This is a genomic window from Desulfuromusa ferrireducens (assembly GCF_055389805.1).
In genome coordinates this window covers 519043-575506 of the sequence record NZ_AP042415.1, presented here as the reverse complement: position 1 = coordinate 575506, position 56464 = coordinate 519043, and the positions used below count along the sequence as shown (strand labels likewise).

Sequence of the window (56464 nt, the reverse complement as noted above, 5' to 3'; positions counted from 1 at the left end):
TATCAACACTCTCTGATGAAAAGGAATTGTCCATGAGCGATCTGTGGAAAATTCGTGAACACGTCGAACGGCAGTCTCATTTTTCCGAGCAGGCCGAGCGTGAACGTTTGGTTCGCCGGTTTAACCAGGATGAAGAGCAGCAGAATATGAAAAACTTGCTGTACGGTACGGACCGCCTTTCTGTTACGAAGGATGGGAGCCAAGAGTCCCCGGATAAAGGTGCTAGCAGAGAAGGTCGTTTGAAAAAATCGTAAGTTTTGCCAGGTGCAATTCATCGGTCACCTTTTGTCATCATCAAATAGATGCTTGCTCGCTGGGAAAATACAAGCGACGCGAGGAGCACTCTTTTTTATGGGGGCTCCTCGCGCCATCGAGCTTAGTCATATACGTCCTGCTTGAGATACGCCCGGTTTTACCCGGCTATTGCAGTTCCGCTGCCAGCGGTGGTTGGTAGTCGATGTACTTCTCCCGTCGCCAGAGAAACGGCAGATCGATGATGGTGCCAGGTTCGTCAATCTGGTAAAGCGCCCGTAACGCCTCCAGCACCACCGCGCGTTGCTGCTGCCGGTTACTCGGTTCGCCGAGCGGATGGCCGAAGGGCCAATGTAAAAAGACCGTTCGTGGTGGCCTGACCTTCTCCGAGTATTCTCTGACGATAGAAATGCCGATGGTGGCAATTCCCGCCCGTTCAATTTCTCTTTGTATCAATCCCACGGATTGATTGCAGATGCCTCAGGCCGGGGTCAGGAGAACCAGGTCAACCTGTTCGGCCTTGAGCTTCGCGGCGACTTCTTTGGCAGTCTCTTCGACCAACGTGGCGATATGTCGACCGTCAATATGGCCCATAAAGGCATAATGGAACTGCGACAAATTGCCGATGACCCCTTCGCTGACCAATTCTTGCAGTCGTTGGAGGGGGAAGATGATGTTCGGATCTTTGCGGGCGTCACTGTGATCGTAATAGTCGTGGGTGATCTGGAAGTCATCAAAGAGTACCTCCCCGTTAAGAACCCGATAACTTGGGTCGCCATCGCTGTCAGTCATGTCAAACGGCGGCTGGTTTTGGTGGTGGATACCTGAAGTGGTTACCAATGCCAGTGTTGCCTGTTGCAATGGCTTGGCCGGTCTCGACCAGGGGATTTCCCCTTCAGTCTGCTGCGGCTTGTAGGCATCAACAAAGCGCCGCGCCAGGGTCGGGATGCGGGTGGCCAAGCGGGCCAAGGCCCGATTCTTCATACGCGTCAAGCTGCTCATCGTCATCCTTTCCAGGTTGCGAGCCTAAATCATACTAACACGGATAGGACTTTCTGGTTTGCCGGCTATATTGACGATCGGCGACTGAGAAGTTTCCGCCAATTTAATGGGTTTCGGGGGTGGGACTTGTCCCGAAGAAACGACTTTTTCAGTTTAGGGGCGTGACAAAAATCTCCGTCCAAAATTAGTGGGCTTGGCCGGGGGAGTGACTTATCAAAAGAGCGATTTTGTTCTTTGTTGTGAAAAAGCTACTCAACCCAATCAAAGGTGCGGGTCACCGCCTTTTTCCACATGCGGTAGTTCTTGGTTCGTGGCGTATCGTCTTCGGCAGGTGTCCAGGTTTTGTCGACTCCCCAGTTCTGACGCATCTCATCAGTACTCCTCCAGAAACCAACGGCCAGTCCAGCGGCATAGGCAGCGCCGAGCGCGGTACTCTCGGCAACCTTGGGTCGGATAACCGGAACGCCGAGCACGTCAGCCTGATACTGCATCAGCAGTTCATTGGCGACCATGCCACCGTCGACTTTGAGCGCTTTTAGTTTGACTCCCGAATCGGCTTCCATGGCGTCGAGCACCTCACGGGTCTGGTAGGCGACTGCCTCCAGGGCGGCGCGGGCGAAGTGGCCACGGGTCAGGTAGCGGGTCATGCCGACGATGGCTCCGCGGGCATCACTTCTCCAGTAGGGAGCAAACAGGCCGGAGAAGGCGGGGACGAAATACATGCCACCGTTGTCCTCGACCATGCGCGCCAGGTTTTCCACGTCAGCGGCAGTGTTAATCATCCGCATCTGGTCGCGCAGCCACTGAACCACTGCCCCAGCGATAGCGATAGAGCCTTCCAGGGCATAGACGGTCGGTTCGGTGCCGAATTTATAGCAGGGCGTGGTCAGCAGGCCGTTTTTAGAGTGGACGATTTCAGTGCCGGTATTGAGCAGCATAAAACAGCCGGTGCCGTAGGTGTTCTTGGCTTCGCCGACGCTGAAGCAGGTCTGGCCGACGGTCGCGGCCTGCTGGTCGCCGAGATCGCCGCAGACCGGGATTTTTCCGCCGAAGGGACCGTTTTCTAGAGTGTGGCCATAAAATCCGGGATCGCTTGAAGGGCGGATCTGCGGCAGCATCTGTTTCGGGATGTCCATCAGTGCGAGGATCTCGTTGTCCCACTCGATCCCTTCGAGGTTCATCAGCATGGTCCGTGACGCGTTGGTGACGTCGGTGACGTGGGCACCGCCGTTAATACCACCGGTCAGCTGCCAGATAATCCAGGAGTCCATGTTGCCGAATAGCGCATCGCCACGCTCGGCGGCAGCGCGTAAGCCCGCAACGTTATCGAGCAGCCACTTTATTTTTGGACCGGAAAAGTAGGTTGCCAGCGGCAGTCCGGTCTGTTCTCGCAGGCGATCCTGACCGCCTTCAGCGGCAAGATCATTGCAAATATCATCGGTGCGAGTGTCCTGCCAGACGATGGCGTTGTGGTAGGGCTGTCCGGTATTTTTATCCCAGACGAGCGTTGTTTCGCGCTGGTTGGTGATGCCGACGGCAGCGATATCGGCCGCAATCAGACCGGCTTTTTCCAGCGCGTCACGAATGGCATCTTCGGTGCGCGACCAGATTTCGATGGCGTCGTGTTCAACCCAACCCGGCTTCGGGTAGATTTGCTGGTGTTCGAGCTGAGAGCTGGAAACCGGCTCCCCGGCGTGGTTGAAAATCATACAGCGCGAACTGGTGGTCCCTTGATCGATGGCGGCAATGTATTTCATCATAGTTATTCTCCTTTAATCCTCACCATGAATTATATGTGGAAAATGAATCCGCACAAGTGACTGGTTGTGGTAGCTGACAATTGAAGTTCAAGGTCGTGGGCCGATTTTACTTCCAGGCCTATGGAAACTGCTCTCGTACTGCGCTTTCTTTTCTGCGATAATCGAAAAAACAACTTTCGTGGACCCATGTTAGGAACGTAAATGCTTGAACGACCAACCCTGACCAACTGTGAGAGCAGGGCAGTGATGACCCGCATCCGTGCACTTCAACTGCTATTGTCTGCCCTGTTGCTGTTGCTGCTTGTCGGTTGTCAGGCATTGCGGACCCCTGTCGCTGTTGTTCCGCAGCCTTTACTGGCGCCGCAGCAGTGGAGCAGCGCGGCTGAAACCGGCAGCAGTGAACCACTGAGCTGGTTGGCTGATTTCTCTGCTCCTCATCTGGAACTGCTGATTGCCGAAGGGATTGGACAAAACTTCAGCCTCAAAGTTGCCGCCGCGCGAATAAGCGCCGCTCAGGCTCGTGCCCGTTTGGCCGGTGCTGATCTCTTGCCCAGCGCCGCCCTGGATTTCAGTGCCGCTCGCCGCAGAACGTCCAACAGTGGCAGTGGCGCAATCGGCAACAACTTTGCTCTGAACGGTGCGCTGCGTTGGGAGATCGATCTCTGGGGGCGACTCAGTCAAACCGAACAAGCAGCACTCAGTGATGCCGTAGCCTCGGTCGCAGACCATAACGCAGCGCAACTGTCGCTGGCGGCCAATATTGCCCGTGGCTGGTTTCGATTGACCGAGGCCGAACTGCAGTTGCAATTGACAAGCGAGACGGAAGAATCTTACCAGCAGAGTTTAGCAGTCATCGAAGAGCAGTATCGTAGCGGGCTGACCAGTGCCCTCGATTTACGTCTGGCCCGCACCGCACTGACCAATGCCCAGGCCGCCAAGGCCGAACGGCAGCGTTCACTCGATCAGGAACGGCGCAACCTGGAATTACTGCTCGGCCGTTATCCGGCAGGTCAGATCGCCGGGGCAGACTCTTTATTGCCGCTGCGCAAGCAAATTCCGCTCGGTCTCCCCTCAACCCTGCTCGAACGTCGTCCCGATCTGCAGGCCGCAGCCTTGCGTCTGCGGGCCGCAGGGCATCGTTCTTCTGCTGCACAGCAGAATCGCTTACCGATTTTTCAGCTAACCACTTCTGCCGGAACGGCCAGTGACAAGCTTTACCAACTCCTCGACTGGGACTATCTGCTCTGGAGTCTGGCCGGATCGCTGACCCAGTCCGTGTTTGATGGCGGCCGTAAGACCGCTGAACAGGATCTTGCCCGTGCCCAGGTCGATCAGCAGTTGGCTGAATATGCTGTTGCTGCCCAGATCGCTTTTGCTGAAGTCGAAGTCGCCCTGGCGGCGGAAAATAGTCTGCAGCAACAGGAGCTGGCGCTGCAACTTTCGGTTGATGAAGCTCAGCAGGCGCAGACTTTGGCCGAGCAGCGCTATCGTCAAGGGCTGGAAGGGATTATCACCTTGCTCGAGACCCAGCGCCGGGCTTTCACTGCCCGGATCGCACAATTGCGCACCAGCCGTTTGCGTCTGGAAAACAGAATTGACCTGCATCTGGCCCTGGGTGGCTCCTTTGCCGACCCAGCTCAGTCTGCCGAGATAATGGAGTCCCCATGAAACGTCTGATCCGCTTCCTGTTGCCGCTACTGGTTTTGCTGGCAGGAGTGGCGATTGCCACCAGCCTGATTGCCACCGCGCCGAAAACCGCGCGGCAGCGACCGAAGGCTGCGCCACCGACGGTTGAAGCCCTGACTCTGGTGCCACAGAACTACCAGGTGCGTGTTGTCAGTCGCGGGACCGTTACGCCGTTGACCAGCAGTACTCTGGTTCCAGAGGTGGCCGGGAAGATCGTCGCCGTCGCTGACAACTTCCACAATGGCGGTTTTTTTGCTGCCGGGCAGACACTGCTGCAAATCGATCCCCGCGATTACCAGAATGCCGTCACCATCGCTCGCGCTGAATTGTTTCAGCGCAAGCAGGCGTTGGCCGAAGAACAGGCACGTAGCGATCAGGCGCGTAACGACTGGGGGAAATTACAGCTGTCCGGAGACCCCAATCCGCTGGTGCTGCGGACACCCCAACTGGAAACTGCCCAGGCGCAGTTAGCGGCCGCAGAGGCCCGTCTGCGACAGGCCGAACTGGAACTGGAACGCACCAGCATAGTGACCCCTTATGCCGGGCGCATTCTGGAAAAGAAGGTCGACTTTGGTCAGTACATCTCGCCCGGAATTGCCCTGGCGGAGGTTTACGCCAGCGACAGTGTTGAGGTGCGACTGCCGATCACCAGTGACCAGCAGGAATTCCTCGAGCTACCAGAAAATTATCAAGACCAACCGCAGGGCAGAAAAGCAGAGGCGAAGGTCGAATTTACCGCGCAAATTGGCTCACGGACAGATGTTTGGCCGGGGTATCTGGTGCGCACCGAGGGGAGTATTGATGTCCGCAGCCGGCAGCTGTTTGTTGTCGCCCGTATCGATAACCCTTATCTGCAGTCTGGTGATCGTTCGCCATTGAAAATCGGCCAGTTTCTGCAAGCGACAATCTTTGGCAAACAACTTGAACAGGTTTTTGTCATTCCCCGTCAGGCCCTGCGCGGTGAGAATATCGTTCAGCTGATCGATGCCGAAAAACGCTTGCTACGCCGGGCTCTCGATATTCTCTGGCGTGATCAGCAGAATCTGATCGCCAGTGGGCCGTTGCAGGCCGGTGACCAGCTGTCGTTGACCACGCTTGCCTTTGCTGCCGATGGCATCAAGGTGCGCATTGCCGGTGAACCGGTCGAAAAGACAGTCCCTAAACCTGCGCAGGAGCCCTGATTATGAAAGGGATGATCGCCTGGTTTGCCAATAACTCGGTCGCTGCCAACCTGTTGATGGTGGTGATTCTCAGTATGGGGATCTGGTCGGTAGTAGAACTGATCCCGCTGGAAGTTTTCCCGGAGTTTGAGCGGGACACGGTGACGGTCGATGTTCGCTACCGTGGTGCGACCCCGGCCGAGGTGGAAGAGGCGGTGGTGATCCGCGTCGAAGAGGCGATCGCTGATCTGCAGGGGATTGAGGAGATCGTCTCCAGCGCCCGTGAGGGGAGCGCACAGGTGCGGATCGATGTCGAAAAAGGCACCGCTCCGCGTGAGTTGCTCGATGATATCAAGAACCGGGTCGATGGCATCAGTACCTTTCCTGATGATGTTGAACGGCCCAGCTATCAGGTTTCTCAATTCCGCCGCGAGGTGATTTCGGTGGTGGTCGCCGGTGCCTTGCCGGAGCAGGAGTTGCGGCGTCTCGGTGAACTGGTCCGTGATGATCTGACCGCGCTGCCGAATGTCAGTCAGGCCGACCTGGTGGCGGTGCGCCCCTACGAGATGTCGATCGAGGTCGACCAGCAGACCCTGGAAGCCTACGACCTGAGTCTGGATGCTATCGTTACGGCCATCCAGGGCTCCTCCGTTGACCTTCCGGCTGGGGCGATCAAAACTACCGGTGGCGAAATTCTGCTGCGTACCCGTGGTCAGGCCTACGACGCCCAGCAGTTTGCCCGTATTCCGCTGCGCAGTAACCTCGACGGTACCCAGCTCAAACTCGGTGACCTGGCGCTGATTCGCGACGGCTTTGATGAAGAGCCGCTGTTCGCCCTGTTCAACGGCCATCCGGCGGTGCTAATCGAAGTCTACCGAAGCGGCGATCAGAACGCTCTCGATGTCGGCAAGGCGGTGCGGGATTATGTGCTGGAAAAACAGCAGCAGCTGCCAGCGGGGATCAGTCTCGACTACTGGCGGGATCGCTCGAAGATTGTCAAGCTGCGCCTGAACACCCTGATGAATAACGCCATCCAGGGGGGACTCCTGATCTTTCTCGCCCTGACGCTGTTTTTGCGTTTTTCCATCGCCGTCTGGGTTTGTGTCGGTATCCCGATCAGTTTTATGGGGGCGCTGGCGATGATGCCGGTGCTCGGGGTGACCATCAACCTGGTCAGCCTGTTTGCCTTTATTCTGGTGCTCGGGATGGTGGTCGATGATGCCATAATCACCGGCGAAAATATTTATACCCACCTGAAAAAAGCAGGTGAATCGGTCGATTCGGTTATTCGTGGTGCCCAAGAAGTGGCGGTGCCGGTGACCTTCGGTTTGCTGACCACGGTGGCGGCCTTTTTGCCGCTGTTGTTCATGGAGGGGCGCCGCGGGCCGATCTTTGCCCAGATTCCGCTGATCATTATCCCGGTGCTCTGTTTTTCCTGGGTCGAATCGAAGCTGATTTTGCCCGCTCACCTGCGACATGTGAAATTGCACAAGAAAAAGCCCGGCCCGCTGCTGCGGCTGCAGGCCCGGATCGCTGATGCACTGGAAGCTTTTATCTCTAAATTCTACCAGCCGCTGTTGAAAAAAGCTCTCGAACGGCGCCTGCTGACCTTTGCCCTTTTCACCACCGCAGTATTGATCATCGTCAGTTTCGTCGTTAGTGGTCGCTATGGTTACAATTTCTTTCCCCGCATCCAGAGCGAAACCGCCCGGGCCACGCTGGTGATGCCAGCCGGGACCTCCATCGAGCAGACCAGTCTGCATGTCGAGCGGATGGGCGAGATCGCCGTCCAGTTGCAGGGGGAATTTCTGGAAGCGGACGGCTCCAGTTCGCTGGTGCGCAATATTCTGGTCAGTATCGGCTGGAGTGGCGGCGGTCGCCCAGGGCTGCGTGGCAATCCAGAGATCGGCCAGGTAACCATGGAGCTGGTGCCACCGGAAGACCGGATCAGTACGGTCACAACCAGCGAAATTGTCGCTGAATGGCGCAAGCGGATTGGTGCAATTCCGGGGGCCAAAGAGTTGACCTTCCGCGCCGAAATTGGTCGCAGCGGCAACCCGCTCGATGTTCAATTGACCGGTGCTGATTTTGCTCAATTGACCGAAGTTGCCGATGCCTTGAAGATCCGTCTGACAGAATATCCCGGGGTCTTTGATATTCAGGACAGCTTCGATCAGGGCAAACAGGAAATTCAGTTGCGGCTCAAGCCGGAAGCGCAGCTGCTCGGACTGCAAGCGGTCGATCTTGGCCGTCAGGTGCGCGCTGCCTTCTTCGGTGCCGAGGCACAGCGAATTCAGCGTGGTCGCGATGATGTGCGGGTGATGATCCGCTATCCGAAAGCGCAGCGGCAGAACCTGGCCAGTTTGGAAACAATGAAAATCCGCACCGCCGCCGGCATTGAGGTGCCCTTCAGCCAGGTCGCCGATCTTCAGCTCGGCAGCGGTTATTCAACCATCCGTCGGGTCGATCGTCATCGGGCGGTCAATGTCACCGCCGATGCGGAAAAAGAAAAAATCGACGTCAACCGGATTGCTGCCGATCTGCGCGTCTTCCTTGATGAGCTGCTGATCGACCATCCGGGGGTCCGCTACAGCTTCGAAGGGGAATTGCGCGAGCAGCGTGAATCGGTTGGCAGTCTGCTCTACGGGGTCGGCTTTGTGCTGTTCGCCATCTATGCGCTGCTGGCGATTCCGTTTCGCTCTTATCTGCAGCCTTTTATGGTCATGCTGGTGATCCCTTACAGTGTCGGTGGGGCGATCGTCGGCCATATGATCATGGGCATGAATCTCAGTTTCATGAGTTTGCTGGGGATTCTGGCGCTCTGTGGGGTGGTGGTCAATGACAGCCTGGTGCTGGTCGATTTTATCAACCGCAGGCGAAGGGAAGGGATGCCGCTGCTTGATGCGGTAGTGCTGGCCGGCGGCGCCCGTTTCCGGCCGATCCTGCTGACCTCGGTGACCACCTTCGTCGGTCTGGCGCCACTGCTTCTGGAAACCAGTACCCAGGCGCAGTTTCTGATCCCGATGGCGGTCTCCCTAGGCTTTGGAATCCTCTTTGGCACCCTTCTCAGTCTGCTGTTGGTGCCGGCCAGTTACCTGATTCTGGAGGATATTGTCAGGTTGTTCAGCAGCCAGCGGCAGGAGCCCCTGTCCGTCGATTCTATGCGCGAAAGTGAAACAGTTTAGGCTGCTTCACCTGTTAGCGCACAGGGTTTTCACTGTAAACCAGTTGACCGCCAGAACACCGGCCAGGCCGAGAATCCCGACCAGCTGCAATCCGCCTTGCAAGCCATCCCGGATCACATCCATCACCACCACGCCGAAAAAACAGACGGCAATGACCATATTGGCGGAAACCGTCCAGCCAACCTGACTGCGCCAGGCCCAGCTTAAAATATAGATATTCAGTAAGCCATAACCACCCGCCACATAGGCAAAGGTTTTGAGCCATTCGGAAGCGCTGCCGCTGTTGATAACGCTGACGGCATAGTAAACGAATACAAAAGAAGTGATGGCGCTGAACAGTGCGAAGCCGTTGCGCAGAATTTTATCCTGTTTGTTCATCCTTAAGTCCTTGTGTCGAGGGGTGGGCTGCTGGCGAGAAGCTTAACAAACATGCTGCAGAAAAGCCAAGCAGTGGTTGCTGTTCCCAAGTTTAGAACGCGTAGCTGAGTGACAATGAGCCGAAGCCGTGATGCTTCGGTTGCTGTTCAAATTCTCGCGTTCGCTGGGTGTAGGCCAAACTTAGCGAAAGCCGCTGAAAGCGTGTCGTCACCCCGGAAGACAGATCGGCGACCAGTGGTTCTTTGTCGACATGGTGGCTGCTGCGGAAACTGTTGCCGTCGAGAAAAATATCCCGTAACACCGCCCGTCCGTTTACTGCGCTAAACAGGTAAATGCTGAACCCGGAATCTTCGGTACTCCAGGTCGTTCCGGCCGGCCGAATCAAAGACACCGCAAAGCTTCGCGGGATATTCCAGCCAGCGCGGATTTCCAGTCCTGCATTAAGATAGGTCATGATATTCCCCACCGCGGCTCCGGTGTGGACAATGGCATCCGCACAAAAGCGCCGCTGGTGGCTGGGGTGATAGAGCCATTTACGCTCGAAGGCCAACGTCAGCCCCGGTTCATCTTTGAGTTGATGGTCCCACCCGTTCGGTCGCTGCAGACTGCGCAGCCGATGCACCAGTTTCTGCGCATCTTCGCCCAGAGAGGCCGGTCCGACCATGCCGAACTGTACTTCCAGCGTATCCATCTGGCTCCAGGTTTTTCCCGCGTCACTTTTTCGATGATAAGCCGTCGACAGGTAGCTGTAGCCGGCGTAAGGACGGTCATTGCTGATCAAATCAAAGCGACTGATATCCTGCGGGGTGTACATATTCTGTCCGAAGGCCAGCTCAACTTTGTGGCCGGTTTCTGCGGGGGCGTTTTTAATCAGCGGGATTTTGTGGAAGAGGTCCAACACCTTGCGCGGGATGTGTGCCGTTCGACTCAGTGGCGCATGCGGGGCGAGGTCGGGAGAAACGATGGAATATTTCATGCCGTTGGTGTAGTCGCTGTCGGTGCCGATAAACAGGTCATTTTCAAAATAGAAGCTGTGCGTCCAGAGATTGTCCGCACAAAAGGCGGTGAGCGGAACACCCAGCATGAGCAGTAGCGCAAGAAGAACTCGGGGCATGGAACCCTCCCTGGTATTAGTGGCCGATTGCAGTGTTGCGAATGTGTTGGAGATCTAAGTGATAGCATTAATTAGCACGAACTGGCAGGAAAAAGTCGGCACCAGCGAAATACCAATGGAAGCCTTGACTTTGCACATGGTTGGAGAGGGAAATGTCCCGCTCATTATGTTCAGCTTGAAAAAACGTTAAAAGCTGAGGATAGTTGTCGGGCGGATTGTTAAGATTCTTGACAGGTTTACTGATGTGGGGGATGATTGAACATTAGAAGTATCGTAGAATTACGTTCACATGAGGAATACAACCTATGCAGAAGACTCTCATCTTGCTTGTTGCGTTGTTACTTGTTTCGTTTTCTCCCGTGTACTCTCAGCATCCGGAACCGCCAAAACAATTGGCGAAGTTGTTCGCTGCGGTCGTTGAGATCGAAGATGCGGTCGATGACGGAGACTGGAAGCAGGCTCGCAAATCGGTTGCGCAGATTGAAAAGGCGTTGATGACGATTGGACCATCCGTTCGAAAAACCGCCGGAGACAATACATATCAGGCCCTGGGCTCCGCCGTAGCGCACCTGAAAAAGGAGCTCGAAGCTAAGAATAAGTCTTCCCTTTCGCCGGTGCTACTCGATCTGCAGAAGGTGGTTTTTCATACCATGGCGTTTTATCGCTACCATGTCCATCCGGCTTTTACGGTCATTCAAGAGTATGTCGATGAAGCGGTTGAGGCGGCGCAGGAAAAGAATTTTTCACGGGTGGTTCACGAGATGAAAGAAGTCGCCAATATCGTCACTGTGACGACAAAAATCATGATGGCGAAGGGAATAGGCAAAGGGATGCAGACGGATTTGCGCAGTTACCTTGTTGCGGTTGTTGCGGCAGCCGAGGCGAAAGATCAAGAACGGGCATTGCAGAGCTTGCAAAAAATGGAAGTTCTCACCGGGGCGTTTGTCTGGATGGGGGCTCAGCAATAGCAGGTGCTGCTGCTTATTTGAATAAACCCTGTGACTAACAACGATTTAAACCCTCTGCTTTTTATTATTGAAAAAGCAGGGGGTTTTTTTATCAGAAATGACGGACTCGAATCTGTGCATCATTGTCGTTCTGTTGTTCCGGGGCGGTCATTCCGTACTGCTGGAAATTGTCCAGCGGGACCTGCATCGCCAGCATGCCGAAGGAGGTAACCGCTAGTAGGGCGAGAAATGCCGCTCCCATGGCAACCCGCTTGCCCGGACTCACCGCGTAGTAGCGAGCCTTTTCGGCCGCAGAGCGTTTGGATGATGAATAAACCTGGAAGCTGCCCATGATAATTACCAGGGCGATAATCGGTGACCAGGTGTAATAGAAGAGTCCGACCGCGCCGATCAGTCCGACAATCCAGAGTTTGGGGCTAATCACGCCGATGATGCGTCCGCCATCCAACGGAGAGATCGGTAGCAGGTTAAACAGATTGAGCAGAAATCCGGACATTGCCAGAGCGAACCAGAACGGGTTTCCGGTGACAAAGCCGGCCCCGGCGCAGCCGATCGCCCCCAGAGTGCCGAGCAGCGGCCCGCCGTACGCCATCACCGCTTCGGCAAAAGCATTTTGCGGCATCTGTTTCATGCCGATGTAGGCACCCATAAAAGGGATGAACATTGGTGCCGTTGCCTTGATCCCCATCATCCGCAACGCAAACACATGCCCCATTTCATGGATAAACAGCAGGGCAACAAAACCGACCGCAAATGGCCAGCCCCAGAAAACGGCATAGGCCCAGATGCTGATTAGCATGGTGATAAAGGTTTTGAACTTGCCGATCTGCAGGATTACGCCGAGATATTTAAGCTTGCTGAACAGGTAGAACAGCAGCAGGCCCACCGGCCCGAGTTTGCGCAGCAGGCCCTTTTTTCGCGCTGGTGGTTGATAGTCTGGCTGGTCGGTACTTGGCAGGTCATTTTCCGAATCGAGCTGGGGGTCATTCATTGTCATATCCAAATGGAGTAAGGTTGTTAATTTATTCTCTCAGCATAAGGCATTTCGCAGCCGGTCGCTACCAGCATTCGGTGGAATTAATTTAACCCCTGTCAGTGCGGAGGTGAAAAGTTGCACAAACTATTCTTAAAAATCGCTTTTCCTTCGCCGTCGTTACCGATATAATAAAAATAAAACATTGTCTCAAATCTGAAAATGGAGATATCTTTCCTATGCAGCACCAGCAGTCAATAGCCTATTTTAAGCTGTTTTACGAAACGGCTCAGACGATCCTTTCCTCGTCCTCTTTGCAGGTCACGCTCGATACCCTGGTCGAGCGTTCGGTTGCCGCGCTAAAAGTAAAAGGTGGAAGTTTGCGACTGGTCAATGAGCAGAGCCACCAGCTGGAACAGGTTGCTTCCTGTGGCTTGAGCGAGCGCTACCTCAGCAAGGGCTCGCTCAGTAGCGACCAGAGCGTGCCAGCGGTGCTCGGCGGGGAGGTGGTCTGCATTCAGGATGCTTACAGTGACCCGCGGATTCAGTACCGTGACGAACTGCGTGCCGAGGGGATTAACACCATGTTGTCGCTGCCGCTCGAAGCTTCAGGGACGGCGATCGGTGTGTTACGGCTTTACAGTGCCGAACGCCGGGACTTCTGTGCCGAAGAGATCGAACTGGTTGCGGCGATGGCCGAACTTGGTGGCCTGGCGATTGTCAACGCCAAGCTCTACGAAGCTGAAGGGGTCAAACTTTCGACTTTGCTGCGGGATGTCGGCGTCGAGCTGTCAACTGCAGTGGTTGAGGTTGAACAGCAGGTTGGTGCCTTTGCCGCCGATGCGGGGGAGGCAGAGCACAGCCTCGAATATTTCCGCGCCCTGCACGAAATTACCCGCGCGATCCTCTCGACTCTCGATTCTAAAGAGGTGATGAAGCTGATTGTTGAGCGGGTCACCGGACTGCTGCATGTCAAGGCCGCTGCCCTGAGACTTATCAATGAATCGACCAATGAATTAGAACTCCTCGCTTGCCGGGGTCTCAGTGAACGATTTCTGACCAAGGGGCCGCCGCACGCCGACAGGAGTATTCTGGAAACTCTTTCCGGAGTGCCGGTGTTGATCGCTGATACGAGCAGCGACCCGCGCCTCGAATACCCAGTGGAAACCGTCGCCGAAGGGATCGCTTCGATTCTCTCGCTGCCGATTATTGCCCAGCGTCGGGTAATAGGTGTCCTGCGGGTCTATTCGGCGCACAAGCGGGCCTACAATCAGGAGGACGTTGCCTTTCTGTCGGCGGTCGCCGAGGTTGCCGGGGTGGTCATTATGAACGCCAAGCTTTACGAAAAGACGCAGTATGATCTGTCGTTTTGGAATGCTACGCTGGGCTATCTTCAGGATGGAGATTCGTGACAGGAGACAGAAGCGCAAGATTAATGGGCCGGTTGCTTTACGCCGCCGGCTTTTTTGTTTTTTGTCTGTCAGTCAGAAGTCCGCAGACTCAAGAGGTAGATGGTCACGCCGATAGCAATGGCGAAGAGCAGCAGTTTAACCCACAGTAGCGGCACGAAAAGCAGAGCCGAAATGGAAATTGACAGCCACAGCAGAAAAATCGCGGTCCTTCTGGAGCGCCGCGGGATTCCCGAACCGTCAAGATAGCCACGCACCATAGGGCCAAGATGATTGTGTTGCAGCAGCCAGCGGTAGCATTTTTCGGAACTGCGGGCAAAGCAGGCGGCCGCAAGCAGGAGGAGTGGCACGGTCGGCAGCAGCGGCAGGAAAATTCCGAGCACCGCCAGTGCCGTACATAGAACACCGCAGCTCAGCAGGCACCATTTTAGCGCCGGGCTGCGGGTCAGGTTGTGGTTTGGAGTCTTCATTGCGATTATGGCTGACCAAGAGGCTCAGGGTTATATTTATAGCATCCTATGTGACCCTTGCGATAACTGCAATGGGCCGACAAGTTTTTGCTTCCCGGATTCAATTTAATACGCCGCTGGGGCCTTTATTTGAGGCACGGACTGGTTTTTAACGAAGCAATTTAGATCTCTGTTTGAGTCGGTGATTGCTCTTGTCCACGCAGAAATTCATTCAGGTTAAAGTTCTTTTTTGCCTGCTCTCGTTCTGTCGTACTAAAGCCCGCAACTCTTGCAGAGTTTTTATCAAGGTATAAAGCGATCCCCAGCAAACGCATCCGCTCGGGCTTGGCTTTTGCGTATTTTGCCTGAATCGCGTATGGCCAGGCGCAAAGTGGGTCCTTCTGGTTCAGCAAATCCGCATACCTAAGGCCCGCCTGAAGATAGAGGGGGGCGCCGCCCTGCTGATATAACCATTCGCAGATCTCCGCCAATTGATATAAGGGGGGGAGAAATGGTTTTTCCAGGCTCGGTATGTGCAGCCAGGCTTTTCGAATCAACCCCAAGGCTGCTTCCGAGTTCCCTGCCAGCCCGGCACTAATACCTTCGGCGAGAAATGTTTCGTAACCTAGCCCGAATCTCGTTATAAATTCATGAATCTGTTTGGCAAAAAGCTCCTGGCGACCGAAGTGGCTGTATTGAATCGCCAGGTAGGGCAAAAAGCTTCGGTGATAATGCTCTCCGGAGCTGACCCGTGAAAAATGATGATTTTCTTCGTACTGCTTGTTTTTGCAACTCAAATAGGTGTCGATAAATTTTTTCTTATACCGATCTTGAGCCGCGGTCAGATAGCCTTGATCGAAGCGCCCGTTGCGATCAACGAGTCGCCGCAAAACGAATTCTGCAGAATCTGGTTGACCGCTGCGCTGAGCAAACCAGTCGTCAATCTGTTGCTCTGTCTTGCCTTCTATCCTCAGCCCGAATAATGCAGCACGCCAGCTATCGTCAGAAACTTTTGCTGGCGGCAGGTTGTCAAAGACCGCCCAGGCTTGCTGATGCTGACCGAACAGGTGTAAATACCGGATGTAGTCGGAATAAGCAAAGCCGGCCTGATAGCGGCGGATTAAAAGGAGTAGCTGCTCGGCGGCGCTCTGGAAATCGCCTTCGATCAAACTGAGTAAAGCGGAGGAATACATTTCCGCGCTGGACCCGGTCTGAAATCCCTGGGCTACTTGATAAAATCCTGCCGCCGGTTCGACCAGACCGAGCTGATAAAAGAGCTTTCCGGCACGATAAGCATCCTTGGAAAGGCCAACGCTGGCAGTAGGGTCCGGTTCCGCAAATGGAGCAAAGTTGCTCATCAGTTCAGCTGCTTCATCCAATCGGTCTTGACGGATCAACATTTCCGCCAACTCCAGGTAGCTTTGCCATTCCCGGGGCTGCAGCGTTATTGCTGCACGATAATATCTCTCAGCTTCCTCGCCATCCCCCTGTCGCTCACTAATTTGAGCCAGTAAAGATTGCCGTTGCGGGTGGCCAACAAACCGCCGTGCTAATTTATCGAGCAGGGCTGCCCGTTTTTCTTCCCTGCCAGGATTATTGTAGAAGTCGTAAAGTACGCGTGCGATTTTGAAATTGTCGTGGGTATAGATGAGCGAATTTTCCAGGGCAACGTATCTCTCCGAACCGATGGCCCAATAAGAACGTTTGGGGAAATCTTTTTGGAAAACAGCCAGCTTACGTTTTATTGTTTGCCCCTGTGCCCAGAATCCGCTCAAATCGCGCAGCCGGTTTGCCTCCTTGTTGAGCTGGTCTTTTTCCGCTTTACGGCTGTTTTTCGCTTTAATTCTGAGTGCTTCGCTTTTCAGATAAGTCAGGTAAGGGTGTCCTTCGTAGCTGGCCGAATAGTCCCGCAGTTTATTCAGTCCACGATCAGCGAGGTGCTGCAAAATGACTGATTTCGCCACTGAATCGATCAAATTCGCTTCGCTGGTGAGATAGAGCAAATCCAGATAGTCGCTTTTGCGCAACGCGCTGTCGTGCCCCGCTGCGAAGAGTTGTGATCCCTCGGTCGTCAAAATCCGCCTGTAATGCTCATAGGCGACCAATTCAACTGTCGCTCCCTGGAGAGGAGATTCGCCCAATACGAGCTGACTGGTCAGCAGACTTTCGGCGGTAAAGCCGGCAATCGGAAAAGCCTCATCGAGCATATTTTTGATGACCATATTCGGCTGTGTCTGCCAAATCCAGTTGTTCAACAACCGTCGTTTCAGGAGTGGTCCCCATTCTTGGTTGGTGCCGATTATTTCGGCGATGGCCGTATCATCCAGCGGCCGCTGGGTAAAGCTCCAAAGCAGGTCCTTGTATTCGATATCCGCGAGAAGCTTTTTGAGAGGGGTGGTGATGTTTCCCCGCAGTTGCTGAACTTCAGCCAGGTTGCCGTTCAGCAGGGCAAGAAAAGTTTTTTCAGCAATCGAATTTGCTTGGCCGAGAAATTTGATAGCAGCGGGTCGGCGATGGAGATGAAATAGAGCCCGCGCAATCAACAGTGAGCGCTCTGGGTGATCCTTTGAAAGACTCCAGGCCGCAACGAGCGAACGCTCGAACAGGTTTTCCTTTGCGACGGTCTGTTTTGGGTGCAAAAGACCAAATAGCTGCAGATAATACGCGTTTGCCAGAACTGATGGTTTGTTTGCGGCAAACAGCTCCGAAGGCGTTGTCGGCAGGTTCGGCAGTTCGGTTGATTTTGCCAGCGGATCAGCTTGCCGCTCTGTTAATGCAATCCCGACCTCCTTTAACAGATTGTCAATTTCCGGCAGTGCAACCATAAACGGCAGCTGCCTATCGGAAAACGCCAGCCCCTCACTGTGAACCTGAGCGGCTGGCTCAGCAGCTTCAAATTGGCCATTTTTCTCCTTGCTCAACCGCATTATGCTGAACGTTAAGCGCATGTTTTCGTCATGCCCGACAGCAGGGATAAGGATCTGACTCACCTTTAGTTCCTTGCCCAGAGAGATGATCTCTTCGCTCGTATAGGTTCTTTTTTGCTCCCCCAAGGCACGTGCTATTAATGTCGGGTTCGGCAATTCGAAGCCACTCTCAGCAAGTCGCTGGTGGATGAAGCGGGTCAGCAAGGAACGACCAGGGCGATCAATGGCATAGCCATTAACCTGGACCGGGGCCAGCAAAGTCCCATAATGATTCTTAGCAATAACCTCTCGATATGACGCCTTTTGCTTTTCTAGCCACGAAGAAAGCGGCCGCTGTTTCTGCGTGGCTTCAGTTAAAGCCAGATCGATCGGCCAGCCGGTTGGAATGGCCTGCGGAGGCTCAGTCTTTACAACTTCGGGATGATGAAGATTTTTTTTCGCTGGGGCTGGTGTGGTCGTCGCCGTGGGGTAATTGTAAATGATTTGTACCGGCATCGCTCCTTTAACCAAGTTTAGTTCTTCGCCACGAACACCGAAAAGACCTGAAGTGGCCCATACTTTTTGTTGTTTGCTGTCCGCTTGCCAAAACTGGTTTCCCCAGTCTTTATGCTTGACCTGGACGGTGTGCTCATCGATCTTGGCGAGCGAAAAGTTCTCTTTTGCCGCCAAGTTCAACATTTCGTAAGTGAGTGTGGCTTGTTGCGACTCAAGCTTGCAGGAGAGAACAACGGGGATCAGCTGCAAATGAAAATTCCCGGCAATATCCTGTTTGATGTTTCGAACCATCGACGGGACCTTAAAGCCGCCTTCCTCACCAAAGACACCTTGTCCCACACGATAGAGAGTCTTTTCCGTTAGGTTCAGTTCAAAATAACGGTTAGACCAATCATGTCTTTTGAACTGAATGCGTTCATCACCGAGTCGAACCAGATCCCATTCGGAAGCAGCAGTAACCGAGCGCCCAGCCAGTGAAAGCTCGATTTTGGGTTCAGTTGCATCTAAAATTAAACTCAGTTCGGCTTCGGTCAGAATGTCGATGGGCTCGGCATGCGCGTGAACGTAAGCAACGAACGAGAGGCCGATGGCAAGCAGCAGGATCAGGCGGTGCGAAATTTTCATACTCTCCCTCTTTCTCTTGTTTTGAATAGAGGCCAGTATCCTAGACACCCCTCGATTTGTCAAAACTTAGCAGTTGTCGGCTTTTGCCAGTAAACAGCTGAAATCCGTTTGCTAAATAGGGCCTCAACTGCTAATGTTCGGGCATCTATTCTCAGGGCGGGGTGAAACTCCCCACCGGCGGTATCTCAATACGAGGAGCCCGCGAGCGCTTTTATCATCGGGATAAAAGGTCAGCAGATCTGGTGCGAAACCAGAGCCGACGGTTATAGTCCGGACGGAAGAGGATACGACAGCGCAGCAATCGTTTTGTGATTGCCCCTGCCTATCGTTTCGCCCTGATTCAGGTTTGCCTTATGGAGACTTACCATGGATCAGAATCTAAACCACCTGTTTGGCCCCTCAGAACAACGCGTTGAACGCGCCCTCGCTGCCCTGCAAAATGGCCAGGGGGTGCTGGTGACCGATGACGAAGATCGCGAAAATGAAGGCGATGTCATCTATGCTGCCGAATCGCTGACCAAAGAGCAAATGGCCCTGTTGATTCGCGAATGCAGCGGCATTGTCTGTCTTTGTTTGACCGAGGAGAAGATTGCCCAGCTGCAGCTGCCGATGATGGTGGAAGAGAACAACAGTCAGTACGGAACGGCTTTCACGGTGAGTATCGAAGCTGCCGAGGGCGTGACCACCGGTGTTTCCGCTGCTGATCGCTTAACGACCGTCAAGGCCGCCATTGCCAACGGCGCCGGGCCGCAGGATCTGCATTGTCCCGGTCATGTTTTTCCCTTGCGTGCCCGTAACGGTGGCGTGCTGGAACGGCGCGGGCACACCGAGGCGACGGTCGATCTGATGAAACTGGCCGGTCTCAGCCCTTATGGCGTGCTATGTGAAGTGACCCTGCCCAATGGGGAGATGGCTCGCATGCCGGAGCTGGTCAAGTTTTCCGAAGCCCACTACATGCCGCTGGTGACGATCGAAGATATTGCCCAATACCGGACGGCGCAACTCGAGCGACAGCAGGCTGTTTGAAATCTGATTGAGACCAAATTGAAGATTTGAATAAAGGGGCCAGGCAGCTTATTTGAATGAGCTGTCTGGCCTTTTATTATACTTTACGGTTGTTCTGGTATCGGAAAGTGTGAATAATGGTTAATATAGTGAAGGTAACAAGCTAATCGATTAAAAACAACCTCGGTGTCATCGACATCGATTCCTGAAAGGAGGCGTATGTCACAGGTTCTGATCTGTTGTCCGCACTGCGAATATCGTAAAGAGTTCGATCAAAGTAAAATCCCAACAACGGCGCAACGCGTCAAATGCCCGCGTTGCAAGCAGGCCTTTGATTTGGCCGCTGCCATCTCGCCGCTCGAAAATCAACCTGAAATTGACGTACCGATTCTAACCGCTGACGAAGTTGCAGCAACCATCAAAAGCCCAATCGTCGACGCTGCCGATGAAGAGTTGACGGCCTCGGTTGCAGTGCCGCTTTCACCTCCTCCGCCGGTCGAGCCGCGTCCGCCCGTTCCCCCGCGTCCACCGGTTGAACCGCGCGAGATCAACTTCGTTTTCCATGGCACCGCCAAGGAATATTTCGGCATCTGGATCGTCAATACCTTGCTGAAAATCGTCACCCTTGGCATCTATACCCCGTGGGCTAAGGTTCGCAAGCGCAGCTATTTTTATGGTTGTACCCAGCTCGATGGAATGAACTTCGACTACCTGGCCAACCCGATTGCGCTGCTCAAGGGCTGGTTGCTCGGTGCGGTGTTGTTTTTGCTCTATTCCTTGGGTGCCAACTTCAGCCCGATTCTCAGTATGGTCATCGGTGCACTGGTTTTTATTCTGATGCCGTGGGTCATCGTCCGTTCGCGACTGTTTAATAATCGTAATTCGGCGCACCGGAATATCCGTTTCAACTTTTATCCCGATTACAAGGGCGCCTATTTCGCCTATCTTCTGTTGCCGCTGCTGACCCCGTTGACTCTCGGATTATTGACCCCTTATATGCTCTTTCGGCAGAAACAGTTTCTAGTTGGCAACAACAGTTTTGGCAAGACCCCGTTCAAGTTTTTTGCTACCAGCAAAGATTACTACCTGCTCTGTTTACGCGGTCTCGGTTTGGTTGTGCTGCTGGTGATCGGTGGCTTTGCCATGTTCGGTTCGCTGCTGCCGATGTTGCAGGGGCTGGGCTCGAACGCCGGAGCTGCCGTGCCGCTGCTGGCCTTTGTTATTCCGTTTGTCTTTATTAGTGGTTACCTGCTGGTTGTGCTCTATTACTATGTGCGTTTGACCAACCTGACCTGGAACAGTACCCGCCTCGGCAAGCATCGTTTTACTTCCAACCTGAAAGTTCTGGAGATCTGTTGGATCTTTTTCTCCAGCGGATTGGCTATTATCATTTCCTTCGGCCTGCTGACACCCTGGGCGACCATCCGTTTGACCCGTTATCGTTTGCAGAATATGTCGGTGATTGCCCATGGTGACCTCGAAGAGTTCGAAACCGCCAATCGCGCTGACGTCAGCGCCGCGGCAGAAGAAATTGGCGATATTTTCGGCATGGATATCGGTCTCTGATGGAAAGTCGTGGTGATTATTTCGACGGACAAAGTTCCGTTCGGCAACACGTCAACCTGCGGTTGACTGCGGCGCAGCTGACCATCAGTGGAGAACAACTTGAATTGAGTCTGCCGCTGACGGAACTGCGCCTGTCGGATGCGCTTGGCAATGTCAACCGGTCGATTTATCTGCCGGATGGCAGCAAGTGCGAAATCCGCAACGCTGCTTTTGCTTTGGCGCTGCAAAAACAGCTCGGCAGCGGGGGCTTTTTTAGCCAGGTGCATCGTTTTGAAACCAGCCTCAAATTGGCTTCTCTGGCGCTGCTCCTGACCGCTGTGGTGGTTTTGATTTTTATCCGTTTCGGAATCCCGGTACTCGCCGAGCGGATGGCGTACGCCATTCCCCCGGCCGCTGAAATCCGCATGGGCGAAGAGGCCTTTGCCATGCTCGATAAGGGGTTCTTCAGCGAAAGCGGTCTGCCAGACTGGCGGCAGGAGGAAGCTCGGGTTCTGTTTCGCCGCGTTCTCTCCGGCTTGGAACAGGACCAGCGCGACTATCGACTGATGTTTCGCGAATCGCAGGCTCTGGGAGCAAATGCTCTCGCTTTGCCGGGTGGGACGGTAGTCGTCACCGATGGTTTTATGCAGTTGGTTGGTGAGGATGAAGAATTGATCGCTGTGCTGGCGCACGAGATCGGTCATATCCGTCAGCGGCATGCGCTGCGGAAGATTATTCAGAATTCCACCGCCGGGCTGTTGATCGCTACCCTCACCGGCGACCTGCTTTCGGCCAGTTCTCTGGCGGCCGCCCTGCCGACCATGTTGGTTGATGCCAAGTTCTCGCGTGACATGGAGCGCGAGGCGGATGATGTTGCCATCGACTATTTGCAGCAGGAGCAGATTTCGCTGCAACATTTCGCCACCATTTTGCAAGAGTTGCAGAGTTCGGCCGGTAGAACTGCCCCTGAAGAAAAGAAAAGCTCGTCTGCCCTGGAGTATCTCTCGACCCATCCGGCAACCCGGGAGCGGATTGAACGGCTCGAAAGTTACCGCTGACAGCTGTCTCACATTTAAAATAGTAACAAGGGCAGGTAACTGGTAAATCAAAGTTGTCTGTCCTTTTTTTGTCCCCTATACCTGGTTGTACCGTATAAATCCTCTGCTATGCTTGAGTCGGTTCTATTTTTCTCATTATAGCGAAGGAGGTTGTTATGAAGATCTTTCCCCTGTTGTTGGTTTTTTGCGCCGTTTTGATCCTGACTGCCTGCAGTAAAGACGAGCCGGTAGCGACGTCCACGCCGGCCGCGCAAACAATGGAAAAAGTTGCCCCGGCAGCGACAGCTGCAGTCGAACAAGCCAAGCAGGTGGCCACGCAAGTTACCGAAAATGCAACTCAGGTTGCCAAGCAGGTTGAAAATACGGCCCTAGCTGCAATCGATCAGGGCAAGGCGGCGCTCAGTTCAGGCCAGGCTATTTACACGCAAGCCTGTATGTCCTGCCATAAAATGGGGATTATCGGTGCTCCCAAAGTTGGCGACAAAGCAGCCTGGACGGCGTTGATTGCCAGCGGTGCCGATAAGATGGCCAACAACGCCATTAAGGGGATCGGTAGTATGCCGGCAAAAGGGGGCGTTTCAAGTTTGAGTGATGAAGAGGTTACGGCGGCGGTCGATTACATGGTTGAACAGAGTCGTTAACAAGTAACGGTCAGACGCAAAAAAAACATGTAGTGCAACTGGAGACAGACGTTTTTCTTCGGTTGCTCATCCCTTTGCTCACGAAATTCTCAAGCCCGCCGGAGAGATAATCATCGGCGGGCTTGTTTGTCACAAGTGACTGCTGGAAAGTACATGAATCGCAGTGACAGTGGTTCCACATGGTAGAGGTGGTTGATCTGCGAGTTGTCAAACACTGAGATGCTGAAGCTGGTTTTTTTTCGCACAAAGCTAGCGAAAGGGACTTGCTGCACCCGATTGTTCTGCGTATTTTCGCCCTTTTTCGGTTAATCGAAAACGGATGATCGGCAGGGCGGTCATGGTGATTTGCAACAGGCCTTTGTGCCGCAGGGAATCGAGGGTGGTTTTCAGCAACGCCGGTTCCAGGTGCAGGTCGGCATTCAACTGTTTGCGTGAAGGATTTTTGCCGTCGTTTAAGATCAGCCGTTGAAAAACGATCGTTTCGACGGTATCCAACTGCAGGGCTGGCAGCTGCTCGGCAATGAAGTCGTTTGGTTGGTCCAGATAGCTGTCATCAGGAGATATCACCGCCTTGTTGCTGGCGGCAAGAAATTTACGGATGAGCGCTGCGGTACGCTGCCAAGCTGGATAGACTCCGAGGAGTACGAACAGCGTCAGAAAAAGCAGAAACGGGATCGCTTGGGAGAGATCGGCCAGCGCCATAATTGACCTCCCTTGGTTACCGTCGTAATTGACGGGAACTTTTTAAAACGCTAGACGATGTTGCCGGGATGTCAATGGCGAAGGGAGCAGGTTTAGGTAACTGACAGAGCTAAATTTTCTTCTCTGCTGGTATCGCTATATCGATAAAAAAAGACCCCGCCTCGCGACGGGGTCTTTTCAGGTCTAACTATGTGGCTGGAAATCAGGCGGAAACGATAGCTTCCATGCCTTCCATTGCCTCACGCAGTTCTTCACCCACTTCTTCAAGCAGTTGATTGCGAATCTCGGCATTGACTGCCACCAGCATCTGGTTGTCGACGCCGTTATCCTTCAGTTTGAGCCCCTTGCCGATCACATCAGTATCGACGGTGTCCATGAAATCCTTCAACAGCGGCACACAGGCGTGAGCGAACAGGTAGCAACCGTACTCGGCGGTATCGGAGATCACCTTGTTCATCTCATAAAGTTTTTTCTTGGCGATGACATTGGCGATCAGCGGAGTCTCGTGCAGTGACTCGTAGTAGGCCGATTCTTCCTTGATGCCGGCTTCGACCATGGTATCGAAGGCCAACTCAACGCCTGCCTTGACCAGAGCAACCATCAGGATGCCATTGTCGAAGTATTCCTGCTCAGGAATCTCGGCGGTCTGTGCCTGCGCTTGTTCGAAGGGCTCATTGTTGGTCTCTTCGCGCCAGCGCAGCAGGTCTGCATCGTTGTTGGCCCAGTCGGCCATCATGGTCTTGGAAAACTCGCCGGACATGATGTCGTCCATATGCTTCTGGAACAGCGGAGTCATGATCTCTTTGAGCTCGTCGGCCAGATCGAATGCCTTGATTTTGGCCGGATTGGAAAGACGATCCATCATGTTGGTGATGCCACCGTGCTTGAGCGCTTCGGTGGTGGTCTCCCAACCGTACTGGATCAGCTTGGCGGCATAGCCGGAGTCGATTCCTGCGGCGACCATTTTGTTGTAAAAGAGGATCGAGCCGGTCTGTAGCACGCCGCAGAGGATGGTCTGCTCACCCATCAGGTCCGATTTAACTTCAGCCACAAAAGAAGACAGCAGCACGCCGGCTTTGTCACCGCCGGTACCGCAGCAGTAGGCTTTGGCAATATCGAGGCCGTCGCCGTTAGGATCGTTTTCGCCGTGAACAGCGATCAGGGTCGGAACACCGAAACCACGCAGGTACTCGGCGCGAACTTCGGAGCCGGGGGACTTGGGGGCGACCATGATAACGGTCAGGTCTTCACGGATCTGCATGCCTTCTTCAACGATGTTGAAACCGTGAGAATAGGACAGGCAGGCGCCTTTTTTCATCAGCGGCATAACATGGCTAACGATCGGCGTGTGGTACTTGTCTGGGGTCAGGTTCAGAACCAGATCGCCTTTGGGAACCATGTTTTCGATGGTGTCGAATTCAAAGTTGTTGGTGGTGGCGTTCTCCCAGGAGATGTGCTTCTCGTCGATCTCAACCTTGCGCAGGGCATAGGAGACGTCCAGGCCGCTGTCACGCATGTTCAGGCCTTGATTAAGACCTTGAGCGCCGCAACCGACGACGACGATTTTTTTGCCTTTGAGGTAATCAATGCCGTTAAATTCGCTGTCGTCCATGAAATGACAGGTTCCGAGTTCTTCAAGTTGACGACGTAATGGCAGAGAATTGAAATAGTTCTGACCCATGGTGATTTCTCCCTTATTTATGTAAGTGTCTGGATGGCAGATAAAAGTGGATGTTGCGTACCATAACGGAAACTTGATATTGCGTAAATTGATTTGTTGTGCATACTGTGTTGCGTTGTGCGCAATGTTCGTCGTTTCCCTTGAGGGTGTTGGCGCGGCAATGGTTAAACAGCATAGCAGAATCTAAACGATTTTCTTTTGCTCTTCTTGACGCAATATACAATGCAAACAGCTGGTAATCAGTAGCGAGGTTCTGCATGGATGTCCGTGAACTGGAAATTTTTCTCACCGTTGCCGAACTGCTCCATTTTGGTCGGGCCAGCCAGGTCTGCAATCTCAGCCCGTCGGCTCTGACCCGAACCATTCAACGACTGGAGGAACAGGTTGAGCGGCCGCTGTTTTTGCGTGACAACCGGACCGTGACCCTTTCCGCCGCTGGCGAGCAGTTTAGACTGTACGCCCGTCAGGCGTTGCAGGAGTGGCAGGAGGTGCGGGCAACAATCAAGGAGGAACAGGCGGTTGTCGGGACTCTCTCGATTTACGCTTCGATCACTGCGGTCTACAGTTTGCTCCCGCATTTGCTTGAATCGTACCGCAGTGCTTATCCCGAGGTACAGCTGGAGTTGCGCACCGGCGCGGCCGAGCAGGCGGTGGCCCAGGTGCAGACCGGCGAGATTGATCTGGCGGTGGCGGCGCTGCCGGATCGCAACCGCTCGCAGATTGAGTTTCTGCCGATTACGACAACGCCACTGGTTTTTATCGCGCCCCAACTCCCCGCTGACTTTGTGGCGACGACCACCGATGGGCAGCTCGATCTGTCGCTGGCTCCGCTGGTTTTGCCACAGTCTGGATTGTCGCGTCGGCGGTTGGATCAATGGCTGAAAAAGAATCGCATCACGCCGAACATCAGTTCGGAGGTTTCCGGCAACGAGGCGATTATCCCGATGGTCAGACTTGGCTGTGGGGTCGGTATTGTGCCGCGGCTGGTTCTCGAGCGGAGCCCATTTCGGGACGAGGTGCTGGTGCTGGAAAATGCCCCTCGGCTGGAACCTTATGTGGTTGGCCTCTGTTCTACTAAGCGCAACTTACAGCGTCCACGGGTGCAGCGGCTCTGGCAGTTGGCCGTTGAGCAATCTCTGTCGTCGACTTAAACCACAACGCGGCGCCAGCAATTCTGTTGGCACCGCGTTGAATTGAGCTGCATAATTTTGCTTTCGGCTACTGGTGGCCAGTTTCCATGTGCTGCAGCATGGTTCTGATCTGGTCGGAGCCTTTTCCGTTCGGTGAAATCTCCAGGTATTTATTCCAGACCTCCTTGGTTTTTTGCTGGTCCCCGAGATCATCCCGATAAACAATGCCGAGATTAAACAGCGACTGCAAATGACCGGGATCGAGCTGGTTCGCTTTGGTGAAATTCGTAATCGCTTTATCGGTCCAGCCAACGCGGCGAAACATGACCCCCTGATCAGTCAAGACATTGGGATCGTTTGCATCCAGCGCCAGCGCTTTATCGTAGGCATCAATCGCCTTCATCGGCTGCTTGGAATCGAAAAAGTTATGCCCCAGTTGGACCCAGGCATTGCGATTGTTCGGCTCTTTGGCAACGATCCCTTCGAGGGTCTGGATCTGCTGTTGATAGTTCACCGAAGGGGCCAAGGCCGCGGGCGATGATGACTGATTGCTGGTGGGTTGGTCTTTTTTTGTATTGGTGAAAATTACGCCACCTAACATGCCAATCGCCAAAGTGACGACAATCAGTAAAATAGTTTCTTTTTTCATAATAGTTTCCTGTGGTTAGTTTGACGGCGTGGTTGCAAATAGTGCAAACCACTGCCCGGTTTTTACCAGCTCATGTCAGCATTATACAATAGATATCAATGTAATTGCCTTGCAGCCAACAGCAACGCCTGCTGTAGGGCAATTATTGTTTTTTAAAATGGTGCAAATCAGAGTGTTTCTGGGGGGTAGTCGATCGATCGAATGTAGCCGGCAGGCAGGACCGAGACCAGCTTCCATCCTGAGATGGACGTATTCCGTGGGGTTGGTGGAAAAAGGGGGATATTGTTGAGCAGTAAAGCGTTGCAGCAGTGGCACCCGCAGCTGTGATCGGCGCAGTTGTCATCGGTGGCTGGCGTTTGCGGTTGCTCGCTGCCATCGCAGCACAGGTCCGCTATGTTCGCAGCGCTGCTGGCGGAGGCAGAGACAGCGCCGGTCAATAGGATCAAGGCTAAGAGCAGGATGAGCGGCATTGCGATTTTGAACAGTCGGTTGAGCATCGGCAGATGATATTCACCCGGGAGATGATTGTCAACTGCAGGATATGCTTAACAACCAGCCACCCTAGATGTTTATGTGGGCGGCTGGTTGAGGTTTAGGCGTCTCGATTTGGAGCTATTTATCTCGAGCCTTTGCCGCGTTTTTGCTGTTGAGTGGTTTGGGGATAGTCATCTGTTTTACCGTGATTTCCCGATTTAGCCATAGGTTCTCCCATCCCATTGGATCGCTTGTTTTCTAGCGCAATAGTGCTTTAATCGTTACAGGAGGTCCGATGAGATTTGTTCTTTACAACATCCGCTATGCGACCGGACCGAAAGCCCGCAACTACGTCTGGGCTTCGGGTAAAAACCTGCAGCGGATTACGACGTTTCTGCGTGAATTGGAGCCGGACTTGGTCGGTCTGATCGAAGTTGATCATGGTTCTTATCGCAGTGGCTGGAAGAATCAGGCAGAACTGCTGGCCGAGTCACTGGGGCATTATCACAGCCATTCGATTAAGTACGGTAAGAACTCATTCTGGCGGCATGTGCCGGTGGTGAAAAAACAGGGAAATGCTTTTTTGGCTCGTGATCGCATCCGCAATGAAACCTTCCATTTTTTCCAGACCGGGATGAAGCGGTTGGTTATCGAGTTGGAGCTGGACCATGTGGTGGTTTATCTGGTGCACCTGGCGCTCGGTTCGCGAGCGCGGCATCATCAGCTCAGCGCCCTTTACGAGCTGCTTAAAAAAGCCCAGAAACCTTGTATCGTCGCTGGCGACTTCAACGCCATCTGGGGGGAGCGAGAGATCGATCTATTCCTCGCTGCCAGCGGTTTGCAAAATGCCAATATTGAGAGTCTGCCGACCTACCCGAGTAAAAACCCGCATCGCCATCTGGATTTCATTCTGCACAGTCAAGGAGTGAGCGTTCGCGACTTTAAGGTGCCACAGGTGCCATTTTCCGATCACCTGCCGTTGGTGGTAGATTTTGATGTCGAAATAGCCGAGGACCTGCGCAAGACTTCACGCTCGCCGCACTGTTATTGTTTGAATGATACGGGCTTGAACGCCGCTCTCCCGCGATGACTCGAGTGGGGGCTTGACAGGTCGGACAACTCTGTTTGAATTGAGCCTTCATTAACGTTTAACTCAAGGAGGTCTTCATGCGTTTGAAACTGACCATCGTGTTCTGTTGTCTTGTCGCTGTCATCGGTGCCGCCTGCACCTCACAAGTGGCCAAAGCAAAGGCACCGGAAGCAAACGGCCAGGCGGTGATCGATTATTTAAACCAGCAGAACTATCAAGGCTGGCAGTTATGGCCCGGCAAGTCCGAACTCTATGCAGGGACTCAGCCCCACGGCGCCTTTCTGACCACCTATGTCAGTCCGGGTGCTTATAAGGCGATTGAAGGCAAGCAGGGCGCGATCCCCTCCGGCGAATTTGTCGTTAAAGAGAATTACAGTCCGGAAAAGAAATTGGCGGCAGTCACCGTGATGTACAAACAGGCCGGTTATAACCCGGCTGGCGGCGATTGGTTCTGGCTCAAATATGCGCCGGATGGCACTATCCAAAAAGAAGGTAGGGTTGGCGGTTGTATCGGCTGCCACACGGCCGTGCAGGCGAACGATTGGTTGTTTATCGGGTCGGTCAAGTAAGAGCTGTTGGTGTTCGTACTATTGAAAACGCCCCAACCTGAACGACAGGTTAGGGCGTTTTTTTCTGCGAATAGTTGAATGTTGGGAGGCGACTTTTGCACTCCCCAAATTTCATTTCTTAATTAATGTGCTTTTGCGTGGGTCGCGCGTAGCACCATATTAAGCTCTTCAATCTTGCCAAGCGACTTGGTCATCATCGCCCAGCCGTACCAGTATGCATAATCAGGGTTAAAGTGGAACTGACCTTGGTAGGTCCGCATCCGGTGCTTCATGTACATTTCGAACAACTCTTGATCGATATACGACATACCATCAATTTTGGCGCCGTTGGTACGCATGAAGTAGAGCAGATCGGGGTAAGCAAAGGCATAGTCCTCAGGCTTCGAGATAATTCCGTCCTTATAGAGCGCGGCAACGATACGGATTGCTTTGGCCATTAATACATCGGCTTTCTGCATCATCTGATCGCCCATTTTGAACTGGAAGCGGGCATAGGATTCCGAGTGGCACTTCTTGCAGTTGCCGATCATTTTTTCCCGTTCGCGATCAAAATCCTCTTTCGTCAACCGTGCCAGATCGACCGCTTTAACGGCATCGAGCCGAGCCGTTGGTTCGCCGGTTTCCGGGTTCAGCACACCCAGTGCCATTAGGATTGTAATCTGGTCAGCCTTCCACTGCGCATCTTCAGGCAGAGGTAAACGCACCCCAAGGAAGCCCCAGGCTGTGTGGTTATTGTGATCTCCACCGGTCATATGACAGTCCTGACAGGTTGGTGCTGGCGCACCTTCCGGCAGGTTTCCGTTGCTTTTCGCTAACCAACGGCTGCCATGCTTGGAACTGCTCCACATTTCCCATTGGGGATGATCGTAGCCCATGTGGCACTGCTGGCAAGCACGCGGATCTTTTGCTTCTTTTTTGGAGAAACTGTGGCGGGTGTGGCATTCGTCGCAGGAGTTGTTCTGGTAGCGGTAGCCCTTCGCCAGCTGTTCGGCCTTTTGTTCTTCTGTTTTGATCCCCATATTATGGCAACCGCCACAACCGCGACCACCTTCCATCAGCTCGTCCGGTTCAACATGGGTTATCGGCAACGCGTTCAGCGATGACCAGCCATGGTTATGCTTACCTTTGGAAAACTGCGAAAACTGGTCCTCGTGACACTCTTTGCAGACCTGCTCGTCAGGGAAGGTCGCCTTGGCGACATCTTCCTTGCTGTTGTGTTCTTCACCATGACAGGCGGAACAACTTATGTCGTTTTCCGCATGGGCACTGACTCTCCAGTCGGCAACCTGCCCCGGTGTTATCTTGCCGTGGCAAACGACACAGCTTTCATCTTCAGCCCAAGCGGCTCCGGTAACCAGTAAAATCCCCAGCAACAGGCCTAGAATTCTATTCATTGTGTCCTCCCTGAATTTTGTAAATGTGAACAGCTCACGAAAGAATATTATTCTACCAAAAGTAAGGGGGGAATCTGTCGTAGATCGAAAAAAAATAAATAAGTTGCAGCACTTGTTAACCGTTGTTTCACTCAGACGAAGCGCTGCCGTTGATTAAGTGATTCTTTTGCGAGGTTCATCTCTGCGGTACTCTGAACGACCCCGCCTCGGCAGGTCTCGTCCAGATCTCGACTTCTCTTGAATCTCTGTCTAAATTTAAGCAGTTGTGAAAGGTCTTCGAATTAATAGCTACGGCGGGTGTCGAAATAGTATTCGCAGATATCCAGGAAATTCTCAGAGGGGTGCTGGACGGGAACTTGCCAAACAATTTAGTTCACCAACACGGATTATTTGGCTGATTGTCTTGCTGTCGTGATCGGTGTTAATCTTAAACAGTTTTCGCTGACTGTGACTTTGGCGCCCCTCTAATCAAGATCTTCGAGCAATTTATGAGTAGCACCGTGTTGGCTGTTTTTATCCCCACCTTCTTTGTCGTCTCCCTGACGCCGGGGATGTGCATGACCCTGTCGATGACCATGGGTATGACCATCGGTGTGCGACGGACCTTCTGGATGATGTACGGCGAGCTGCTGGGCGTCGGTTTGGTGGCGGCCGCTTCGGTGGTCGGGGTGGCGGCGGTGATGCTGCAATACCCGGCGCTGTTTTTATTGCTCAAATATCTCGGCGGCCTCTATCTGGGTTATCTGGGCGTGCAGATGTGGTTGTCGAAGGGCAAGATGGCGATCGCTTGCGACTCCGGACTGAGCTTTGATATCTCACCGTTAAAGCTGGCGTTGCAAGGCTTTGTTACCGCTGTCGCCAATCCCAAGGGCTGGGCGTTTTTTATCGCCCTGCTGCCGCCTTTTATTGACGATCAACAACCGCTGTTGACGCAGTTGGCTCTTCTTCTCGGCATTATCCTCAGCATCGAATTTTCCTGCCTGATCCTCTACGCCGGTGGCGGACGGACCCTCAATCACCTGCTGCAGAAAAGCGACAATGTTCGTCTGCTCAATCGCATCGCCGGTAGCATGATGTTCGGCGTCGGTCTCTGGTTGGCACTCGGTTAGGAGCCTTTCGGCCTATACGGGCAGAAGCGAAAAATTGAAAGGTTCGCGACCAGTTTTTTTGCCGTGCACCCTGCGGTGTAAGCATCTGTTCAGATGCTGCTGTTATGCTCTGTCGGGTTGCCGGATATTTATCCGGGCTGTCGTGGCGCTGAAGGGGCTCGTTTTTTTTGGGGGGGGGAGATGGTTTCTGAAAGTCTTGGTCGGCGAGGTGGATCGTCACTTAAAAATCCGGGTGAAGTTTTCTGGCTGTTGCTGTGCTGCGGCCTCCTGCTGACCGCTCCGGCGCGCGCCGCTGAATTGATGCTGCCGCAGGTCTATGCTCGGCAGGTCGATGTCGGCGGTTGGCTACTGAGCGAAAAGCTTGACGGGGTGCGCGGCTACTGGGACGGCAGGCAGTTGCTGTCGAAAAACGGCAACCTCTTCTACCCGCCGGCGGAATTTATCCAGAATCTGCCCCCCTTCGCGCTGGAGGGGGAACTCTGGGGCGGGCGTAACCGCTTCGAGCAGATCGTGGCGATCGTCAAGAAACAGCGGCCCCATGATGGCTGGATGCAACTCAAGTTCGCCGTATTCGATGTGCCGCAAGCACCCGGCGGCTTCACCGCGCGGATTGAGAAAGCTCGCGCTTGGTTTGCCGGACATCCTTCTGCATATGCTTTTGTCATCCCGCAACTTCCGGTTCGTGATCACACTCATTTGCAGCAGGAACTGCAGCGGATCGAAGCCTTAGGTGGCGAGGGGGTGATTGTCCGCAAGCCGCACGCCCTCTACGCCGCCGGACGCAGCGCCGAGATTCTCAAGGTGAAGAACTATCAGGACGCCGAGGCGACAGTGGTGGCGCACCTGCCCGGCAAGGGGCGCAACGCAGGACGGCTCGGGGCCTTGCTGGTGGCACTTGAGGATGGTACGCGGTTCAAAATCGGTACTGGCTTCAGCGACGCCGAACGGCAAGCGCCACCGCCGCTCGGGGCGCTGGTCACCTTCAAGTTCTACGGCAAATATCAATCCGGGATTCCCAAGTTTCCCTCTTTTCTGCGCCTGCGGCGGGATAGCCGACTGTAGGAGGGGTTGAAAGAGCGCGCCAGCATCACCGCCAGGAAACTGCTCGACGTCGGCATTTGGTAGCCGCTTAAGGAGCTGCACCTTAACCGTCCTCCCGCTTGGGTTGTGGGCACAGCTCAGCAGGGAACTGCAAATCAGTATCCTGAAGAATTTCTTCCAGCCGCTCTTTGTCCAGGGTTTCCTCGTCGATCAGATATTGCGCTAGCGTTTCCAGCATGGCGCGATTGTCTTTGAGAACCTGCTCGGTACATTGTTCGGCGGAATGGATCAATTTTTCGATTTCCTGATCGATCAGCCAGGCGGTCTTTTCGCTGAAACTATTTTCCGTCGCCAGCTTGCGCCCGAGGAAAGGGTGTTCCTCTCCACGATTGAAACTGAGTGGGCCGAGCCGTTCACTCATGCCCCACAGGCAGACCATCTTTTCCGCCAACTCCATCACCTGCTTGAGATCGTTCTGCGCTCCGGTTGAGTATTCCCCGAAACAGAGTTTTTCCGCCACTCTTCCGCCCAACAAAACGGCCATGCGGCTGCTCAGATAGCTGTGCTGATATTGATAGCGGTCGTCCTCCGGTAATTGTTGAGTTACCCCCAGCGCCTGGCCGCGCGGGATGATGGTCACTTTGTGGATCGGGTCGCTGTTCGGTAGGCATTTGGCCACCAGGGTATGCCCGGCTTCGTGGAAGGCGGTGATCTGTTTTTCCCGGTCAGAGAGGAACAGTTTGCGCTCCATGCCCATTAACTGTCGATCCTTGGCCTGTTCCAGGTGTGTATTGCCGACCTGTTCAGCGTCCTCACGCGCGGCGATCAGGGCGGCTTCATTGACCAGACTTTGCAGATCGGCACCGACCATCCCCGGCGTTCCCTTGGCAATCGATTCCAGGACAACATCGGCAGCCAGGGGGGTGTTGCGGGTGTGTACTTCGAGGATCTTAACCCGGTCGCGCCAGTCCGGTCGCTCAATGACCACTTGGCGATCGAAGCGCCCCGGTCTTAGCAGGGCGCTGTCGAGTACATCCGGGCGGTTGGTTGCCGCCATTACGATTACTTCGTCATGCGAGTCGAAACCGTCCAGTTCGGAGAGCAATTGATTCAGGGTCTGTTCCCGCTCGTCATTGCCGCCACCGAGACCGGTGCCGCGTGCGCGGCCGACCGCATCCAGTTCGTCGACGAAGATAATGCTCGGCGCATTCTTCTTGGCGTTGTTGAACAGATCACGCACCCGACTGGCGCCGACGCCGACAAACATTTCGATAAACTGCGAGGCGGAGATGCTGAAGAAGGGGACCTGTGCTTCGCCGGCTACGGCGCGGGCCATCAAGGTCTTGCCGGTTCCCGGCGGGCCGACCAGCAATACTCCACGAGGGACCCTTCCGCCCAGGCGGGTGAATTTATCGGGACGCTGCAGGTAGACAATGATTTCCTCTAGTTCCTGTTTGGCTTCGGCCAGCCCGGCGACATCGGCAAAGGTCACGGGTGAGGTTTTCGGCGCATACAGTTGCGCGCCCGATTTGCCGAATTGACTCATGAAATTGCCCCCCAGCCCGCCTTTTTCTCGCATGCGTTGGAAAAAGTAGAGCCAGAAGCCGATGATCAGAACCCAGGGCAGCAAGCCGATCAACAGACTTGACCAGAGGGACTGGTTGGCGGTCGATTTTGCCGTGAGCGTAACCTGATGCTGGTCAAAGAGCGCGAGCAATTGCGGATCTTCCAGTGGCGGGAGGGTGGTTTGGAAGCGTTTGAAGGTGCGGCTGCCGGAAAATTGTCCGCTGCTCAGTTCTTCGGCATAAAAGGGCTGTTCGCTGATGAAATTTCCGCTCAGCAATTCCCCCTGAAAGGTGACATCAGTAATATGCCCCTGCCGCAGTTCGTCTTTGAAGCGACTGTAGGATATTGGCGCCAGCAGTGACTGTGCCGGTGGGGGAAAGAGAGCTAGATAGACGCCATTTACGATAAAAACCAGCGCCATCATCAGCAGAAATCTGTGCCAGGGATTCTTCACCATTGTGGAATCTTCTCCAGTTGGCAACCGAAGTTCAGCAACTGTCTATAAGCATAGCAGTCTTTTTTCCCTGTGTTATACCTGTGCTCCATTCAAACGGAGCAGACGATAGGGGGGCAAGTTTGCAGTCCCGCTGACAAGTATAGCGAATAAATATCGATACTAGTTCCGCCGTTCAGCCGAAAGCAGTCTGTAGGCGCCCGGAAAACACCGCTGCGGCATAAAAAAAGACCGTCTCCTCGTTGCCGAGGGAGACGGTCTTTTGCTTCGCTTTATCAGGGTGGAAAAATTATCCGTCGCGCCGCTGTGACTGCCGGCGTTTCCAGCCGGCCAGTCCGATCAGGCCACCACCGAGCAGCAGCAGGGTCGAAGGTTCAGGAACCGGGGCGGCTTGGTCAAAACAGCCTTCGATGTTGACGTTGGAGAGTTGATGGGTAGTCGGTAGGTCGTTTAATCCAGTGAGGACAACGTTAATTTCATAAGTTGGAGGAATGATCAAGTAATTATCCTCGAGTTGACCCTCTGGGGTTTTCCAGTCAAAGAGCCGAATGGGGTCGAACCAGCCCGCGATTGTCTGTCCGTTTACTTCCAGACTAATCGCTGTTGATGCGAGAATGTTACCTGATGAATTAGGACCAGAACCAGGGTTGGGAATCATGTTCGGGTCTATTCGCAGGGTTACGTAATGCAGAGCAGCTGCCGGGTCGTATCGACCCGTGTACATCAATTGAGGGTCGAATAAAGTGTTTGCCTGCGGATGAGCCGTGTCAATATCCCATAATGACATAATGTCCTGGGTTAGCTTAAAAGTGTGACTCCATATGTTGCCATCACTGCTGAAGGTACCGTTTTCGATGGATTCAGCAGTAAAGTTGGTATCTCCATATTCTTCAAAATGAATATGCGTCGCTTGAACCGGACCACAAAACAGAGCCAGCACCAGAAGCGCTAATCCCAAAACTTGTTTTTTCATCTTTTCCTCAGCCACCTTTTGCCACTGCTGCAGGCTTTGGGTGGTATCGCCCGTAATAACATGTAATTGAAAATTGCTTTGCCTTGGTGTTTTGATAGTAATTTGTGAGCCAAAGCGTAGCTGCCTGAAATCGAAGGGATTTTTATTTTTCTGGGGGTGGTGTAAAGAAAATCGACAGGATTTCGACCAGTATGTGGCCTTTTTCTTCCATCCGCCATTCTCTCTTCTGCCCGGTGGCAGTCCAAACTTATTTTTAAAGCGGCGGGTCAGATGACTCTGGTCCGTAAAGCCGGTGTCGAGGGCGGCATCAACGATGGAGCTTCCCCGCTGATCAGCTGTTTGGCTTTTTTCAGGCGTAACGGGATCAGGTAGGCGTGCGGCGAAAGGCCGACTACTTTTTTGAAAAAGCGGGTCAGGCGGTATGGGGTGCAGTCAAACTGGCTGGCCAAATTGTTCAGACCGATATCTACGCTCAGTTGGGCGTGGAACCGGGATTGTTGATCCGCGGTTTTAGTTCTTGCGGGGGCATGTCGGACCAGCCAATTTCCCCCACGTAGTCACGATCCGTTGCTTCGACCAGCGGGAGTTGAATTATAAACCTGCTCCCCTGACCTAACCGGGAGTCGACAGCCATTGTCCCTTTGTGGTGCTCGGTGATAATAAAGTATGAGACCGACAGCCCGAGTCCTGTGCCGACGCCGACCTCTTTGGTGGTGAAAAAAGGTTCGAAAACTCTTTTGCAGATATCGGCGCTCATGCCCGGACCGTTATCCTCAATCTCAATCCGCACATACCGGTCATCGTGGCGCAGACGCAGGGTGAAACGTGGAGGAGGGGAATCCTCTTGAGTGGCAAACATTTCGTGGGCGCCATTTTTCAGCAGGTTGAGGAAAACCTGCTGGATTTTTGTCTCTTCACAGTTGATATCAGGCATGTCTACTGCGTAGTCTTTAATTATTTCAATGTTTTTAAAGTCGTACAGCGAGGTGATATTGTAGTCGCTGCAGGCCAGTTGCAGAGATTTATCCAGGATATTGCTCAGGCTGTGGGGCGCGTTTTTCGATTCACTCTTACGACTGAAGTTGAGCATGTTTTCGACGATGTCGGCCGCGCGGCAGCCGGAATCGAATATCGTCCCGAGCATTCTGGTCAGGCCTCTTTGTTGTAGATAGTCGGTGAGTGCATCCAGGTTGACATTGCACGCTTCGGCGACCCGCTGATTTTTTTCCAGGCTTGGATCGAGCCGCCTTTTTATCACCTGGGCACCTTGCAGGACGCCGGCCAGGGGATTGTTGATTTCATGGGCCATGCCCGCAGCCAGCCCCCCGACAGAGAGCATTTTATCCGACTGGATGATCATTTCTTCCATCCGGACTTTTGTTGTCGTGTCGTCGATCCGGATAACCGCCCCCTGGTTGCTGTCGGCGATCAACGGATAGACGGTCAGATCGCAAAACCGCGATTTTGCGCCAGTCGTAAAGGCTACTTTACTTTCTGCCTGCGGTTTCCGCTCCAACAGGGCCGAGCTGATTTTTGCCAGTAGTGGCTCCAGTTGTGGGAAAACCCTTTGCAGCGGTCGTCCGATGGCATCCGCCGCCGCGGTACCGGTCCACTGCTGCGCTTCTTTATTCCACTGGGTGACGAGCCCCTGTTGATCAACACCGATCAACACCGACGGCATGGAATTGAAAATATTGCGGATATAGTTGCGCGCCTGCCTCAGTTCATTCTCGAATTGTTTTCTCTGGCTGATGTCGGAATGAATGCCGATCATGCGTGACGCTTTCCCGGCTTTATCCCGTTCAGTGATTTTTCCGCGTGCCATAATCCAGATCCAATCACCGGTCTTTTTGCGCATTCTGAATTCGATCCGGTAATCAGAGGTTTTGTCCTCCAGGTGTCGATTAATCTCTTTTATGACCTTCTCTTTGTCGTCAGGGTGCAAGCGTTGCACAAAGGCACTGAATGTCGCTGGGAATTCACCCTCCCGATAGCCGAGCATCCGGTAATAGGTCGGGTTGAAATAAATCTGATCGGAATTGACTTGCCAGTCCCAGAGGCCATCATTGGCCGCTTCGAGAGCCATCGCCAGGCGATCTTCACTCTCTCTCAGGGCCTGCTCCATGGCGATTCTTTCGCTGAGATCACGCCCTTCGATGATCAACAGGCTCACCTTGCCCTGTTCATCGAGTACCGGTTTTACCGAAACGTCGACTAATTGATGACAACCATCTGCACCGAGGTGGGTTGCTTCATAGCGGGTGGTTTCTCCCTGCTGGGCTAGAGAAATTGCGTTACGCAACCGGGTTTGTTCTTCTGTTGAATGCTGCCACCAGAGGGTTTCCCAGAAATACTGGCCGACGACCGCTTCTTTGCAAACGCCTGCGTAATTTAATGCCGTGAGGTTAACATCGAGGAGCCTGCCGTTGAGATCCAGCAGACCGATAAACCCAAACGTATGATTGAAGACTGCCCGCAGTTTCTGCCCCCTTCTCTCCAGTCGTCGCTCGGTTTTCCTGCGCAGTCGGATGTTGATGGTCAGGGTGAAAATGGTCACCAGGAGGAAACAAATGACGCCTGAGGTCAGCCAGATAATGGTTCGATATTCGCGATAGAATGAGAATGTCTGGTTGATAATCAACCGCTCTCCGGGCAAGCCCGCTTCACTGATCGCAAAGCGCTGCAGTTGTTGGTAGTTGAAGATGTTTCGGTTACTCCCTTGGCGAAGAATCGGAATCGACGCGGGAGGTTTTCCTTGCAGTATCTGGTTTCCCAGTCTAGCGACCGCCTTGCCTTGAGAATAGCCGCTGATAACGTTGCCGCCGACCACGCCGTCGCCAACATTAAATTCAAACAGACAGTAGACCGCAACATTGCTGGCCCGGGCAAGCAGGGCGCCGACCTGTTCAAAGGTGACGTAAAGACCCTCCCGGTCGGAATAGAAAGAACCGAGCAGAACGATCGTTCCCGGTTCAAGTGCTGCGATCTGGGTTTCCAGTTCTCTCAGGCTAAGGTTGGCGGAAAAGTCGAGTTGCAGACGGGTGCTATAGGGCTGTAGCTGTTCACGGATAGTCCTTTCCGAAGCGCGGCCCGACTTCAGGTAATCGTTGACGATGAAGACCTTTTGCGTCTCGGGATGATTCTGCAGGGCAATTTCCAGTGTGGCCGCTGCATCAAAAATCTCTTCAACGCCGGTGAAGTTACTATGCCCGCTCAGGTCCTCCGGTTGCAGGTAGTTGACACCGCAAAAGGCCACCGGAATGCCAGGGAAAAGCAGGTCGCCATAGCGGCGTAAAAAGTCGAAAGCGTTGTTGTCTGAAGAGAGGATCAGGTCAAAATGGCTGGTACGATATTTGACCTGATAGGTCTGTCGCAGGGCTTGGAAATATGCCGGGGCGTGGAAGCGTTTTGAATCCATATTTTCGACATGCAGCACAATATTGCTGTTGTCGGCGGTCAAATTATCCTTAACTGCCTGAGTAATGTCACTGACCCAGGTCATATTCTGATGGTAGGAATTTAACAGTAGCACATGGCGTGGTTCTGCGGGGGAGGCAGCGCAGCATGACATCCCTGTTGTCCCTAGCAGGACCAAGGTAATAGCTAAACACGCTGCGAATTGGCAGAAAGCTCTCATTGTGCCCTTGTCGGCAAAAGGGTGAGGTGCGATCGATGCTAAGAAGCTGAAACTTTAGGAGTTTTCTTTAAAAATGCAGCACTGAATATACTTTATCTGGCGGGATTGTAAAGGATTTCTCTGTATACACGACGTTCTCAAGTGCTGAATCAATTATGGAGCAAAGCTGAGCATCAAGCGACTGCGACACAAACCCTCGAAAGTTTCCGAAAAAAGGTCGCAAACCCAAGTCATTATCTTGGCTGTAGGTTATAGAACCGCAACTCAAAGGTTTGTCGCGTCGATGGCGAAGCGGGTTTCCCGGCCCGGGGCTGGATGGCGTGGGATTAGGGTCGACAGCAATAAAGATATTACTGCCATCGCGGCGCCGAGATAGAAAACCAGGGCATGGGAATTAAGCCAGAGCAGGCCGAAAACGACTGGAATGACGACGGCGGCGATATGATTGATGGTAAAGCTGACACCCGCGGTTGAGGCGATATCTTCTGCTGCGGCAATCTTTTGAAAATATGTTTTCTGGCTGATCGCCAGGGCAAAAAACAGGTGATCGAGAACATACAGGCTCGCGGCAATCCAGCCGGTTTCCACCAAGGCATAACCGCAGAAGACCAGAATCAAGCCGCCATATTCGAGCAGCAGCGCGTTCCGTTCACCGATCCGCGCGATCAAGCGACCGATTTTTCGCGCAAACAAAACGTTCAAGGAGGCATTTAGCAAAAACAGCAGGGCGATGTCACTGACCGAATAGGAAAATTTCTCAACCATCAGGAATCCGGCAAAAACCATGAAAATCTGCCGTCGGGCGCCGGACATGAAGGTCAGCGCGTAATACAGCCAATAGCGTTGCCGCAGCACCATGTGCTTATGCTGGACGGTCTGTTGCGGAAAGTGCGGGAAAGCCAGCCAGGCAATCAGGGCGATAATTGCCGTTGCGCCACCAAAACCCAGATAAAGCCAGTAAAAATCAAGCTCCAGCAGGGTTGTGCCCAGCCAGATCAGGCCGAAGGTGATTATCGCCGCGAAAGAGCCGAAGGCAATCAGGCGGCCGAAAGTTTCTGCGGCGTGCTCTTTGGCAATCCACTGCTGGGCCAGAGATGTCTGCAGGGTTTCATAGTAATGAAAGCCGAGCGACATCAAGATGGTTGTCAGATACAGGCCGATGATTGAGGGGAAGAGGCCGGTCAATGCCGTACCGAGGCCGAGCAGGAGTAATGAGAGTAACGCCAGCGTTTGCTCACGAAACAGCAGCAGCATAAAGACCACGCCAAATGCCAAAAATCCGGGGACTTCGCGTAACGACTGCAGTATTCCCATCTCACGGCCGCTGAAGGCCGCCTGCTCAATGGCGAAGTTGTTCAATAGCGCCTGCCAGGCGGCAAAACTAATCGGTACGGCAAAAGCCATCAACAGGAGCAAGAACTCGGGGCGCTGCCAGGGTTTTGATTTATCGGTTTTCATTTGAGTGGGAAACTTTCCGGTTGAGCTACAGAGCAGATCATTCTGCCCGCAGAGCGGTTATTCTGACATAAATAAGAAATGAATTCATTGAAGAGTTTGTCCCCTGCAATTCACGCTGAAAACGATCGCTCAAAATAAACTGAAGCTGTCCTCTGGGACTACTGCGGGGCTTGGCTCTCGGGATATCCAGCAATTATCTCCATTAAGGCTTCGCCTGACTTTGCCTGCATCCGCAACTTGGATTGTTTCGGCTCATTCAAGTGAGGGCGAGAAACGACATCAAGTCATTGCATAATGGCCGATTAAGGTCTAAAACACAGGTGAAAGGTGGCCTTTTCAGTCGCTGCTGGAGACGAGTTCACGGAAGCTTCAAGGAGCCGGATTGAATGAGTGGTAAAAAAAGCAACTCAGCAGATGTCCATACGCCGACCGAATCGATTCTTGAGAGTATTTCCGATGGCGTATTCACCGTCGATCTGGAATGGCGGATCACCTCCTTTAACCGGGCCGCCGAGGAAATTACCGGGGTTTCGCGCCGGGAGGCGATCGGGCAGCTCTGTTCGGAAGTTTTTCGCTCCAGCATGTGCGGTGCGGGTTGCCCGCTGAACAAAACTCTGCAGACTGGCAAACCGGCCATTGGCATTTCCGGCTACATCATTGACTCGGAAGGCAACCGTATTCCCACCAGTATTTCTACTGCGGTGCTGCGGGACGCAGATAATCGAGTGATCGGTGGTGCGGAAACCTTCCGTGACCTGTCGGAGGTCGAGGCATTACGCCAGGAGTTAGAGGAGAAGTCTCGGGTCGGCGACCTGACCAGTCGTAGCCCGTTGATGCAACGGGTTTTCGAAGTCTTGCCCGCAATCGCCGCCAGCCCCAGCACGGTTCTTGTTCTCGGTGAAACCGGGACGGGAAAAGAATTGGTAGCGCGGACCATCCATGCGCTCAGTCCGCGTAATCAGGGGCCGTTCATCGCGGTTAACTGTGGGGCGCTACCCGATACCCTGTTGGAATCGGAGCTGTTCGGCCATAAAGCTGGGGCTTTTACCGGCGCGCAAAAAGATAAGCCGGGACGCTTTGCCCTGGCCAAGGGGGGGACCCTCTTTCTCGATGAAATTGGCGAGGTCAGCCCCGCTCTGCAGGTCCGGTTGCTGAGAGTGTTGCAGGAACGCACCTATGAGCCGCTGGGGGCGACCCGCTCAGAGTCTGCAGATGTGCGGATTATCGTCGCGACCAATAAAGACCTGACCGAACAGGTTAAGCAGGGGCTGTTCCGGGAAGATCTCTACTACCGGGTTAACGTGGTGCGCGTTGAACTGCCGCCGCTGCGCCGCCGTAAAGAGGATATCCCCCTGCTGGCGGAACAGTTTGTCGCCCGTTTTAATCACTTGCAGCAGAAAGCGATTACGGGAATCGCCCCGGAAGCCTTTTCCCTGTTGATCGCCTACCACTGGCCGGGAAATATCCGCGAACTTGAAAATGCGATCGAGCGGGCATTTATTCTCTGCAGTGATGGACTGATCGATATAGCCCACCTGCCGACCGAGCTGACCGCCCGTTATGCCAAGCCGGTCGGCGACGCTGATCTGCGCACTGCCCGCGCAGCGCTTGACGAGCAAGCGATCCACGCTGCCCTCGAACGGAACGCCTTTAACCGGCTGGCCGCAGCGCGGGATCTAGGTATCCACAAGACCACCCTTTTCCGCAGAATGAAGAAGCTGGGGATCCCCCTTCCAGAGCAGGACGGCCGCGGCCGTCGCAAGTCAGAAGAGTAGCTCTCACGCACCCACTGGTGATGGCCTATGGGTGCATATGCGCTACTCTGGGTCTCGCAAGAAATCCTTCCCTGTTTTAAAAAAATCATAAATTCCAGATTGTTATAACTCATTTTCGCAAGCTTGAATAGTTGGCGCTTCTCTTGCTCTTTATCTTCAGCAGGAAGAGGAGGAGAGATTGTCGATGAAGACAGCATTCTCATATTGGGGCAACCGGATCGCGCCGGTCTTCGACACCACCGGCGAGATCCAGATTATTGAAGCCGAGTCCGGACTGGTTGTCAGGCGGGTAGATAAAACTCTCGCCGAAGTGGTTCCGGTTCAGAGGGCGCTTCATCTGCAGGATCTTGGGATCGGTACTTTGGTCTGTGGTGCCATTTCCCGGCCGCTGCACGGTTTGATCGTGGCCTACGGAATTGAGGTGGTGCCTTTCGTTGCCGGTGAACTGGATGAGGTTATCCAGGCGTGGTTAGGCAATCGGTTGGAAACGGGAACTTTTATCATGCCGGGGTGCCGGGGACGGGGCGATTTACCGGGACGGTCCGGAGTAAAAAGAGAGGATGACAGGATGAACGGACAAGGACGCGGCAGAGCCGGCAAAGGGTGTGGACAAAATCAGGCAAGCGGAGGACCGGGTAGAGGGCGCATGGGTGGTTCGGTGATGGCAGGTGCCGTCGGTAACTGCCTCTGTCCCAACTGTGGATACAGTGAAGCGCACGAACGGCGAATTCCCTGCGGACAGAAAAGTTGCCCGCAGTGCGGCACGACCATGGCCCGGCAATAACAATAAATTTTAGAAAGAGGAGGACAGAATTATGCCAGGAAGAGACCGAACGGGACCGCAAGGAATAGGAGCGATGACCGGACGAGGCAGCGGTTATTGTAACGGAAACCGGGGCGCGGGCTACGCCGATTCGACTCCACAACCGTTGAGTGGCTGGGGGATACGGGGAGGCCGTAACTGTGGTGGCGGCGGTCGCGGGCGGCGCAACATGTTTTACGCCACCGGCCAACCGGGCTGGATGCGCTCCGATTGGGATTGCAGCCCTACTCCAGAACAGGAGTCGCAGGCCCTTAAGAATCAGGCCGAGGCGCTGGAGTCCGAGTTGAAGCTGGTCAACCAGCGGCTGGCTGAATTCGAAAGCACTGACAAAGCAGAATAAGCGCGGTCCGGTTAAGGAGGAGATTTCGATGAAGATTGCATTTACCACCTCGGGGGCCAGCTTGGCCGCCCCACTGGACCGTCGCTTTGGACGGGCGCCGAAATTTTTGATCTATGATCTGGAGCAGGCCAGCTACGAAGCGATCGACAACCGGCAGAACAGGGACGCGGCACAAGGGGCCGGAATCCAGTCTGCGGAATCGGTTGTCCGTTCGGGAGCCGAGGTACTGGTGACCGGGCATTGTGGGCCGAAAGCCTTCCGGGTGTTGCAGGCGGCCGGGATCAAGGTTTTTAACAGCGCTGCCAATACCGTCGCCGAAGCGCTCCAACATTACTGGGCGGGTGAGCTGCGTGAGGCCCAATCAGCCGATGTCGAGAGTCACTGGGTATGAGCCGCAGCGGGAGTCCTGACATAGGTTGCCAGCCATGAATCTCGCGGTCGCATCAGGCAAGGGAGGAACCGGCAAAACAACAGTATCTTTAAACCTGGCCCGGACCCTCGGTCGCGAGGTGCAGCTGCTCGACTGCGATGTCGAAGAGCCGAACTGCCACCTGTTTCTCGAAGGCGCGCTGCTTGGCGAAGAGGCTGTGAATATCCCGGTCCCGGAAGTGGACGAAGGGCGTTGCAATGGCTGCGGTGAATGCGGCCGATTCTGTGAATTTCACGCCATCGTTTCCTTTGGCAGCAAGCCGCTTATCTTTCCCGAAATGTGCCATGGCTGCGGTGGGTGTACAAAGCTCTGTCCACAAAAGGCGATTCACGAGGTCGAACAGCGCATCGGCACAGTCTCAACCATGCGCTCAGGAAACATCAAACTGATCCAGGGGCGGATGGATGTTGGTGTGGCGATGGCTCCGCCGCTGATCCGGGCAGTCAAGGAGAGGTTGGATCCGGCGCTCCACGTAATTCTCGATGCACCGCCCGGAACCTCCTGTCCGGTTATTTCCACCCTGCACGGGAGCGATGTTGTACTGCTGGTAACCGAACCGACCCCTTTCGGGCTGAACGACCTCAAGCTTGCTGTGGATATGGTGCGGGAACTCGAAATTCCGTTTGGCGTGGTGGTCAACCGGATGGGGGTAGGCGACGACCGGGTCCAAGTTTTCTGTCGCCAGGTAAAAATTCCCCTTCTGCTGGAAATTCCCGAAGACCGTCGAATTGCCGAAGGCTATTCTCAGGGGAAACTGATCGTCGATTTTTTGCCGGAATACCGGGAAATTTTCCAGGAGTTGATCGAGAAAGCCACGAATTTGAAGAAAGGGTGAAGCATGTCGAGTAAAAACAGCAGCGGCTATCTCTCTATCTATGGGCCGGTTCCATCACGGCGTCTGGGGCGGTCGCTCGGGATCGACTTGGTGCCATTTAAAACCTGTACCTACGACTGCATCTATTGCCAATTGGGACGGACCACCAACAAGACCCTTGATCGGAAGAGTTATCGACCGGTCGAAACAATTTTGGCTGAACTGGAGCGGAAGCTGGCCACAACGGAGCGGCCGGACTACATCAGCCTAGCGGGTTCCGGGGAGCCGACACTGAACGCCGATATCGGCACCTTGATCGAAAAAATCAAAAAAATCACCGATATCCCCGTGGCAGTGTTAACCAACGGGTCTTTGCTCTGGATGAAAGAGGTTCAGGATGATCTGCAGTTAGCGGATCTGGTTGTTCCTTCGCTGGACGCTGGAACCGCGGGGCTGTTCCATTGCGTGAACCGGCCGCACGAAGATCTTCCCTTCGAACGGATGGTCGATGGCTTGATCGCCTTCAGCTCCGGTTTTCGCGGAGAAATCTGGCTGGAAGTACTGCTTTTGGCCGGAGTTACCGGAATGGTCGCCGAAGTTAGCAAGATTGCCGAAATCGCCAAAAATATTGGGCCGACCAAGGTCCAGCTGAACAGCGTCGACCGACCGCCGGTGGAAAGCTTTGTGTTTCCGGTCAGAAAAACTCAAATGCTTACCTTTAAGGCTTTATTCCAAGGCCTGACCGAGGTCATCAGTGAGCCTGAACCGCAGGTTGCGGAGCTTTCAGGCCGGTTCCCGGTGCGGGAGTCTGACATCCTTGCGTTGCTCAGCCGGCGACCCTGTACTGCGGAGGTCGTGGCCAATGGCGTCGGCTTCCATGGCATGGAAGGTCTCAAGCATCTGGCCGCGCTGGTTAAAGCGAAAAAATTGACCACTGTGCTGGTTGACGGGCGGCTCTTTTACACTGTTAGCGGGCTACCGCAGCTGGTGAAGAAGGAAATGACCGGATGAAGGAACTTGTCATTATAAGTGGCAAAGGAGGAACAGGAAAAACCAGCGTGACCGCATCTTTTGCCGTCCTGGCTGGGTCGCTGGTGGTTGCCGATTGCGATGTCGATGCGGCGGATTTGCATCTGCTGCTTGCTCCCGAACTGCAAGAAGAACATGAATTCCGCAGCGGCCACGAGGCGGTTATTCGACCGGATGTTTGCCGCGGCTGTGGCTGTTGTCAGGAAAACTGCCGGTTCGATGCCGTGCTAAAGAGCGAGGAAAGGGGCACTTACCGCGTCGATCCCATAGCCTGTGAGGGCTGCGGCCTCTGCGTCCGGCTCTGCCCGGAGGAGGCGATCGAATTTCCCGAGCGACTCTGTGGTCGCTGGATGCGCTCGCAGACCCGTATTGGGCCTATGGTGCACGCCAGGCTGGGTGTTGCAGCGGAAAACTCCGGCAAACTGGTCTCCACCGTCCGTGAAGAGGCGCGTAGAATCGCAGAGGCAGAGCAGCGGCCGCTGGTGATCGTCGACGGTCCGCCCGGTATCGGCTGTCCGGTTATCGCTTCACTGACCGGCGCTTCGCTGGTGCTGGCGGTCACCGAGCCGACCCTCTCCGGTGAACATGATCTGGAGCGAGTACTTTCTCTGGCGCGCCATTTCAAGCTCCCGGTGGCTGTCTGTGTCAACAAGTGGGATCTCAACCGGGAGCAGACCGAACGGATAGAAGCTCTGGCCGAACGGGTTGGGGCTCAGGTGGTCGGACGGATTCGTTATGACCGGGCGGTGACTCTGGCCCAGTTGCAGGAACGGGCGGTGGTTGAGCTCGACGCTGCCTGCGGAGAGGATATCCGCAATATCTGGCAACAGCTCGAAAAGCAGCTGGGCACTCTACAGTGAACACAGCTAAATAAATCAACAGGAGGAAACAGGGACATGGAAACAAGTGAATTGGAAACAGGTGAATTGGAAACAGGTGAATTGGAAGGTTATTCCGCCATCGCCCGCGAGTACGCGACCAATCCGCGTAACCGCGGGCCGCTGGAGTTCTTCGACAGCTATGGGCGGGTGACCGGCCCCTGTGGCGAAACCATGGAATTCTGGTTGGTCGTGCAGAATGGCATCCTGAAAAAAGCCACTTTCGACACCAACGGTTGCGAGCCATCACGCGCCTGCGGCAGCATGCTCACCATGCTGGCACAAGGTGAACCGATGAAAGAGGTGAAGGCACTGCAGCCGCTGAATATTCTCAACGCTCTTGGTGAAATACCGGCGGAAGGGGAACATTGTGCCACGCTGGCCATCAATACTTTGCTTAAAGCCTGTAAGGATTACCAACAGCAGCAGGGGGCAGCCTGTTCATCCAATCGCATCAGTGTTGAACCGGTGGAAAAAATCGATGAACAGCAGAAACTCCAGTCCCGGATGAGTCGGATTCAGCACAAGGTTGCGGTGTTGTCCGGTAAGGGCGGGGTCGGAAAAAGCACCGTAGCGGTCAACCTGGCGATGGCGCTGAGAAGTTTGGGCAAGCGGGTCGGACTGCTCGATGTCGATATCCACGGGCCGAGCGTTCCGACCATGCTTGGTCTCGAAGGCCAGCGGTTGAAGACCTGTGCCGATGGCCTGCTGCCGATAGAGCTGGATGGCCTGAAGGTGATGTCGGTCGGTTTCTTGCTGCGCAGCCAAGATGATGCTGTCATCTGGCGCGGGCCGCGGAAGATGGGGGTGATAGAACAGTTTCTCAAGGACGTGGTCTGGGGCGATCTGGACTATCTGATCATCGATTCCCCTCCCGGTACTGGCGACGAGCCGTTGTCGGTCTGTCAACTGATCGGCGGCATGGACGGTGCGGTGATTGTAACCACGCCGCAGAAAGTGGCCGCAGTCGATGTCCGTAAATCGATCACCTTCTGTCGGCAGCTTGAAGTTCCGATCCTCGGCGTGGTGGAAAACATGAACGGTTTTGTCTGTCCCAAGTGCGGTGAAATTACCCAGATTCTCCCTTCCGGAGGCGGGCCACGTATCGCCACGGACATGCAGGTGCCTTTCCTTGGCTCGCTTCCGATCGATCCTTTGGTCGCAGCAGCCGGGGACAGTGGTCTGCCATTTGTTCGTCATTATGCCGACTCCCCCACGGCGGAGATTATGCGGGAGCTGGTTCTACCCCTGGTAGAACTGAGCGCGAGGCCATTAGTGAAAGCCGAAAACCAATAGATCTAACAGGAGGATAGAGGGATGAAGATAGCGATTCCACTGGCAGAGGGAAAACTTGCCATGCATTTCGGGCACTGCGAACGCTTTGCCCTGGTAGATGTTGACCCGGAGGAGAAGAAGATCATCAAACAGCAAGAGGTTATTCCCCCTCCACATGAACCGGGGCTGTTGCCGCCCTGGCTGGCAAAACAGGGGGCCAAAATTATTATTGCCGGAGGGATGGGGCAACGCGCCCAGGCCCTGTTCGCTCAGCAGGGCATCCAGGTATTGGTTGGTGCACCGGCAGTTTCGTCGGATGGTTTGGTCAATGATTACCTCGACGGAACCCTGCAGATGGGGATCAACTTCTGTGATCACTGAAACAATTATCATCGCTCGGAGAGTCACATGAAATGGCCCAGCTAGAGGTTTTTTGGGCAAAAGCGGATTTTCAAACTAATGCCCGGTTTATTCCGGGCTGAAACGACTACTGATGCCGTACTTTTGCAGTTTGCGGGCCACGGTCGGTTGGCTCATGCCGAGCGCGTCGGCAATCAGTTGCTGTTTCCGGTGGCGCTTGCTGGCGTCGATCAGCACGATCCGCTCGACACTCTCCAGAATCTGCGCCATATCCATCTCTGGCGGCCAGTTGCCGAGCGGCAAGCGTTCCTGGTCGCCTGCGCCGCTGACGATGGTTTGCGGCAGATCGTTCACATCGAGCAGATCAGTCTCCGACATCACCACCAGCCGTTCGCAGATATTCATCAATTCACGCACATTGCCCGGGAAAGGGTAGCTGGCCAGAGTGTCGAGTGCGGCCCGGGTCATGCGTTTGCTGCAGTTACTGCGGGCAGAAAAGTGATCGATATAGGAATGGATCAGCGCCGACAGGCATTCCTTGCGTTCGCGCAGCGCCGGAATCGACAGTGGAATGACGCTGAGCCGGTAGTACAGATCGAGGCGGAAGCTTCCGGATTCGACCATTTGCGGCAGATCGCGGTGGGTGGCGGCGAGAATTCTGACATCAACGTGACGATTCTGCGTGCTGCCCAGCCGGGTGATCTGGCCGTCTTCCATAAAGCGCAGCAGCTTGACCTGCGACGATAGCGGCAGTTCGGCGATTTCATCGAGGAAGATGGTGCCACCGTCAGCCATTTCCAGGTGCCCCGGTTTGCTGCCGACGGCACCGGTGAAAGCGCCCTTTTCGTAGCCGAACAGCTCGGCTTCGATGAGGGTTTCGGGGATGGCACCGCAGTTGATTTTGATGATCGGCTGTGCGGCCCGGCGCGAATTTTTGTGGATCAGATCGGCGAACAGCCCCTTGCCGGAACCCGATTCGCCAAGGATCAGCACCGTTGAGTCGACCCCGCTGACCTTGAGCGCCTGCTTGAGGGCCTTGACCATGCAGGGGCTTTTGGCGATGATCGGTTGGGTTTTTAACTGTTCCTGCTGTAGTTCCAATACTTGGTGGCGGAACTGGTCGCCAAGCGCCTGCTGTTCCTCAAGCTGGCGTTGCAGACGATCCATCTCGGTAATGTCCCGTTCGCTGACCACCACCCGGATCAATTCCCCGGCGTCATCAAACACCGGAGTCGCGGTGGAGATCAGCTTGCGGCCGTGGCGATTCTCTTGGAGTAAACTGACCAGCTGGCGTTTTTTTATCGCTTCCAACGCAGCCGACGGGAGGATCAGCAGACCTTTTTCGGCGGCCTCCAGATAGTCGCGGCCGACCAACTGGCTGGCCACGGCATTGTTGATCCGTTCTGATGCCGGATTGACGCGCAGGATTCGGCCCTTGCCGTCGCAGACGAACAGGCCATCGGACGAGGAATCGATGATGGCATCATGTTCCCAGGTCAGTTCCTGAATGGTTCTGTTCATGCCTCCACCTTTGCCCGATTGTGCGTAGCTAGTGTGACATCAAGACCGGCACGGTCATGTACTCAAGCAGGTAGCGGCCGACTTCGCCGAGGCTTTGGTGGCCGCGGCGATATTGGGCGAAGGCTCCCATAACCAACAGATCGATCCCTTCATCAGCGCAGCGATTGAGCAGCATGTCGCCGATCTTCAAGTCCCCGGTGACATGCTTTTCACACGACAGCGGCAGCTCATAGCGGGCCAGGTGGGCACAAATGTCGGCATCATGGGCTTCGTAGGCTTCATCACCGTGTTGCCCCTGGATGGTCATCACTTGAACATGCTTGGCTTTGCGTAACAGCGGCATTGAATCGTGCAAGGCACGGGATGATTCTGGTCCGCCGCGCCAGGCGAGCATCACCTGCTTGCCAAAATGGTTGAACTCTCCGACATAGGGAACCACCAGCACCGGACGGCCGCAGCCGAGTACCGCCGTTTCCGGAAGATTGGGGGGGATAGTGCGGTCAGAGATTTCATAGTCGGTCTGGCTGACCACCAGCAGGTCACGATAGTGGGCGTGTAAATTGAGGGCGTGTGGCAGGTCAAGGCCGGTTTCGACGCTGTTTATGCAAATCCATTCTGCTTCCAGTCCGGCAGCGGCAATCGCCTGCTCAAAATTCTGTTTCGCTGATTCGGCCAGCTGCTGAGGGTTCGTATGGTGTGAGGCGTAGTAGGGGTGTGGAATAACGTAAAGGCCAGTCAGCCGGGAGCCTTGCCGTTTGGCCAGTTGAATGGCGACCTTCAGTCGCGATTGGCAGGTCGAACGATTGTCGATATGGACCAGAATGTCTTTAAGATTCATTTGTTTACTCCTGTAGGGGCGTGGCACGGCCTCGCCCGGGCGACCCAGCGGGTCGCCCCTACAAAATCTAATGTTTCTTACCCAGGTAGGCTTCCTGCACCTTCTCCGAAGCCAGCAGTTCTTCCGAGGTGCCAGAGAGGGCGATTTTGCCGACATCGAGCACATAGCCACGATCGGCCAGTTTCAGCGCCGCCTTGGCGTTCTGCTCGACCAGCAGCACAGTAACGCCGCTCTTGGCGATCTCCTTGATCTGTTTGAAGATCGCTTTGACCAGGATCGGCGCGATCCCAAGGGAGGGCTCATCGAGCAGCAGCATTTCCGGCTTGCTCATCAGCGCCCGGCCGATCGCCAGCATCTGCTGCTCACCGCCGGAGAGGGTTCCAGCCAACTGCTTGCGCCGCTCTTTGAGGCGCGGAAACAGTTGGTAAACCCATTCCAGAACGTCGTGGTCCATTTTTTTCTGTGAGAAGGCCCCGAGCATCAGGTTCTCTTCAACGGTCAGGACGCCGAACACCCGACGCCCTTCCGGCGAATGGCTGATGCCCAGCTTGACGATCTTGTGCGCCGGGGTCTTGGTCAGATCAATCCCCTTGAACATGATCGAACCGGACTTGGCTTTGAGCAGTTGGCTGATGGTGCGCATGGTGGTGGTTTTGCCGGCCCCGTTAGCACCCAAGATGGTGACGATTTCACCTTTATGCACTTCGAGGGAAATCCCCTTGATGGCGGCAATGCTGCCGTAGGAGACTTCCAGATCCTTTATTGCAAACAAGACGTCATTACTCATCGTCATCATCCTCACTTCCCAGATAGGCCTCGATGACCGCCGGATTCTTCTGAATTTCTTCCGGGGTGCCCTCGGCGATTTTCTTGCCGAAGTTGATGACCGTCAGGTAGTCGGTCACTTCCATGACCATATCCATGTCGTGCTCAATCAGCAGGACCGTGACCCCCTTGTCGCGGATCTTGAAGATCGTATCGAGCAGCACCAGAGTCTCCTTGTCGTTGAGCCCGGCGGCCGGTTCGTCAAGGATTAGCAGAGTCGGTTCAACGGCCATGGCGCGGGCCATCTCGACCCGCCGCTGGATGCCGTAGGGGAGTGAGCCGACCGGGGTGGCGGCAAACTCGCTCAGCTTGAAGAAATCGAGCTGTTCTTCAACCTTCTGCCAGTTCTCCAGCTCATCCCGTTTCTTTCCCGGGGTGGGGATGATGCCATGCCAGAGCTTCTGTTTGCTCTTGATGTGACGGCCGCTCATGATGTTCTCGGCGACCGACATCTGGGAAAAAAGGCGGATGGTCTGAAAGGTGCGGACAATGCCACGATCGACAATCTGGTAGGGGGTCAGACCGCGGATCTCTTCGCCGCGCCAGAGAACCGAACCCTCCTCCGATTTGTAGATGCCGGTGATGCAGTTGAAGACAGTGGTTTTACCCGCTCCGTTCGGGCCGATGATGCCGTAGATCTGGCCATCCTCGACCTTGAAGCTGAGCGCGTCGACGGCGGTCAATCCCCCGAAGCGCTTGGTGACGTCGGTCAATATCAGTTCATTAGGCGCCATGGTTGTTTTCCTTGATCAAGAACTTGGGGATTTTACCGAAGGTGGCCGGGACGATACCGCGCGGGCGCAGGATCATCGATGCGATCATCGCGAAACCGAAGATGAAGTAACGCCAGGTGGCGAACTCGCGGAAGATCTCCGGCAGCACGAACATCACAAACACCCCGAGCAGAATACCCGGTACCGATGAGCCACCGACCAGAACGATACTGAAGAACAGCACTGACTGGATAAATTCAAACGCTTCCGGGCTGACCGCCGAATACTGGGTCGCAAACACGGTACCGGCCAATCCAGCGATTCCGGCACCAAGACCGAAGGCGAAGATTTTATAGACGCGGGTGTTAATGCCGATACTTTCAGCCGCCAACTGATCTTCACGCAGATAGTGCAAAGCGCGTCCGACTTTGCTCTTTGCCAGGTTATGCATGACCCAGAGCGTGATCAACAGTACGGCAAAAGCGAAGTAATAGACCGAAACCTGACTGGCCAGTTGCCAACCGAACAGGCTCAGGGAATCGAGGCCAAAGATGCCGTTCGGACCGCCTGTCACCCCACCCAGGTTATTCTGCACCACCTGGACGAAGACGATGTTGAAACCGATGGTCACCACCAGCAGATAATCGCCACGCAGGTGAACGATCGGTCCTGCCAGCAGAACGCCGAAGATTGCCGGGATCAGGATCGCCAGCGGCACGGTTGCCAGTATCGACCAGCCATACTGCGAATTGAGAATAGCAGTAATGTAGGCACCCATACCGAAAAACAGGGCCTGCCCCATGTTGAACATGCCCGCTTTACCGAGGATGATATCCTGCGACAGAGCGACCACGGTAAAGACCAGAAAGGTGATCGCCACCGCCTGCCAGCGAGAATCCAGAACATGCGGCAGGATAGCCATGACGACAAAGAAAATCGGATAAGCATAAGGTTCTAGTTTCTTCATCAGACTTTCTCCGCAACCCGCTCACCGAGGATACCGGTGGGGCGGACGATAAGAATCAGGATTAACAGGATAAAGGTAAAGGCATCGGCCCAGGTGCTGGAAACATAGCCTTCGATAAAGGCTTTGAATAGACCGAGCAGCATGCCGCCGAGCATTGCACCGGGGATGTTGCCGATGCCGCCCAGAATTGCGGCGATGAAGGCGTAAAGGCCATACTGCCAACCCATGTTGAAAGTGATGCCGCGGTAGTAAAGACCAATAAACAGGCCGCCAACGGCACCCAAAGAGGACCCGATGATAAAGATCAGGGCGATGATGTTGTTGACGTTGATGCCCATCAGTCGGGCCGCATCCTGATCGATAGAGGCCGCGCGGATCGCTGCGCCGATGCGGGTCTTTTCGACAAACAGGTAGAGGGCAACCATCAGCACCAGCGAGAGTCCCAGGATGATCACCTGGATCAAGCTGATCACAACGCCGCCGAGATCCCAGTAGACTTGCGGCACCAGTTCCGGGAAGATGCGCATCCGCGGACCCCAGATCAGCATGATCCCGTTTTGGATAACCAGCGAGGCGCCGAGGGCGGAAACCACCGCCGATAGTCGCGGCGCTTCACGTAGCGGCCGGTAAGCAACCCGTTCCAGGATGACGCCGATCGCTGCCATGCAAATTGCCGAGAGCAGGAAGATGGCGATGACCGCACCTAAGGAGACCGCCTGTCCCAGCACCTGGGTATAAATGGTCAAACCGACGAAAGCTGAGGCCGCGACCATATCACCATGGGCAAAGTTGATCAGGCGCATGACGCCATAGACCATGGTGTAGCCGAGCGCGACCAGGGCGAACATGCTGCCGATGGTCAGGCCGTTAGCTAACTGTTGCAGAAAAATATCCATAAAACTTATCTCCAGCGGTTGGTGAACAAGCTGCCAAGCAAAAGCCAGGCGAGGACAACGCTGTCCTCATCTCGCGCCTGAGGGGCAGGGGACGGGCGACACGATTCGGGCGACCCAGCGGGTCGCCCCTACGCTGGGTTTGAAACATTTCTGTAGGGGCGAGTCGGTGACTCGCCCGGATGATAGCGTTTACGTTTTAGGGGAAAAAAGGGGCGGGGAAATGACAATCTCCCCCGCCCCTTAGCTCGAATCAGGCGTTCTTACTGAACGTATTCGTTGGAATAGGATCCGTCAGCCTGAATCTTTTTGACCACATAGGCGCCGCCTTTGCGGTTGCCGTCCTTAGCGAAAGCGATCGAACCGGTGATTCCTTCCAGTGGCTCGGTCATGTTGTGCAGGTAGTCGGCTGCTTTTTTGGTGTCGAAGCCCTTGGTCTGCTCCATGGCGTGGATGATGGCACGCATGCCGTCGATGTTCATCAGACCCCAGATCGAAGGTGGCATCTCGCCATATTTTTTCTGGTAATCAGCAATGAAGGACTTGGCGATCGGGGTTGGTAGCGCAGCAGGCTCAGGAACGTTGACGATGAATGCGCCTGTCGCTGCGGAACCGGCCAACTTGACAAAGTCCGGGTTGTCGTTGGCGTCGCCACCGTAGAAGTCTGCTTTGATGGCAAGAGCCATCTGCTGGGAACGAAGCAAACCACCGTCGGAGTAGTAGCCGGCGAAGAAGATTGCATCAGGTCTTTTTGATTTGATGTTGGTCAGCACCGGGGTGAAGTTCTGCGAGTCAGCCTTGATCTTGTCGCGGGACACCACGTTGCCGCCCATTTTTTTAATCGCCGCTTCGGTGGCATTCGCCAGGCCGTCAGCGTAGGTCGAGAAGTCAGAAATAACGACGATGCGCTGGTACTTTTTAACGTTGACCAGATAGTTGGCGACGAATTCTGCTTCTGCGCTGTTCGGGAAGGAGTTACGCAGGAAAGTCCAGTAGCCCCCCTCGGTCAAACTGTCGGCGGTACCGTCGGAAGTCTGCAGGACGCCAGCCTTAAAGTAGGTTTTTTGGGCGGCTTGAGCGCAGGTCGAAGTGTAGGAGCCGATAACCATTTTGACCTCTTTGTTGACCAGATCTTTGGCGCAGATAGCGGCGGCCATTGCGGTGCCCTGGTCATCACAGACGATAACTTCGATTTGCTTACCCATAACGCCGCCTTTGGCGTTGATCTGTTCTGCCAGCAGGCGGACACCGTTTTCAATGCCCTGGCCTTCGTTGGCGTAGCTGCCAGTGATCGGGGCCTGCACGCCGACCTTGAGGGTTCCACCATGGCTGTCGGCGAAAGCCGGAATGGCAAGTAAGGAGATGGCCACCAGGGCCAGCATCATTTTTCCGATTTTCATTGTTTTTCCTCCGTCAATGTAAAGGGGTGACCGATCCGTACTTACAGAAGTACGGAATACAATTACTTCACTGTAGCAAGCTGCCTGAGGCGAAGTCGAAAAAGAAGTATAGCCAAACCAAACGTTGTTTTGGCGAAATAGATTGCTTTGCTGTGTCTTCGGCCAACCCCATAGTTGACTTAACCGGTGCCACGCAACATCTGGATCAGGGCATGGCGGGCAATGTTGGGATTTTCCTTTAGCCGTCGGCGTGAATAGGGCATCCAAGACTCGCCATAGGGCAGATAGACACGCAGACGATGTCCAGCATCAAGTAAAATTTGGCGCAGCTCCGGGTCGACGCCGAGCAGCATCTGAAATTCGTACTGATCTTTATTGAGTCCGTACTTGTCGATCAGGCGCAATGCTTCAAAAACCAGTTTCTCGTCATGGGTGGCGATACCGACGTAGGCACCATGTTTGAACATCCGCTCGAGGCATTCGACAAAACTCTGGTTGATGGTCTCCGGATCTTTCCAGGCGGCGGTCCGCGGTTCGTTGTAGATCCCTTTGCACAGGCGATAGTGCATCGGGGCATCGCTTAAATCGTCAATGTCCTGCGGGGTGCGGCGCAAGTAAGACTGAACCACGACGCCGACGTTTTTCGGAAATTCTTCGCGTAAGCGGCGGTAGAAGTCGAGGGTCTGGTCGGTACACTCGATATCTTCCATATCGATACGCACGAAGTTGTCCAACTCTGCTGCTTTGACAACGATTTCGCGGATATTCTCGTAGGCAAAATCCGCGTCGAGCAGCATCCCCATCTGGGTCGGTTTGAGCGACAGGTTGCCGTCGAGGTTTTCGCGGTGGATGGTTTCGAGGATTTCCAGGCACTGTTTTTTGAAGAATTCCGCTTCGTCCTTGGTTTTGATGAACTCGCCGAGGATGTCGACGGTCAGCATCATCCCCTGTTCATTCAGTTTGCGACCGACCAGAACCGCGTCGCTGAGTTGCTCTCCGGCGATATAACCTTTGGCAAAGAAACC

51 protein-coding genes and 1 riboswitch (1 of these 52 cut by a window edge) are annotated in these 56464 nt (G+C 54.4%); of the genes, 26 read left to right on the top strand and 25 right to left on the bottom strand.

The window, feature by feature from the left end; all coding sequences use genetic code 11:
• The first annotated feature begins 32 nt into the window (after positions 1-32).
• A complete protein-coding gene (locus tag ACZ5PT_RS02560; protein ID WP_464265246.1) occupies positions 33-254 on the top strand; it encodes a hypothetical protein in 222 nt (73 codons plus the stop codon).
• A gap of 166 nt (positions 255-420) precedes the next feature.
• Here ACZ5PT_RS02560 and ACZ5PT_RS02555 read toward each other — a convergent pair whose 3' ends face one another.
• The 3 genes from ACZ5PT_RS02555 to glpK form a co-directional block, all read right to left on the bottom strand.
• Complete coding sequence (locus ACZ5PT_RS02555; protein WP_464265245.1) at positions 421-714, bottom strand: hypothetical protein; 294 nt, start codon at positions 712-714, stop codon at positions 421-423.
• A gap of 18 nt (positions 715-732) precedes the next feature.
• Positions 733-1254, bottom strand: a complete 522-nt coding sequence (locus tag ACZ5PT_RS02550; RefSeq protein ID WP_464265244.1) for a glycine/sarcosine/betaine reductase selenoprotein B family protein — start codon at positions 1252-1254, stop codon at positions 733-735.
• 248 nt (positions 1255-1502) lie between these two features.
• The gene (gene glpK, locus ACZ5PT_RS02545) at positions 1503-3014 is read right to left on the bottom strand and encodes a glycerol kinase GlpK (RefSeq protein ID WP_464265243.1); all 1512 of its coding nucleotides are present in this window, start codon (positions 3012-3014) and stop codon (positions 1503-1505) included.
• Between the two features lie 201 nt (positions 3015-3215).
• On the opposite strand from glpK, the gene ACZ5PT_RS02540 reads away from it, so the two are divergent.
• Genes ACZ5PT_RS02540 through ACZ5PT_RS02530 form a run of 3 tightly spaced genes read left to right on the top strand, consistent with a single transcriptional unit; the run spans position 3216 to position 9045 of the window.
• Positions 3216-4682 carry an efflux transporter outer membrane subunit gene (locus ACZ5PT_RS02540; protein ID WP_464265242.1) on the top strand — a complete coding sequence of 489 codons (1467 nt, stop codon included), beginning with the start codon at positions 3216-3218 and terminating at the stop codon, positions 4680-4682.
• Positions 4679-5881: an efflux RND transporter periplasmic adaptor subunit gene (locus ACZ5PT_RS02535; protein ID WP_464265241.1), complete on the top strand. Its 1203-nt coding sequence runs from the start codon at positions 4679-4681 to the stop codon at positions 5879-5881. Before ACZ5PT_RS02540 ends, ACZ5PT_RS02535 begins: the two co-directional genes overlap by 4 nt.
• A gap of 2 nt (positions 5882-5883) precedes the next feature.
• The gene (locus tag ACZ5PT_RS02530) at positions 5884-9045 is read left to right on the top strand and encodes an efflux RND transporter permease subunit (RefSeq protein WP_464265240.1); all 3162 of its coding nucleotides are present in this window, start codon (positions 5884-5886) and stop codon (positions 9043-9045) included.
• A gap of 6 nt (positions 9046-9051) precedes the next feature.
• Here ACZ5PT_RS02530 and ACZ5PT_RS02525 read toward each other — a convergent pair whose 3' ends face one another.
• Together ACZ5PT_RS02525 and ACZ5PT_RS02520 are read right to left on the bottom strand one after the other, a co-directional pair.
• The gene (locus tag ACZ5PT_RS02525) at positions 9052-9423 is read right to left on the bottom strand and encodes a hypothetical protein (protein WP_464265239.1); all 372 of its coding nucleotides are present in this window, start codon (positions 9421-9423) and stop codon (positions 9052-9054) included.
• Between the two features lie 91 nt (positions 9424-9514).
• Positions 9515-10537: a lipid A deacylase LpxR family protein gene (locus ACZ5PT_RS02520; RefSeq protein ID WP_464265238.1), complete on the bottom strand. Its 1023-nt coding sequence runs from the start codon at positions 10535-10537 to the stop codon at positions 9515-9517.
• A 58-nt stretch (positions 10538-10595) separates the two neighbouring features.
• Between ACZ5PT_RS02520 and ACZ5PT_RS02515 the strand changes: the two genes are divergently transcribed.
• Complete coding sequence (locus tag ACZ5PT_RS02515; RefSeq protein ID WP_464265237.1) at positions 10596-10727, top strand: hypothetical protein; 132 nt, start codon at positions 10596-10598, stop codon at positions 10725-10727.
• Positions 10728-10842: 115 nt separating this feature from the next.
• Positions 10843-11505 carry a hypothetical protein gene (locus ACZ5PT_RS02510; protein WP_464265236.1) on the top strand — a complete coding sequence of 221 codons (663 nt, stop codon included), beginning with the start codon at positions 10843-10845 and terminating at the stop codon, positions 11503-11505.
• Between the two features lie 91 nt (positions 11506-11596).
• On the opposite strand, the gene ACZ5PT_RS02505 is transcribed toward ACZ5PT_RS02510, so the two are convergent.
• Positions 11597-12496 (bottom strand): site-2 protease family protein, encoded by a 900-nt coding sequence (locus ACZ5PT_RS02505; protein WP_464265235.1) that lies wholly within the window; start codon positions 12494-12496, stop codon positions 11597-11599.
• 221 nt (positions 12497-12717) lie between these two features.
• Here ACZ5PT_RS02505 and ACZ5PT_RS02500 point away from each other — a divergent pair, with 221 nt between their 5' ends.
• Positions 12718-13890: a GAF domain-containing protein gene (locus ACZ5PT_RS02500; RefSeq protein ID WP_464265234.1), complete on the top strand. Its 1173-nt coding sequence runs from the start codon at positions 12718-12720 to the stop codon at positions 13888-13890.
• 68 nt (positions 13891-13958) lie between these two features.
• Here ACZ5PT_RS02500 and ACZ5PT_RS02495 read toward each other — a convergent pair whose 3' ends face one another.
• Positions 13959-14357, bottom strand: a complete 399-nt coding sequence (locus tag ACZ5PT_RS02495; protein WP_464265233.1) for a YbaN family protein — start codon at positions 14355-14357, stop codon at positions 13959-13961.
• Positions 14358-14518: 161 nt separating this feature from the next.
• Positions 14519-18382 (bottom strand): tetratricopeptide repeat protein, encoded by a 3864-nt coding sequence (locus tag ACZ5PT_RS02490; RefSeq protein ID WP_464265232.1) that lies wholly within the window; start codon positions 18380-18382, stop codon positions 14519-14521.
• A 143-nt stretch (positions 18383-18525) separates the two neighbouring features.
• Positions 18526-18672: riboswitch (FMN riboswitch) on the top strand.
• 76 nt (positions 18673-18748) lie between these two features.
• On the opposite strand from ACZ5PT_RS02490, the gene ribB reads away from it, so the two are divergent.
• From ribB to ACZ5PT_RS02470, 4 genes are all read left to right on the top strand, one after another.
• Complete coding sequence (gene ribB / locus ACZ5PT_RS02485) at positions 18749-19408, top strand: 3,4-dihydroxy-2-butanone-4-phosphate synthase (protein ID WP_464265231.1); 660 nt, start codon at positions 18749-18751, stop codon at positions 19406-19408.
• A 198-nt stretch (positions 19409-19606) separates the two neighbouring features.
• Positions 19607-20953: a DUF898 family protein gene (locus ACZ5PT_RS02480; RefSeq protein WP_464265230.1), complete on the top strand. Its 1347-nt coding sequence runs from the start codon at positions 19607-19609 to the stop codon at positions 20951-20953.
• Positions 20953-21990, top strand: a complete 1038-nt coding sequence (locus tag ACZ5PT_RS02475; protein WP_464265229.1) for a M48 family metallopeptidase — start codon at positions 20953-20955, stop codon at positions 21988-21990. The genes ACZ5PT_RS02480 and ACZ5PT_RS02475 overlap by 1 nt, the downstream gene beginning before the upstream one ends.
• A 155-nt stretch (positions 21991-22145) precedes the next feature.
• Complete coding sequence (locus ACZ5PT_RS02470) at positions 22146-22631, top strand: c-type cytochrome (RefSeq protein ID WP_464265228.1); 486 nt, start codon at positions 22146-22148, stop codon at positions 22629-22631.
• Between the two features lie 249 nt (positions 22632-22880).
• Here ACZ5PT_RS02470 and ACZ5PT_RS02465 read toward each other — a convergent pair whose 3' ends face one another.
• The gene (locus ACZ5PT_RS02465; protein ID WP_464265227.1) at positions 22881-23333 is read right to left on the bottom strand and encodes a hypothetical protein; all 453 of its coding nucleotides are present in this window, start codon (positions 23331-23333) and stop codon (positions 22881-22883) included.
• A gap of 202 nt (positions 23334-23535) precedes the next feature.
• Positions 23536-25014, bottom strand: coding sequence for a ketol-acid reductoisomerase (gene ilvC, locus ACZ5PT_RS02460; protein ID WP_464265226.1), 1479 nt, complete (start codon positions 25012-25014; stop codon positions 23536-23538).
• Between the two features lie 257 nt (positions 25015-25271).
• On the opposite strand from ilvC, the gene ilvY reads away from it, so the two are divergent.
• Positions 25272-26165, top strand: a complete 894-nt coding sequence (ilvY, locus tag ACZ5PT_RS02455; RefSeq protein WP_464265225.1) for an HTH-type transcriptional activator IlvY — start codon at positions 25272-25274, stop codon at positions 26163-26165.
• 67 nt (positions 26166-26232) lie between these two features.
• Here the strand turns inward: ilvY and ACZ5PT_RS02450 are convergent, their stop codons facing one another.
• Entirely contained in the window at positions 26233-26793 is a 561-nt protein-coding gene (locus tag ACZ5PT_RS02450; RefSeq protein WP_464265224.1) for a tetratricopeptide repeat protein, read from the bottom strand.
• 308 nt (positions 26794-27101) lie between these two features.
• On the opposite strand from ACZ5PT_RS02450, the gene ACZ5PT_RS02445 reads away from it, so the two are divergent.
• From ACZ5PT_RS02445 to ACZ5PT_RS02435, 3 genes are all read left to right on the top strand, one after another.
• Positions 27102-27233 carry a hypothetical protein gene (locus tag ACZ5PT_RS02445; RefSeq protein ID WP_464265223.1) on the top strand — a complete coding sequence of 44 codons (132 nt, stop codon included), beginning with the start codon at positions 27102-27104 and terminating at the stop codon, positions 27231-27233.
• Between the two features lie 329 nt (positions 27234-27562).
• Entirely contained in the window at positions 27563-28357 is a 795-nt protein-coding gene (locus ACZ5PT_RS02440) for an endonuclease/exonuclease/phosphatase family protein (protein ID WP_464265222.1), read from the top strand.
• Between the two features lie 77 nt (positions 28358-28434).
• Positions 28435-28926: a cytochrome P460 family protein gene (locus tag ACZ5PT_RS02435; RefSeq protein WP_464265221.1), complete on the top strand. Its 492-nt coding sequence runs from the start codon at positions 28435-28437 to the stop codon at positions 28924-28926.
• Positions 28927-29048: 122 nt separating this feature from the next.
• Here the strand turns inward: ACZ5PT_RS02435 and ACZ5PT_RS02430 are convergent, their stop codons facing one another.
• Entirely contained in the window at positions 29049-30320 is a 1272-nt protein-coding gene (locus ACZ5PT_RS02430) for a multiheme c-type cytochrome (protein WP_464265220.1), read from the bottom strand.
• Between the two features lie 488 nt (positions 30321-30808).
• On the opposite strand from ACZ5PT_RS02430, the gene ACZ5PT_RS02425 reads away from it, so the two are divergent.
• Together ACZ5PT_RS02425 and ACZ5PT_RS02420 are read left to right on the top strand one after the other, a co-directional pair.
• Positions 30809-31429 carry a LysE family translocator gene (locus ACZ5PT_RS02425; protein ID WP_464265219.1) on the top strand — a complete coding sequence of 207 codons (621 nt, stop codon included), beginning with the start codon at positions 30809-30811 and terminating at the stop codon, positions 31427-31429.
• Between the two features lie 180 nt (positions 31430-31609).
• Entirely contained in the window at positions 31610-32491 is an 882-nt protein-coding gene (locus ACZ5PT_RS02420) for a DNA ligase (RefSeq protein ID WP_464265218.1), read from the top strand.
• Positions 32492-32573: 82 nt separating this feature from the next.
• Here ACZ5PT_RS02420 and ftsH read toward each other — a convergent pair whose 3' ends face one another.
• The 5 genes from ftsH to ACZ5PT_RS02395 all read right to left on the bottom strand — a co-directional run bounded on the left by ftsH (position 32574) and on the right by ACZ5PT_RS02395 (position 40558).
• On the bottom strand, positions 32574-34493 hold the full coding sequence (gene ftsH, locus ACZ5PT_RS02415) for an ATP-dependent zinc metalloprotease FtsH (protein WP_464265217.1): 1920 nt from the start codon (positions 34491-34493) through the stop codon (positions 32574-32576).
• A 286-nt stretch (positions 34494-34779) separates the two neighbouring features.
• Entirely contained in the window at positions 34780-35463 is a 684-nt protein-coding gene (locus ACZ5PT_RS02410; RefSeq protein WP_464265216.1) for a PEP-CTERM sorting domain-containing protein, read from the bottom strand.
• Between the two features lie 266 nt (positions 35464-35729).
• On the bottom strand, positions 35730-35912 hold the full coding sequence (locus ACZ5PT_RS02405; RefSeq protein WP_464265215.1) for a helix-turn-helix transcriptional regulator: 183 nt from the start codon (positions 35910-35912) through the stop codon (positions 35730-35732).
• A 23-nt stretch (positions 35913-35935) separates the two neighbouring features.
• Positions 35936-39034, bottom strand: coding sequence for a PAS domain S-box protein (locus ACZ5PT_RS02400; protein WP_464265214.1), 3099 nt, complete (start codon positions 39032-39034; stop codon positions 35936-35938).
• Positions 39035-39364: 330 nt separating this feature from the next.
• Positions 39365-40558, bottom strand: a complete 1194-nt coding sequence (locus tag ACZ5PT_RS02395; RefSeq protein WP_464265213.1) for an MFS transporter — start codon at positions 40556-40558, stop codon at positions 39365-39367.
• A gap of 386 nt (positions 40559-40944) precedes the next feature.
• Between ACZ5PT_RS02395 and ACZ5PT_RS02390 the strand changes: the two genes are divergently transcribed.
• From ACZ5PT_RS02390 to ACZ5PT_RS02350, 9 genes are all read left to right on the top strand, one after another.
• Positions 40945-42333, top strand: a complete 1389-nt coding sequence (locus ACZ5PT_RS02390) for a sigma-54 interaction domain-containing protein (RefSeq protein ID WP_464265212.1) — start codon at positions 40945-40947, stop codon at positions 42331-42333.
• A gap of 184 nt (positions 42334-42517) precedes the next feature.
• Positions 42518-43117 carry a NifB/NifX family molybdenum-iron cluster-binding protein gene (locus tag ACZ5PT_RS02385; protein ID WP_464265211.1) on the top strand — a complete coding sequence of 200 codons (600 nt, stop codon included), beginning with the start codon at positions 42518-42520 and terminating at the stop codon, positions 43115-43117.
• A gap of 31 nt (positions 43118-43148) precedes the next feature.
• The gene (locus ACZ5PT_RS02380) at positions 43149-43496 is read left to right on the top strand and encodes a DUF5320 domain-containing protein (RefSeq protein WP_464265210.1); all 348 of its coding nucleotides are present in this window, start codon (positions 43149-43151) and stop codon (positions 43494-43496) included.
• A 28-nt stretch (positions 43497-43524) separates the two neighbouring features.
• Positions 43525-43887: a NifB/NifX family molybdenum-iron cluster-binding protein gene (locus ACZ5PT_RS02375; RefSeq protein ID WP_464265209.1), complete on the top strand. Its 363-nt coding sequence runs from the start codon at positions 43525-43527 to the stop codon at positions 43885-43887.
• A 34-nt stretch (positions 43888-43921) separates the two neighbouring features.
• Positions 43922-44761, top strand: a complete 840-nt coding sequence (locus ACZ5PT_RS02370; RefSeq protein WP_464265208.1) for an ATP-binding protein — start codon at positions 43922-43924, stop codon at positions 44759-44761.
• A 3-nt stretch (positions 44762-44764) separates the two neighbouring features.
• Positions 44765-45751 carry a radical SAM protein gene (locus ACZ5PT_RS02365; RefSeq protein WP_464265207.1) on the top strand — a complete coding sequence of 329 codons (987 nt, stop codon included), beginning with the start codon at positions 44765-44767 and terminating at the stop codon, positions 45749-45751.
• A complete protein-coding gene (locus ACZ5PT_RS02360) occupies positions 45748-46629 on the top strand; it encodes an ATP-binding protein (RefSeq protein ID WP_464265206.1) in 882 nt (293 codons plus the stop codon). The genes ACZ5PT_RS02365 and ACZ5PT_RS02360 overlap by 4 nt, the downstream gene beginning before the upstream one ends.
• 36 nt (positions 46630-46665) lie before the next feature.
• On the top strand, positions 46666-47943 hold the full coding sequence (locus ACZ5PT_RS02355) for a P-loop NTPase (protein WP_464265205.1): 1278 nt from the start codon (positions 46666-46668) through the stop codon (positions 47941-47943).
• 21 nt (positions 47944-47964) lie between these two features.
• Positions 47965-48303, top strand: coding sequence for a NifB/NifX family molybdenum-iron cluster-binding protein (locus ACZ5PT_RS02350; protein WP_464265204.1), 339 nt, complete (start codon positions 47965-47967; stop codon positions 48301-48303).
• Between the two features lie 87 nt (positions 48304-48390).
• Here the strand turns inward: ACZ5PT_RS02350 and ACZ5PT_RS02345 are convergent, their stop codons facing one another.
• The 8 genes from ACZ5PT_RS02345 to ACZ5PT_RS02310 all read right to left on the bottom strand — a co-directional run.
• The gene (locus ACZ5PT_RS02345; RefSeq protein ID WP_464265203.1) at positions 48391-49803 is read right to left on the bottom strand and encodes a sigma-54 interaction domain-containing protein; all 1413 of its coding nucleotides are present in this window, start codon (positions 49801-49803) and stop codon (positions 48391-48393) included.
• Positions 49804-49831: 28 nt separating this feature from the next.
• Positions 49832-50641, bottom strand: coding sequence for a universal stress protein (locus tag ACZ5PT_RS02340; protein ID WP_464265202.1), 810 nt, complete (start codon positions 50639-50641; stop codon positions 49832-49834).
• A 67-nt stretch (positions 50642-50708) separates the two neighbouring features.
• Positions 50709-51428, bottom strand: a complete 720-nt coding sequence (locus tag ACZ5PT_RS02335) for an ABC transporter ATP-binding protein (RefSeq protein WP_464265201.1) — start codon at positions 51426-51428, stop codon at positions 50709-50711.
• Complete coding sequence (locus ACZ5PT_RS02330; RefSeq protein ID WP_464265200.1) at positions 51421-52200, bottom strand: ABC transporter ATP-binding protein; 780 nt, start codon at positions 52198-52200, stop codon at positions 51421-51423. Before ACZ5PT_RS02330 ends, ACZ5PT_RS02335 begins: the two co-directional genes overlap by 8 nt.
• Positions 52190-53146 carry a branched-chain amino acid ABC transporter permease gene (locus tag ACZ5PT_RS02325; protein WP_464265199.1) on the bottom strand — a complete coding sequence of 319 codons (957 nt, stop codon included), beginning with the start codon at positions 53144-53146 and terminating at the stop codon, positions 52190-52192. Before ACZ5PT_RS02325 ends, ACZ5PT_RS02330 begins: the two co-directional genes overlap by 11 nt.
• Positions 53146-54042 carry a branched-chain amino acid ABC transporter permease gene (locus tag ACZ5PT_RS02320; protein ID WP_464265198.1) on the bottom strand — a complete coding sequence of 299 codons (897 nt, stop codon included), beginning with the start codon at positions 54040-54042 and terminating at the stop codon, positions 53146-53148. Before ACZ5PT_RS02320 ends, ACZ5PT_RS02325 begins: the two co-directional genes overlap by 1 nt.
• 260 nt (positions 54043-54302) lie before the next feature.
• Complete coding sequence (locus tag ACZ5PT_RS02315) at positions 54303-55439, bottom strand: branched-chain amino acid ABC transporter substrate-binding protein (protein ID WP_464265197.1); 1137 nt, start codon at positions 55437-55439, stop codon at positions 54303-54305.
• A gap of 179 nt (positions 55440-55618) precedes the next feature.
• Positions 55619-56464, bottom strand: partial view of a proline dehydrogenase family protein gene (locus ACZ5PT_RS02310; RefSeq protein WP_464265196.1) — the 3' portion only. 60 nt of this gene lie beyond the right edge of the window; the window shows 846 of its 906 coding nt (coding positions 61-906); the start codon falls outside the window, past its right edge; the stop codon is at positions 55619-55621.

Bases quoted from the DNA above. Each gene is read 5' to 3' on its own strand.
- ACZ5PT_RS02560 (WP_464265246.1), top strand. From the start codon at position 33: ATGAGCGATCTGTGGAAAATTCGTGAACACGTCGAACGGCAGTCTCAT.
- ACZ5PT_RS02550 (WP_464265244.1), bottom strand. From the start codon at position 1,254: ATGAGCAGCTTGACGCGTATGAAGAATCGGGCCTTGGCCCGCTTGGCC.
- glpK (WP_464265243.1), bottom strand. From the start codon at position 3,014: ATGATGAAATACATTGCCGCCATCGATCAAGGGACCACCAGTTCGCGC.
- ACZ5PT_RS02540 (WP_464265242.1), top strand. From the start codon at position 3,216: ATGCTTGAACGACCAACCCTGACCAACTGTGAGAGCAGGGCAGTGATG.
- ACZ5PT_RS02535 (WP_464265241.1), top strand. From the start codon at position 4,679: ATGAAACGTCTGATCCGCTTCCTGTTGCCGCTACTGGTTTTGCTGGCA.
- ACZ5PT_RS02530 (WP_464265240.1), top strand. From the start codon at position 5,884: ATGAAAGGGATGATCGCCTGGTTTGCCAATAACTCGGTCGCTGCCAAC.
- ACZ5PT_RS02525 (WP_464265239.1), bottom strand. From the start codon at position 9,423: ATGAACAAACAGGATAAAATTCTGCGCAACGGCTTCGCACTGTTCAGC.
- ACZ5PT_RS02520 (WP_464265238.1), bottom strand. From the start codon at position 10,537: ATGCCCCGAGTTCTTCTTGCGCTACTGCTCATGCTGGGTGTTCCGCTC.
- ACZ5PT_RS02510 (WP_464265236.1), top strand. From the start codon at position 10,843: ATGCAGAAGACTCTCATCTTGCTTGTTGCGTTGTTACTTGTTTCGTTT.
- ACZ5PT_RS02505 (WP_464265235.1), bottom strand. From the start codon at position 12,496: ATGAATGACCCCCAGCTCGATTCGGAAAATGACCTGCCAAGTACCGAC.
- ACZ5PT_RS02500 (WP_464265234.1), top strand. From the start codon at position 12,718: ATGCAGCACCAGCAGTCAATAGCCTATTTTAAGCTGTTTTACGAAACG.
- ACZ5PT_RS02495 (WP_464265233.1), bottom strand. From the start codon at position 14,357: ATGAAGACTCCAAACCACAACCTGACCCGCAGCCCGGCGCTAAAATGG.
- ACZ5PT_RS02490 (WP_464265232.1), bottom strand. From the start codon at position 18,382: ATGAAAATTTCGCACCGCCTGATCCTGCTGCTTGCCATCGGCCTCTCG.
- ribB (WP_464265231.1), top strand. From the start codon at position 18,749: ATGGATCAGAATCTAAACCACCTGTTTGGCCCCTCAGAACAACGCGTT.
- ACZ5PT_RS02480 (WP_464265230.1), top strand. From the start codon at position 19,607: ATGTCACAGGTTCTGATCTGTTGTCCGCACTGCGAATATCGTAAAGAG.
- ACZ5PT_RS02475 (WP_464265229.1), top strand. From the start codon at position 20,953: ATGGAAAGTCGTGGTGATTATTTCGACGGACAAAGTTCCGTTCGGCAA.
- ACZ5PT_RS02470 (WP_464265228.1), top strand. From the start codon at position 22,146: ATGAAGATCTTTCCCCTGTTGTTGGTTTTTTGCGCCGTTTTGATCCTG.
- ACZ5PT_RS02465 (WP_464265227.1), bottom strand. From the start codon at position 23,333: ATGGCGCTGGCCGATCTCTCCCAAGCGATCCCGTTTCTGCTTTTTCTG.
- ilvC (WP_464265226.1), bottom strand. From the start codon at position 25,014: ATGGGTCAGAACTATTTCAATTCTCTGCCATTACGTCGTCAACTTGAA.
- ilvY (WP_464265225.1), top strand. From the start codon at position 25,272: ATGGATGTCCGTGAACTGGAAATTTTTCTCACCGTTGCCGAACTGCTC.
- ACZ5PT_RS02450 (WP_464265224.1), bottom strand. From the start codon at position 26,793: ATGAAAAAAGAAACTATTTTACTGATTGTCGTCACTTTGGCGATTGGC.
- ACZ5PT_RS02440 (WP_464265222.1), top strand. From the start codon at position 27,563: ATGAGATTTGTTCTTTACAACATCCGCTATGCGACCGGACCGAAAGCC.
- ACZ5PT_RS02435 (WP_464265221.1), top strand. From the start codon at position 28,435: ATGCGTTTGAAACTGACCATCGTGTTCTGTTGTCTTGTCGCTGTCATC.
- ACZ5PT_RS02430 (WP_464265220.1), bottom strand. From the start codon at position 30,320: ATGAATAGAATTCTAGGCCTGTTGCTGGGGATTTTACTGGTTACCGGA.
- ACZ5PT_RS02425 (WP_464265219.1), top strand. From the start codon at position 30,809: ATGAGTAGCACCGTGTTGGCTGTTTTTATCCCCACCTTCTTTGTCGTC.
- ACZ5PT_RS02420 (WP_464265218.1), top strand. From the start codon at position 31,610: ATGGTTTCTGAAAGTCTTGGTCGGCGAGGTGGATCGTCACTTAAAAAT.
- ftsH (WP_464265217.1), bottom strand. From the start codon at position 34,493: ATGGTGAAGAATCCCTGGCACAGATTTCTGCTGATGATGGCGCTGGTT.
- ACZ5PT_RS02410 (WP_464265216.1), bottom strand. From the start codon at position 35,463: ATGAAAAAACAAGTTTTGGGATTAGCGCTTCTGGTGCTGGCTCTGTTT.
- ACZ5PT_RS02400 (WP_464265214.1), bottom strand. From the start codon at position 39,034: ATGTCATGCTGCGCTGCCTCCCCCGCAGAACCACGCCATGTGCTACTG.
- ACZ5PT_RS02395 (WP_464265213.1), bottom strand. From the start codon at position 40,558: ATGAAAACCGATAAATCAAAACCCTGGCAGCGCCCCGAGTTCTTGCTC.
- ACZ5PT_RS02390 (WP_464265212.1), top strand. From the start codon at position 40,945: ATGAGTGGTAAAAAAAGCAACTCAGCAGATGTCCATACGCCGACCGAA.
- ACZ5PT_RS02385 (WP_464265211.1), top strand. From the start codon at position 42,518: ATGAAGACAGCATTCTCATATTGGGGCAACCGGATCGCGCCGGTCTTC.
- ACZ5PT_RS02380 (WP_464265210.1), top strand. From the start codon at position 43,149: ATGCCAGGAAGAGACCGAACGGGACCGCAAGGAATAGGAGCGATGACC.
- ACZ5PT_RS02375 (WP_464265209.1), top strand. From the start codon at position 43,525: ATGAAGATTGCATTTACCACCTCGGGGGCCAGCTTGGCCGCCCCACTG.
- ACZ5PT_RS02370 (WP_464265208.1), top strand. From the start codon at position 43,922: ATGAATCTCGCGGTCGCATCAGGCAAGGGAGGAACCGGCAAAACAACA.
- ACZ5PT_RS02365 (WP_464265207.1), top strand. From the start codon at position 44,765: ATGTCGAGTAAAAACAGCAGCGGCTATCTCTCTATCTATGGGCCGGTT.
- ACZ5PT_RS02360 (WP_464265206.1), top strand. From the start codon at position 45,748: ATGAAGGAACTTGTCATTATAAGTGGCAAAGGAGGAACAGGAAAAACC.
- ACZ5PT_RS02355 (WP_464265205.1), top strand. From the start codon at position 46,666: ATGGAAACAAGTGAATTGGAAACAGGTGAATTGGAAACAGGTGAATTG.
- ACZ5PT_RS02350 (WP_464265204.1), top strand. From the start codon at position 47,965: ATGAAGATAGCGATTCCACTGGCAGAGGGAAAACTTGCCATGCATTTC.
- ACZ5PT_RS02345 (WP_464265203.1), bottom strand. From the start codon at position 49,803: ATGAACAGAACCATTCAGGAACTGACCTGGGAACATGATGCCATCATC.
- ACZ5PT_RS02340 (WP_464265202.1), bottom strand. From the start codon at position 50,641: ATGAATCTTAAAGACATTCTGGTCCATATCGACAATCGTTCGACCTGC.
- ACZ5PT_RS02335 (WP_464265201.1), bottom strand. From the start codon at position 51,428: ATGAGTAATGACGTCTTGTTTGCAATAAAGGATCTGGAAGTCTCCTAC.
- ACZ5PT_RS02330 (WP_464265200.1), bottom strand. From the start codon at position 52,200: ATGGCGCCTAATGAACTGATATTGACCGACGTCACCAAGCGCTTCGGG.
- ACZ5PT_RS02325 (WP_464265199.1), bottom strand. From the start codon at position 53,146: ATGAAGAAACTAGAACCTTATGCTTATCCGATTTTCTTTGTCGTCATG.
- ACZ5PT_RS02320 (WP_464265198.1), bottom strand. From the start codon at position 54,042: ATGGATATTTTTCTGCAACAGTTAGCTAACGGCCTGACCATCGGCAGC.
- ACZ5PT_RS02315 (WP_464265197.1), bottom strand. From the start codon at position 55,439: ATGAAAATCGGAAAAATGATGCTGGCCCTGGTGGCCATCTCCTTACTT.